General features: G+C 42.9%; 48 protein-coding genes and 1 pseudogene (1 of these 49 cut by a window edge). 32 read left to right on the forward strand and 17 right to left on the reverse strand.

The features are described 5' to 3' along the window. The coding region (locus tag ACY3FQ_RS03445; protein WP_489773634.1) for a DUF1176 domain-containing protein at nucleotides 1–816 on the forward strand (816 nt) is incomplete at its 5' end. Here ACY3FQ_RS03445 and ACY3FQ_RS03450 read toward each other — a convergent pair. Together ACY3FQ_RS03450 and ACY3FQ_RS03455 are read right to left on the reverse strand one after the other, a co-directional pair. Beyond that, nucleotides 813–1,748: a tRNA dihydrouridine synthase gene (locus ACY3FQ_RS03450; protein ID WP_039889979.1), complete on the reverse strand. Its 936-nt coding sequence runs from the start codon at nucleotides 1,746–1,748 to the stop codon at nucleotides 813–815. The genes ACY3FQ_RS03445 and ACY3FQ_RS03450 overlap by 4 nt on opposite strands. Nucleotides 1,749–1,810: 62 nt before the next feature. Continuing rightward, a complete protein-coding gene (locus ACY3FQ_RS03455; protein ID WP_005400287.1) occupies nucleotides 1,811–3,397 on the reverse strand; it encodes an ATP-binding cassette domain-containing protein in 1,587 nt (528 codons plus the stop codon). Nucleotides 3,398–4,096: 699 nt separating this feature from the next. On the opposite strand from ACY3FQ_RS03455, the gene ACY3FQ_RS03460 reads away from it, so the two are divergent. Continuing rightward, nucleotides 4,097–4,321 carry a hypothetical protein gene (locus ACY3FQ_RS03460; protein ID WP_228128217.1) on the forward strand — a complete coding sequence of 75 codons (225 nt, stop codon included), beginning with the start codon at nucleotides 4,097–4,099 and terminating at the stop codon, nucleotides 4,319–4,321. A 375-nt stretch (nucleotides 4,322–4,696) separates the two neighbouring features. On the opposite strand, the gene ACY3FQ_RS03465 is transcribed toward ACY3FQ_RS03460, so the two are convergent. Then, a complete protein-coding gene (locus tag ACY3FQ_RS03465; protein WP_004695246.1) occupies nucleotides 4,697–5,506 on the reverse strand; it encodes a cytochrome C assembly family protein in 810 nt (269 codons plus the stop codon). 138 nt (nucleotides 5,507–5,644) lie between these two features. Between ACY3FQ_RS03465 and ffh the strand changes: the two genes are divergently transcribed. Next, entirely contained in the window at nucleotides 5,645–7,051 is a 1,407-nt protein-coding gene (ffh, locus tag ACY3FQ_RS03470; RefSeq protein WP_005400289.1) for a signal recognition particle protein, read from the forward strand. A gap of 180 nt (nucleotides 7,052–7,231) precedes the next feature. Further along, the gene (locus ACY3FQ_RS03475) at nucleotides 7,232–7,831 is read left to right on the forward strand and encodes an RBBP9/YdeN family alpha/beta hydrolase (protein ID WP_005400290.1); all 600 of its coding nucleotides are present in this window, start codon (nucleotides 7,232–7,234) and stop codon (nucleotides 7,829–7,831) included. Here ACY3FQ_RS03475 and ACY3FQ_RS03480 read toward each other — a convergent pair. Beyond that, nucleotides 7,822–8,553 (reverse strand): type III pantothenate kinase, encoded by a 732-nt coding sequence (locus tag ACY3FQ_RS03480; RefSeq protein WP_005400291.1) that lies wholly within the window; start codon nucleotides 8,551–8,553, stop codon nucleotides 7,822–7,824. The two genes, ACY3FQ_RS03475 and ACY3FQ_RS03480, sit on opposite strands and share 10 nt — an antisense overlap. Before the next feature lie 16 nt (nucleotides 8,554–8,569). Then, complete coding sequence (locus ACY3FQ_RS03485) at nucleotides 8,570–9,325, reverse strand: biotin--[acetyl-CoA-carboxylase] ligase (protein WP_005400292.1); 756 nt, start codon at nucleotides 9,323–9,325, stop codon at nucleotides 8,570–8,572. A 28-nt stretch (nucleotides 9,326–9,353) separates the two neighbouring features. Between ACY3FQ_RS03485 and ACY3FQ_RS03490 the strand changes: the two genes are divergently transcribed. The 5 genes from ACY3FQ_RS03490 (at nucleotide 9,354) to ligA (ending at nucleotide 17,609) form a co-directional block, all read left to right on the forward strand. Next, nucleotides 9,354–10,157, forward strand: coding sequence for a sulfite exporter TauE/SafE family protein (locus ACY3FQ_RS03490; protein WP_005400293.1), 804 nt, complete (start codon nucleotides 9,354–9,356; stop codon nucleotides 10,155–10,157). A 159-nt stretch (nucleotides 10,158–10,316) separates the two neighbouring features. Beyond that, nucleotides 10,317–11,012 carry a GntR family transcriptional regulator gene (locus ACY3FQ_RS03495; RefSeq protein WP_004983028.1) on the forward strand — a complete coding sequence of 232 codons (696 nt, stop codon included), beginning with the start codon at nucleotides 10,317–10,319 and terminating at the stop codon, nucleotides 11,010–11,012. 10 nt (nucleotides 11,013–11,022) lie between these two features. After that, nucleotides 11,023–14,475, forward strand: coding sequence for a chromosome segregation protein SMC (smc, locus tag ACY3FQ_RS03500; RefSeq protein ID WP_005400294.1), 3,453 nt, complete (start codon nucleotides 11,023–11,025; stop codon nucleotides 14,473–14,475). Between the two features lie 4 nt (nucleotides 14,476–14,479). Continuing rightward, nucleotides 14,480–15,475: a cell division protein ZipA C-terminal FtsZ-binding domain-containing protein gene (locus ACY3FQ_RS03505; protein WP_005400295.1), complete on the forward strand. Its 996-nt coding sequence runs from the start codon at nucleotides 14,480–14,482 to the stop codon at nucleotides 15,473–15,475. A 94-nt stretch (nucleotides 15,476–15,569) separates the two neighbouring features. Then, the gene (ligA, locus tag ACY3FQ_RS03510; protein WP_005400296.1) at nucleotides 15,570–17,609 is read left to right on the forward strand and encodes an NAD-dependent DNA ligase LigA; all 2,040 of its coding nucleotides are present in this window, start codon (nucleotides 15,570–15,572) and stop codon (nucleotides 17,607–17,609) included. A gap of 355 nt (nucleotides 17,610–17,964) precedes the next feature. On the opposite strand, the gene ACY3FQ_RS03515 is transcribed toward ligA, so the two are convergent. Continuing rightward, nucleotides 17,965–19,032: an SDR family oxidoreductase gene (locus tag ACY3FQ_RS03515; RefSeq protein ID WP_005400297.1), complete on the reverse strand. Its 1,068-nt coding sequence runs from the start codon at nucleotides 19,030–19,032 to the stop codon at nucleotides 17,965–17,967. A gap of 276 nt (nucleotides 19,033–19,308) precedes the next feature. Between ACY3FQ_RS03515 and ACY3FQ_RS03520 the strand changes: the two genes are divergently transcribed. The 5 genes from ACY3FQ_RS03520 to ftn all read left to right on the forward strand — a co-directional run bounded on the left by ACY3FQ_RS03520 (nucleotide 19,309) and on the right by ftn (nucleotide 24,442). Continuing rightward, nucleotides 19,309–21,450: a TonB-dependent receptor gene (locus ACY3FQ_RS03520; RefSeq protein ID WP_039889983.1), complete on the forward strand. Its 2,142-nt coding sequence runs from the start codon at nucleotides 19,309–19,311 to the stop codon at nucleotides 21,448–21,450. A gap of 73 nt (nucleotides 21,451–21,523) precedes the next feature. Continuing rightward, nucleotides 21,524–21,814, forward strand: coding sequence for a hypothetical protein (locus tag ACY3FQ_RS03525; protein WP_155115824.1), 291 nt, complete (start codon nucleotides 21,524–21,526; stop codon nucleotides 21,812–21,814). Next, on the forward strand, nucleotides 21,780–22,070 hold the full coding sequence (locus ACY3FQ_RS03530; protein ID WP_005400300.1) for a hypothetical protein: 291 nt from the start codon (nucleotides 21,780–21,782) through the stop codon (nucleotides 22,068–22,070). The genes ACY3FQ_RS03525 and ACY3FQ_RS03530 overlap by 35 nt, the downstream gene beginning before the upstream one ends. A gap of 6 nt (nucleotides 22,071–22,076) precedes the next feature. Then, nucleotides 22,077–23,708, forward strand: coding sequence for a PepSY-associated TM helix domain-containing protein (locus tag ACY3FQ_RS03535; RefSeq protein WP_005400301.1), 1,632 nt, complete (start codon nucleotides 22,077–22,079; stop codon nucleotides 23,706–23,708). A 269-nt stretch (nucleotides 23,709–23,977) separates the two neighbouring features. Further along, entirely contained in the window at nucleotides 23,978–24,442 is a 465-nt protein-coding gene (ftn, locus tag ACY3FQ_RS03540; protein WP_004695301.1) for a heteropolymeric bacterioferritin subunit Ftn, read from the forward strand. A 101-nt stretch (nucleotides 24,443–24,543) separates the two neighbouring features. On the opposite strand, the gene ACY3FQ_RS03545 is transcribed toward ftn, so the two are convergent. Next, entirely contained in the window at nucleotides 24,544–25,113 is a 570-nt protein-coding gene (locus ACY3FQ_RS03545; protein WP_039889984.1) for a peroxiredoxin, read from the reverse strand. Between the two features lie 132 nt (nucleotides 25,114–25,245). Between ACY3FQ_RS03545 and ACY3FQ_RS03550 the strand changes: the two are divergent. The 12 genes and pseudogenes from ACY3FQ_RS03550 to ACY3FQ_RS03605 all read left to right on the forward strand — a co-directional run bounded on the left by ACY3FQ_RS03550 (nucleotide 25,246) and on the right by ACY3FQ_RS03605 (nucleotide 40,867). After that, nucleotides 25,246–25,895: pseudogene (locus ACY3FQ_RS03550) on the forward strand (IS1595 family transposase). 98 nt (nucleotides 25,896–25,993) lie between these two features. After that, nucleotides 25,994–26,740, forward strand: coding sequence for a YqiA/YcfP family alpha/beta fold hydrolase (locus tag ACY3FQ_RS03555; RefSeq protein WP_005400304.1), 747 nt, complete (start codon nucleotides 25,994–25,996; stop codon nucleotides 26,738–26,740). A gap of 105 nt (nucleotides 26,741–26,845) precedes the next feature. After that, entirely contained in the window at nucleotides 26,846–28,165 is a 1,320-nt protein-coding gene (gene bioA / locus ACY3FQ_RS03560; RefSeq protein ID WP_039889985.1) for an adenosylmethionine--8-amino-7-oxononanoate transaminase, read from the forward strand. Next, nucleotides 28,162–29,319, forward strand: a complete 1,158-nt coding sequence (locus ACY3FQ_RS03565; RefSeq protein WP_005400306.1) for an 8-amino-7-oxononanoate synthase — start codon at nucleotides 28,162–28,164, stop codon at nucleotides 29,317–29,319. The genes bioA and ACY3FQ_RS03565 overlap by 4 nt, the downstream gene beginning before the upstream one ends. Nucleotides 29,320–29,326: 7 nt before the next feature. Beyond that, on the forward strand, nucleotides 29,327–30,106 hold the full coding sequence (gene bioC, locus ACY3FQ_RS03570) for a malonyl-ACP O-methyltransferase BioC (RefSeq protein WP_005400307.1): 780 nt from the start codon (nucleotides 29,327–29,329) through the stop codon (nucleotides 30,104–30,106). Then, nucleotides 30,103–30,747 (forward strand): dethiobiotin synthase, encoded by a 645-nt coding sequence (bioD, locus tag ACY3FQ_RS03575; RefSeq protein ID WP_005400308.1) that lies wholly within the window; start codon nucleotides 30,103–30,105, stop codon nucleotides 30,745–30,747. Before bioC ends, bioD begins: the two co-directional genes overlap by 4 nt. A 619-nt stretch (nucleotides 30,748–31,366) precedes the next feature. Further along, entirely contained in the window at nucleotides 31,367–33,157 is a 1,791-nt protein-coding gene (locus ACY3FQ_RS03580; RefSeq protein WP_171054228.1) for an ABC transporter substrate-binding protein, read from the forward strand. Between the two features lie 17 nt (nucleotides 33,158–33,174). Beyond that, nucleotides 33,175–34,983: an ABC transporter substrate-binding protein gene (locus tag ACY3FQ_RS03585; RefSeq protein WP_005400310.1), complete on the forward strand. Its 1,809-nt coding sequence runs from the start codon at nucleotides 33,175–33,177 to the stop codon at nucleotides 34,981–34,983. A 24-nt stretch (nucleotides 34,984–35,007) separates the two neighbouring features. Continuing rightward, nucleotides 35,008–37,023, forward strand: coding sequence for a M3 family metallopeptidase (locus tag ACY3FQ_RS03590; protein WP_039889987.1), 2,016 nt, complete (start codon nucleotides 35,008–35,010; stop codon nucleotides 37,021–37,023). Nucleotides 37,024–37,034: 11 nt separating this feature from the next. Further along, the gene (locus tag ACY3FQ_RS03595; RefSeq protein WP_005400312.1) at nucleotides 37,035–37,973 is read left to right on the forward strand and encodes an ABC transporter permease; all 939 of its coding nucleotides are present in this window, start codon (nucleotides 37,035–37,037) and stop codon (nucleotides 37,971–37,973) included. A gap of 7 nt (nucleotides 37,974–37,980) precedes the next feature. Next, complete coding sequence (locus tag ACY3FQ_RS03600) at nucleotides 37,981–39,126, forward strand: ABC transporter permease (protein ID WP_005400313.1); 1,146 nt, start codon at nucleotides 37,981–37,983, stop codon at nucleotides 39,124–39,126. Nucleotides 39,127–39,136: 10 nt separating this feature from the next. After that, nucleotides 39,137–40,867: an ABC transporter ATP-binding protein gene (locus ACY3FQ_RS03605; RefSeq protein ID WP_005400314.1), complete on the forward strand. Its 1,731-nt coding sequence runs from the start codon at nucleotides 39,137–39,139 to the stop codon at nucleotides 40,865–40,867. 164 nt (nucleotides 40,868–41,031) lie between these two features. On the opposite strand, the gene rluB is transcribed toward ACY3FQ_RS03605, so the two are convergent. The 7 genes from rluB to ACY3FQ_RS03640 form a co-directional block, all read right to left on the reverse strand. After that, a complete protein-coding gene (gene rluB / locus ACY3FQ_RS03610; RefSeq protein WP_004695341.1) occupies nucleotides 41,032–42,138 on the reverse strand; it encodes a 23S rRNA pseudouridine(2605) synthase RluB in 1,107 nt (368 codons plus the stop codon). A gap of 41 nt (nucleotides 42,139–42,179) precedes the next feature. Beyond that, nucleotides 42,180–42,767: an SMC-Scp complex subunit ScpB gene (gene scpB, locus ACY3FQ_RS03615; RefSeq protein ID WP_005400315.1), complete on the reverse strand. Its 588-nt coding sequence runs from the start codon at nucleotides 42,765–42,767 to the stop codon at nucleotides 42,180–42,182. Then, nucleotides 42,767–43,561: a segregation and condensation protein A gene (locus ACY3FQ_RS03620; RefSeq protein WP_005400316.1), complete on the reverse strand. Its 795-nt coding sequence runs from the start codon at nucleotides 43,559–43,561 to the stop codon at nucleotides 42,767–42,769. The genes scpB and ACY3FQ_RS03620 overlap by 1 nt, the downstream gene beginning before the upstream one ends. Nucleotides 43,562–44,070: 509 nt before the next feature. Continuing rightward, a complete protein-coding gene (locus ACY3FQ_RS03625) occupies nucleotides 44,071–46,476 on the reverse strand; it encodes a sulfatase-like hydrolase/transferase (protein ID WP_050764490.1) in 2,406 nt (801 codons plus the stop codon). Between the two features lie 642 nt (nucleotides 46,477–47,118). Further along, complete coding sequence (locus ACY3FQ_RS03630) at nucleotides 47,119–47,385, reverse strand: hypothetical protein (RefSeq protein WP_005400318.1); 267 nt, start codon at nucleotides 47,383–47,385, stop codon at nucleotides 47,119–47,121. 54 nt (nucleotides 47,386–47,439) lie between these two features. Then, complete coding sequence (locus ACY3FQ_RS03635) at nucleotides 47,440–48,057, reverse strand: L-threonylcarbamoyladenylate synthase (protein ID WP_004695345.1); 618 nt, start codon at nucleotides 48,055–48,057, stop codon at nucleotides 47,440–47,442. An 85-nt stretch (nucleotides 48,058–48,142) separates the two neighbouring features. After that, nucleotides 48,143–48,805 (reverse strand): elongation factor P hydroxylase, encoded by a 663-nt coding sequence (locus tag ACY3FQ_RS03640; RefSeq protein WP_005400319.1) that lies wholly within the window; start codon nucleotides 48,803–48,805, stop codon nucleotides 48,143–48,145. 97 nt (nucleotides 48,806–48,902) lie between these two features. Here ACY3FQ_RS03640 and ACY3FQ_RS03645 point away from each other — a divergent pair, with 97 nt between their 5' ends. The 6 genes from ACY3FQ_RS03645 (at nucleotide 48,903) to lysM (ending at nucleotide 52,657) form a co-directional block, all read left to right on the forward strand. Further along, nucleotides 48,903–49,460 carry a YceD family protein gene (locus ACY3FQ_RS03645; protein WP_004982945.1) on the forward strand — a complete coding sequence of 186 codons (558 nt, stop codon included), beginning with the start codon at nucleotides 48,903–48,905 and terminating at the stop codon, nucleotides 49,458–49,460. 77 nt (nucleotides 49,461–49,537) lie between these two features. Next, nucleotides 49,538–49,720 (forward strand): 50S ribosomal protein L32, encoded by a 183-nt coding sequence (gene rpmF / locus ACY3FQ_RS03650; RefSeq protein WP_004695348.1) that lies wholly within the window; start codon nucleotides 49,538–49,540, stop codon nucleotides 49,718–49,720. 176 nt (nucleotides 49,721–49,896) lie between these two features. Beyond that, entirely contained in the window at nucleotides 49,897–50,883 is a 987-nt protein-coding gene (fabD, locus tag ACY3FQ_RS03655; protein WP_005400320.1) for an ACP S-malonyltransferase, read from the forward strand. After that, nucleotides 50,880–51,614: a 3-oxoacyl-ACP reductase FabG gene (gene fabG / locus ACY3FQ_RS03660; protein ID WP_005400321.1), complete on the forward strand. Its 735-nt coding sequence runs from the start codon at nucleotides 50,880–50,882 to the stop codon at nucleotides 51,612–51,614. The genes fabD and fabG overlap by 4 nt, the downstream gene beginning before the upstream one ends. 86 nt (nucleotides 51,615–51,700) lie before the next feature. Beyond that, the gene (gene acpP / locus ACY3FQ_RS03665) at nucleotides 51,701–51,937 is read left to right on the forward strand and encodes an acyl carrier protein (protein WP_004695351.1); all 237 of its coding nucleotides are present in this window, start codon (nucleotides 51,701–51,703) and stop codon (nucleotides 51,935–51,937) included. Between the two features lie 246 nt (nucleotides 51,938–52,183). Then, a complete protein-coding gene (gene lysM / locus ACY3FQ_RS03670) occupies nucleotides 52,184–52,657 on the forward strand; it encodes a peptidoglycan-binding protein LysM (protein WP_005400323.1) in 474 nt (157 codons plus the stop codon). A gap of 68 nt (nucleotides 52,658–52,725) precedes the next feature. Here lysM and ACY3FQ_RS03675 read toward each other — a convergent pair whose 3' ends face one another. The 3 genes in view from ACY3FQ_RS03675 to atzF are tightly spaced (at most 20 nt apart) and all read right to left on the reverse strand, a layout consistent with a single transcriptional unit that may run on beyond the window. Beyond that, nucleotides 52,726–53,430: a GntR family transcriptional regulator gene (locus ACY3FQ_RS03675; RefSeq protein ID WP_005400324.1), complete on the reverse strand. Its 705-nt coding sequence runs from the start codon at nucleotides 53,428–53,430 to the stop codon at nucleotides 52,726–52,728. 3 nt (nucleotides 53,431–53,433) lie between these two features. Continuing rightward, nucleotides 53,434–57,036: an urea carboxylase gene (uca, locus tag ACY3FQ_RS03680; RefSeq protein WP_005400325.1), complete on the reverse strand. Its 3,603-nt coding sequence runs from the start codon at nucleotides 57,034–57,036 to the stop codon at nucleotides 53,434–53,436. A gap of 20 nt (nucleotides 57,037–57,056) precedes the next feature. Continuing rightward, nucleotides 57,057–57,671, reverse strand: the 3' portion of a protein-coding gene (gene atzF, locus ACY3FQ_RS03685) for an allophanate hydrolase (protein ID WP_039889990.1). The gene runs 1,215 nt beyond the window's last position; 615 of the gene's 1,830 nt are visible here — the last part of the coding sequence; its start codon lies off the right edge, out of view — the gene reads right to left on this strand; it ends in the stop codon at nucleotides 57,057–57,059.

The raw sequence follows: 57,671 nt of genomic DNA on the forward strand, positions 1-57,671 counted from the left end.
AAAATTCAAGTGGCTGAGGAGTTTACACAGGATACTGAAGCCAGTTTAAATGTAGGGGGAACATCTCTAGGTAGCCTGACCATTGATGATAAGAAAAGTACTGCGAAACTGTCCAGTGCTCAAAGTGCGCAGTTGCTAAAAGCTTTGGTGGGTGCGGAAGATATTCGTCTCACGACCCAAGCACAGCAATGGCAAATTTCAACTGCTGGGGCAAATGCAGTTTTGCTCAAAATGGATGATATACAAAAACGTGTAAATACACCAAATGCGGTATATCAAAAAGGCAATCAGTCTGAGCAAAATGTTTTACAGCCCAAAGCCATCCCTAAAATTGGCATTACAGGATACCGACCTGCGGTTGCCAGCCACTTTGCCGTGGACAGTAAAAATGCCCATCAACTCTTTAAAAAGTTAAAAGCAAAAACAGATGAACAAGACTGTCCAAATCTCTATAAGGCGCGGTTTTTTGAGGATGATCGGGTTTCAGTCTATCCGCTGAATGCGGAACAAGTGGTGGTTCAAGTACCATGTTGGCGTGGGGCGTACAATGAAGGTCTAGGTTATTGGGTTATGGACAAAGCATTGCAAAAGATTCAGCAGCAAGTCACCACATCAGGCTCAAGTTTTAGTGAGGCGCAAATTTTCTCAGAACAAAAAGGGCGGGGTATCGCTGACTGTGGTATTCGCTCTGAGTGGGCTTGGAATGGAAAGGCTTTTGTCCTCAGTTATCATGCACAATCGCAGCAATGTAAAGGCTTTGCAGGTGGTGCATGGAACTTGCCCACTTTTGTCGCGATCGTTGCGCGAACGGATTAAGTCGCGCTTGCCTTTAGTTTGAGAATAATGTCATCTAGCGGCTTGATGCGTTTGACTTCATCCCAGAGGGCTTTAGCTTCAGGATAGTGTTTAGACATCATGCCCAACCACTGCTTATAACGTCCGACCATATTCATTTCTTTCTTATACCCGCCGTTTAAGAAACGGATTTGTAAGGTTAATAGCTCATTCCATGTCAGCAGAGGCGTATCGATATTTTGACGAATACATTGGGTCAAATCAGGTGTGGTCACGGCACCACGTCCAATCATCAAATCTTCACAGCCAGACTCTAACCGACACTGTTTCGCGTCTGCATTGTTCCAAATTTCGCCATTGGCAATCACATTGATCTTTAATGCTTCACGAATCGGGCGGAGCTGATCCCAAAAAGCTGGTGGGGTATAACCATCGGCTTTGGTACGTGCATGCACGGTAACCCAAGCCGCACCTGCGTCTTCAATGGCATGAGCATTGTCCAACATAAAATGTCGGTCCATATAACCTAAGCGCATTTTCGCAGAAACAGGAATGTGTGCAGGAACCGCATCACGCACGGCTTTGACCAGTTCATGCACTACTTCTGGCTCATCCAAGAGTACAGAGCCACCACGGTGACGGTTCACGGTTTTGGCTGGACAGCCAAAATTCATATCAATGGCGGGTGCACCGAGTTTCACTGCACGGATGGCATTGGCAGCCAACATTTCAGGATCATTGCCCAAAAACTGCACATGCACGGGTGTTCCCGCCGCTGTTTTTCCGCCATTGAGTAATTCAGGGCAATACTGGTGGTAAATATGATCGGGTAGCACTGAATTGGTCACACGGATAAACTCGGTCACACACCAGTCGAAGCTACCTACAGACGTGAGCACATCACGCATGATTGGGTCGGTTAAGCCTTCCATTGGTGCAAGAATGAGTTTCACAGCGGTGTCACCAGTCAAATAGAAAAACGGTGTTATACGCAAATCCGATCACGCTGTCTAGTCTAATGCGTTTGGATTAAATCGAAATAGCTTTGAATCTGTGTCTCCTCGACAAAGGCGTCATCATGTGAAACTAAAATAACCGCCCCTGTAAAATCGCGAATAGCCTGTGCCAACAGTTGTCTTGAGTCGATGTCGAGATGATTTTCGGGTTCATCCAGTAGCAGTAAGTCCACAGGCAGTGCCGCGAGACTGATACACAGTAAGGCAACTTTGAGTTGTTCACCGCCACTGAATAGTGAGATGGGAAGCAGAGCTTTATCTCGTCGAATTCGAAGTTGCCCCAATTGACTTCGACACGCCTCATCGGACAAAGACGGATTTAATAATTGTAAACTGTGTACTGCATTCAGTTTTGGATTCAGCAGACTAAAGTTTTGATCTAAATATAACGATGCTCCTCGCTTGAAAATGTCTCCTGATTGAATATACGTATGGCTTTGAATGGCACGAAGTAAGGTCGACTTACCTGAACCATTTTGGCCGCGCAGTTGGATTTTTTCTCCGCTATGTAAGGCAAAAGAAATAGGCGAGATAGAAAGTGCTGCTAAAACCACGTCTTTTAAACGAAGAATTTCACCAGTTTGTTTAGGTTGAAAATGGAAATCAAACTTTTGTGACTTAATCTGTTCTAGTTGTTGCTGTTTGTTTTTGAGCTCATCTTGCGCTTGTTCCTTTTGGCGAAGTTGTTGCTGCGCGACTCCCGATAAGGTTTGACTCGCACGTTCTTTTTTAAAGTCGAGCAGGATTTTGGCTTGAGAACCAGAGCTTCGTAATTTCTGCCCAGACTTTTGCCTTTTCTGAGCTTTCATGCGCTGCTCATGCTGTTGGGCTTGTAATTGTTTGAGTTCGCGTTTCTCTTGCGAGATATTATGTTGTAGTGCCTGCTGTTGTTGCTCTGTGTGTGACTGATACTCGGCATAGTTACAACGGAAGTGTTGCAAGCCAAAATCATTTAAAACATAGGTATTGGAGATTTGATTTAACAATGTGCGGTCGTGGCTAATGACTAAACAGCCCGCAGGATGTTGAAGGATTTTTTGACTTAACCACGCACGACTTGCATGGTCTAAGTGATTACTGGGTTCATCAAGAAGTAAATAATGCTCAGTTTGTAAAAAAAGGCGACACAGTGCCAGTTTAGTTTTCTGACCTTCACTCAGTTGAGAAACTGAGTTAGATAGATCTGTAGGTAAGTTTGCACTTTCTAGCAATTTCAACCATTCAGTGGGTTGATGCCATGCATGTTCGACGCGATCATAGTCTTCAAAACTCGCAGTCGATTGTTCAATACGCTGAAAACTTACATACAGGTCAGCAATATTAAGGGCTTCGGCAAGCGTACAGTTGCTTAAACGCTCGAGCTGACTTAAGTAGGAAAATGGCATACGCCAAATCACTTCGCCACTCGCATAATTGGGTCTGTGCGCTTGAGTGAGTAGGGACATTAATACTGATTTACCTTGACCATTACGTCCAATCAAAGCTGAACATTGGGTAGCGGGCAATTCAAAATTTAAATGCTGAAAAAGCGGTTCATGAGCAAATTGAACGCTGAGGTTTTTTATAGTACAGGCCTGTTGGGTCATTGAAGACTCCTTTATACAGGACATACAAAATAAATTTTTATAGAGATAGAGCAGTAAATAAGTTTATTTTGCACGTCAGAAAACAAATAAATTAGATTTGACGGAAAATAAGACTTACTTCATTGGCGTTACTCTAAAATAGAACAAGGGAGGTGTAATAATTTTAACAAGTATAGCAGGTGGATAAAAAATGATCCATTTTGTTATCTTTCTTATGTACTTAAGGTTTATCGATCAATGCTATTGGTTAGGGAACTTCAGCATACACGAGTCGAAGCTTCCTGTAGGTGTGAGTACAACCCGCACGATTGGGTTATTTAGGCTTTTAGGAGTGCAAAGTTGAGGCTCACAGTGGCGTTATACGTTTTTAGTGGAGCTGCCTTTGGAAAGGCTGTAGAGTGATATAGCTTTGAATATTTAGAGTTCGTATAAGAGATTGATGTTAAATCACTGCTTGTATTCTTAATGAGACACGGAGTGTAGGCTCTTTTTCTTTTGAGTAGATAATAAAATTAAATAATGATAGTGAGGGGACTGCAATGGATGTTTTAACACGTTTTATTATTGAAATTAGTATTGCATTACTGGTGAGTAGCGCTACTACTTTTGTGATTACAACTGTTTTAAAAAACTTATTGATTGATTGATTTATGTGGAGATGTAGTTCGTGCAACCTTCTGGTCGCGATTTAGCCTCCTTATGTTGTTCTTAACACCACTTATGTTTGTAATATTTTTTGGAATGTCATTTGACTCTGCGGCTACTGATCATCTTGTTGTGAAACGAGCTTTGGGCTTGAGTCTGCTTGGTGTGTTTTGTGCAGTGATGGGTATGGCATTTCAAATTTCACAATTTATTTCTAGTAAGAATGCTTTAGCTTCAAGAGAAGAATCTATTAAAGAAAATGAATTACCAGAGAATTGATTTGAATTTCAACTGGATAAAAAGACAAGCTTCTTTTTTATGGATGGGTTTTAAATTATGGATATTACGCATTAGATTAAGAATAATCTGCATAACCTCTATAGTGCTACATAGGGAAGTGATAAGGATTTATTATAGAAAATAAATTAGATAAAAGTGGCATACAATGTATTCAACACAGTAAAAAGTATTTAAGTTTTTCTAAAATTTACATAATACGAAATACACTCGATAATTTATTCTAAATCAAAATATTGAGGTTTACTAAAAAGCCCAGCTTGGTCAAGCTGGGCTTTTCTATTGGGTTATCAAGTTGCACATCTACTTTGTGAGTAGAGCTCTGTATCTTTAATTAAGCGAATTAAACAAAAGACTTTATCGACCTAAAATCATTTCCAATACAAACTTAGATCCGATAAAACCGACAGCCAACAAGAAGAATCCAATTAAGGTAAAACGAATCGCTTTTTGACCGCGCCAACCAAAACGGTAATGTCCGATGAGTAAAGATCCATACACAAACCAAGAAATAATACTAAAAGCGGTTTTATGTGCCAGATGTTGGGCAAAAAAATTATCGATGGTAAAGAAACCAAACACCAACGCTACGGTCAGTAAAAGAAAACCCGTTTTAATCAAGTCAAACAGTAAAGACTCCATGGCTTGAAAAGAGGGCAGTAAGTTGACCCAAAAGCGTTTCTTTTGTTTGTTCTTTAACTCACGATCTTGGAACCATAAAATCACGGCTTGTATGGTTGCCATGAGTAGCACCGCATAGGCCGACAGCGATAAAATAATATGAATATCTAAACCCAATGAGCGCTGTTCAATAAATTGGGTAGACTGGCTAAAGGCAAAACCTAAAATGAGTCCTGTAGCGGCCACAGGAATGCCAATCAGGTTCAAAGCTAGAATTGGACGATAAGTGCTATAGAGTAGACTAAGTAACAGCATGAGCCCCGATGTAAATGACATTAAGACAAAAACGTCATAATTCACCCCCATCGGCGTGAGCATGTCATGGTACAAAACAGTTGCATGTAGTAATAAGCCTAAGCCTAAAATAATGCCAATAAACCAATGGTTTGGATCACGTTTAGCCATTAATTTGAGAAACAAATACCAAAAAGAGGTGGTATAAGCGACTAATGCTAAGATGGTGTAAACCAAGGGCAGGCTAATCATGTCAAACCTTTTTCAGGATGATGAATATTCATTTATATAAATTCGGTGCGAACTACAGTATCCTATAGCATTCTATGCATAAATTTTCTATTTTAAGAAAGATTTTTTTGCAACTAGCAATTTTAAGCGGATTTTGCAATGTTTGATACCTTAACGGAACGACTCACGCAGAGTTTAAGAAATGTTACTGGCTCTGGGCAGCTAACCGAAGACAATATTAAAGATACCCTACGTGAAGTACGTATGGCACTTCTTGAAGCCGATGTTGCACTTCCTGTAACTCGTGAATTTATCGCGAAAGTTAAGGAAGAGGCGTTGGGTCAAGAAGTCATGACTCAATTATCGCCGGGCCAAGCATTTGTTAAAATCGTGCATGACGAATTAACAAAAATGATGGGCGAGGCAAATGAAAGCCTTGATCTTGCAGCAAAACCTCCTGTTGTAGTCCTACTCGCGGGCTTACAAGGTGCAGGTAAAACAACAACGGCTGCAAAACTTGCTCGCTTCTTACAAGAACGCCAAAAGAAAAAAGTAGCGATGGTATCTGCCGACGTATACCGTCCAGCAGCAATTAAACAGCTACAAACCGTTGCAGGTGAAGTTGGCGCGATTTTCTTTGAATCGAGTGCTGACGAAAAACCGATTACCATTGCAACGCGTGCAATTGAACAAGCCAAAATTCAGTTTGCGGATGTCTTGATCGTCGATACAGCAGGTCGTCTACACGTAGACGATGAAATGATGGACGAGATCAAAGAACTTCATGCGGCCATAAAGCCAACTGAAACTTTATTCGTGGTTGATGCAATGACCGGTCAGGATGCGGCAAATACAGCCAAAGCCTTCAATGATGCACTGCCATTAACTGGTGTGATTCTGACTAAAACTGATGGTGATGCACGTGGTGGTGCGGCGCTTTCAGTACGTGCAATCACAGGTAAGCCAATCAAATTCTTAGGTATGGGTGAAAAGCTCGATGCCTTAGAACCATTCCATCCTGAACGTGTTGCACAACGTATTTTGGGTATGGGTGACGTACTTTCTTTGGTCGAAGAGCTTGAACGTAAAGTCGACAAAGAAAAAGCCGAAAAAATGGCGAAAAAACTGCAAAAAGGCGGCAGCTTCAACTTTGAAGATATGCTAATGCAGTTTGAGCAAATGAATAAAATGGGCGGCATGATGGGCTTCTTGGATAAGTTGCCTGGCATGAGCAATGCAGGGATTCAAGATGCGTTGGCGCAAGCGAACCCTGAAAAGCAAGTGAAAAAGATGGAAGCGATTATCCAATCGATGACCATCAAAGAGCGTCGTAATCCAGACCTGATGAACCCAAGCCGTAAAAAGCGCATTGCAGCAGGCTGTGGTATGGATGTCGTTGAAGTCAATAAGTTGATTAAACAACATGCGCAAATGGCAAAAATGATGAAGAAATTTGCTAATCCATCGGGTATGGCAAAAATGATGAAATCATTAAGCGGTATGCAAAAACAATTTGGTGGTGGCGGCGGAATGGGACCATTATTTGGTGGCAACGAAAAGAAGTAATCTGCTTCTTACCATTTCAGAAAAAGGCGCGTTGAGCGCCTTTTTTTATGTCGTTTTGTGAGTCATGGAAATTATTGTGTGCGTTTTCAATACCCTCAATCAATAACAAAAACGCACTGTTTATGGCTTGAAAGTTGCGTAAAATTTATTCTTTTCAAACATTATAATAAGAAGTTGAAAATGAATGGATCAAAACAACATATCTATATTGTGCATGGCTATCAAGCATCGCCCAATGACCATTGGTTTCCGTGGCTAAGTCAAAAACTCAGTCAGATGGATCTGCATGCTGAAGTAAAACGTTTAGTGCTCCCGCATAGTGATGCACCACATTTCGAAGAATGGCAACAGGCTTTGGCCCTGCAAATGACCACTTTGGATGAAAACACCATCATCATTGCACATAGTTTGGGGTGTCTAGCGACTTTACATTATTTCAGTAGTAAACTGCGTGAACGTCGAATCAAAGCGATCTTCTGTATTGCGGGCTTTAAAGCGGCTTTAAAAAGCTTACCTGAGTTAAGTGGCTTTATTGCGCAAGCGAAGTTGGACAGCGGTATACTCCACTCTCACATCGCTTCACGTGTGGTTATGTTTTCCAATAATGACCCTTATGTTCCACCGCCTTTGGCACTTACCTTAGGGCACTTCTTGAGTGCAGAGGTACTGGAGGTGAAACGTGCAGGGCATTTTATGCGTGAAAATGGCTATGCTGAATTTGAGCTACTGCTGAATACCTTAAAACCCCTTTTACAACAGCAGGCGGTGGCTCAGAGTTGATGCTGAATATAATATTGTAGCCCTTTAAGTAATAAATCATTTTCAATGCATGGTGCATACTCTGCCAAATAGCGCGCAAATACAGGTGCATCACCGCCAGTTAAAATCAGTTGGCGTGGAGACTGTTGCAAGACTTTTTCAATGGTACTGACCAAGCCGAACAAAATCCCATGATGCACTGCGTCGATGGTATTACGACCGGGACCGAGTTCATCAAAAGCCGCATCTGGAATTTTAATGCCTTTGGTGTTCTGGATTAGCGAGTCTCTTTGTAAGTAGAGATTTGGTAAAATATAGCCGCCCAAATGCTGTAAACCATCCGCCAAGTCGATGGTCAGCGCCGTGCCACAGCTAATCACACAATAGTTCTGCTCTGGATTACGTGCGACAGCCAACACTTGCAACCAACGGTCAATTCCGAGTTGTTCTGGATGTTCATAACCACACTGTAGGCCAGCATAGTTGGCCTGTACTTGAGCAAAGGTGATCGGCACATTTAAACTTTTTAAAAGTCTACGGATTCGGTCATTATTTTTTTTGTCCTGAACCGAAGAAACACCAATCTGTTGGATTTTTAAGTTTTTAAAATGCTGAATTAGACCTAAAAGCAAATCGGCAGGGGACTGTAAATGTAACTCAGCCCCTTGTTCCAAAATTTGATCTTCCTGCGTAATCCAATACTTCAGACGAGTATTACCAATATCTAACCATAAATTTTTCATGATGATGCTCAATCATTTAAACAGGAATTATTGGGCGTAAACGGCCTTGATAAAAGTTTTCAACACCATTGGTGGTCTGAATTTGGACCGCACCATCATCTTGAATGCCTAAGAAGATGCCTTGAGATAGACCTTTCATATGTTCAAATTCAACCTGTTGCTGCATAAATGCTGCGTAATGATTGAAACGAGAAGCCAAATTTGCACTATTATGGGTGAACCATAGGCCTGCCTGTTGAATCGCCAGATATAGTTCCGCCATTAAGCGAATGCGATCTGCTTGGGCTAAACCCAGCTCTTCAAGGGAGCTGGTGGCTTGATCGAGCTGGGTATCTTCGACTTGGTTGATATTGATGCCCACCCCAATAATCGCTTGGTGGCTCGACAGTGGTTCAACTAAAATTCCGCCCCATTTACCTTGAGCACTGTAAAGGTCATTTGGCCATTTCACTTGCAGAGCAAGGCCTTGCAAACTCGGCATTTGCAAGATATTTAACGCAATTTCTAAAGCCAAGCGCCCATCTATAGGTGTTTTGGTCTGTAGCAATGTGCTTAAATAGATGTTTCCTTCAGGAGAAACCCATTGTCGTTGACGCTGTCCACGACCTTGAGTTTGTCGTGTACTGCAGACCAAAACGCTCTGAATCCCTTTTTGCGCAATTTCACGCACATCATCATTGGTGGATGTGGTAACTGGCTTAAGCAATAAAACTTCAGGAAGTTGCTGTGCTTCAGCGAGAAGCTGTTGTAATTGGCGTGTCTCTAAATCCATATGAATCTGAGAAAAGTGAAAAATGATCATGGAGTTAATCATATATTTACTGATTGGTGCAATCGCTGGTTTTGCTGCGGGGCTATTTGGGGTCGGTGGTGGACTCATTATCATCCCGATTTTATATGTGGTGTTTACTCATCTGAACTATGACCCGAGTGTCATTATGCATATGGCGGTTGGCACATCACTGGCGACTATTATTGTCACGTCAATGAGTTCCGTGAGTGCACATCATAAACGCGGGGCAGTGTTATGGTCTGTGTTTCGCAATTTGGCTCCTGGTCTAGTCATGGGCGCTTTTTTAGGTGCGGGCATTGCAGACTATATGTCGGGACATGGCTTACAGCTGCTGATCGGTTTTTTTGCAGTGTGGGTGGCGTACAAAATGTTTAGTGGCGCACATATTGAGGTCGATCCATCGCGTCAGTTACCGTCTACAGGCAAACAGTTATTTGTCGGTGCAGGCATTGGTGTGGCTTCTGCGATCTTTGGCATTGGTGGGGGAAGCTTGACGGTGCCGTACTTAAACCGTCATGGTGTGGTTATGCAAAAAGCGGTGGCGACGTCTGCGGCTTGTGGCTTACCTATTGCAGTGGCTGGGGCTTTAGGTTTTATGTGGTTCGGGCACCAAGCTGAAGTAAATGTACCGAATACTATTGGTTATATTCATGTCTATGCCTTTTTCGGGATTGCGCTGATGAGTTTTATCACTGCCAAGTTTGGGGCAAAAGTGGCGCATCTTTTATCGCCTGCGATGTTGAAAAAGTGTTTTTCTGGTTTGTTGGTGGTAGTTGGTTTATATTTTATTTATCAAGGTTTTAGTTCTTAATTTCTTTGACAATGTTGTGTGCGTTGCTGTTGATTGGCATTATAGACGGTAAAATTGTTAGACAATGACATAGTGTTTAGCGTTTAAGATCGGGTAAAACCTAAAAATAGGTCACTAAAGACCATGGATTGCATCTTATAAAAACAAGTTAGGAACAGTATGCAAGCACATGATACAGAGAGTTTGTCCGAACAAATTGCCAAGCACATCAGTGAACAAATCATTCGCGGTGAGTTGGTCGAAGGTGAGCGCATACAAGAATTACGTATTGCGGCTGAACTGGATGTGAGTCGCGGCTCGGTGCGTGAGGCCTTGTTACTGCTTGAACGTACACATCTGATTGAAATCTACCCGCGCCGTGGCGCTATCGTCTCTGAAATGTCCGCTCAGCAAGTGCGCGCCTTGTTTGACACCAGTAGTCTGCTGTTGGGGCAAATTGTGCAACGCATAGCGGAGACATGGCGCAGCTATGAAGCGGAACGTTTACAGCTGCTATTGGATGAGTTGGGGAATCAGCTGAAACAGGGCAGTATCGAAAAATTTTATGATTTGATTTTTGAAGGATTGGCGCGGCAGCATGAAATGGTGGGTAATGCTTATTTGATGAAGTTTTATCAAGAACTGTTACCCTCGATACGTCGGAGCTATTTTTTAACCTTAAATACTTCGCGTAGAGAGTTACAAGAATCTTATGATTTATTTAAACTGGTGACTGATGCGGTTTTAATCAGAAAATCACAACAAGCTACTTTATTTATGGAAGATTTTTGTCGACACTTACGTAACTTGGTGTTGGAATCTCTGACCCGAATGAAACAAATTGAACTTGCGTGGGCGAGACGCTCACGACGTTAGTCAGGACATTATGCGTTTAAGCAGTTTAAAACTTTCCGGCTTCAAATCTTTTGCCGACAGTACCACGTTACACTTTAAAGATAACCGCACAGCAGTCGTTGGGCCGAACGGTTGTGGTAAATCCAATGTGATCGATGCTATTCGCTGGGTCATGGGCGAATCCAGTGCTCGCCAACTGCGTGGTGGTAGTATGCAGGATGTTATTTTTACAGGTACGGCAAAGCGTAAACCCGTGAGTGTTGCCAGTGTAGAACTGCGTTTTGACAACACCTATGGCAAGTTAGGCGGTAGCTATAATGCCTATACCGAACTGGCGGTCAAACGTCAGGTCAACCGAGATGGCAAGTCTGAATACTTTTTAAATGGCACCAAATGCCGTCGTCGGGACATTACCGACATTTTCTTGGGTACAGGTTTAGGGCCACGTTCTTATTCGATTATTGAACAGGGCATGATCAACCGTTTGGTCGATGCAAAACCTGAAGAAATGCGGGTTTTTATTGAGGAAGCTGCAGGGGTTTCACGTTATCAAGCACGTCGCCGTGAAACTTTATTGCATTTGGATCACACCACGCAAAATTTATCGCGTTTAGAAGATATTGCCTCTGAATTAAGATCGCAGTTAAAAACTTTAAAACGTCAGGCTGAAACCGCGATTCAGTACAAAACACTGGAAAGCCAAATTCGCACCATTAAAGTCGAAGTTTTATCTTTTCAGTGTGAACAAAGCAGCCGTTTACAGCAAGAATATACGCTGCACATGAATGATTTAGGTGAGCAGTTCAAGCTGGTGCGTTCAGAGTTAACCACTTTAGAGCATGATTTGACTTCGACCAGTGAACTATTTCAACGCCTGATTCAGCAGTCCACGCCACTACAGAGTGAGTGGCAACAGGCAGAGAAAAAGCTGGCTGAGCTGAAAATGACTTTGGAACAAAAGCAGAGCCTGTTCCAGCAAAACACGACTACTTTGGTACAGCTTGAACAGCAGAAGGCGCAAACCAAAGAACGTATGCAACTGATCGAGCTGCAACTGGAAAGCCTTCACGAACAAAATGAGCTTCATACCGAACAGTTACAACAGCAAGAAAGTCAAAACCAACAGCAAAGCCAAGGTTTAACGGACTTAAAAGCACAGCAGCAACAGTTGCTTCAACAGTTTGAACAAGTCAAAAGTTTGGTTGAAAAACAGCAGCAACAAAAAACGCAAATGTTGGCGCAAAGTGAACAGTTGGCCAAAAATATTTTACGCTTTGAACAGCAAAAGCAGGTTTTAGAGCAGCAAGCTGCGCAAATTCAAAACCAAAGCCAGTTGGATGCGATTGATCAACTGCTACATGCCAAGCAAGACGCCGAGGCACAGCAGTTACAACGTGAGCAAAGTATCATTGAGGTGCAGTTGCAGTTGGATGATTTACGTATCCAACACCAAGCTGCTCAAACTGAGTTAAATCAGCACAAAGCAGATATACAGGTCTTAAGTGCCGAACAGAAGCATCTAAAGCAGCTTCTGGTTAAAGTGAGTGCCTTAAAAAATAGTGATCATCCACAGTTGATGCATGTGCTGCAGCTTAAAGATGCAGCTAAAACCCATGCCGCGCTGGTCGAAAAATTCTTAGCCAAATGGCTTTCAGCGCATTGTTTGGAAAACAGCGATGCATTCACCGATGCCGTTGCACGTCAGTTAACGCCTCAGCCGCATGTTGAACTGATCGAAATTGCAGGTTGCGATAGCCTAGCCAGTTGGATTGAATCGCCACAATCCTCTTTGTGGCAGCAGGTGGGGGTGACCACCAACTTAAAACAAGCCCTAGCGCTGCAAAAGCAATTGAAAGATGGTCAGTCTCTTTTAAGTTTAGATGGATACCATGTTGGCATGGACTGGGTGATTGGTTTGGATTATGACGAAGCGAGCCAAGCTGGACAGGGTGCGCTAAGCCATCGAATTCGTTTAGATGAAATTGAACAGAGTCTTGCTGAAAAAACGGGACTTCTGACTCAGCTTGAAACGAAAACTACAGAGCTTCGTACTCAAGTCCAAGCGGTGGATGAGCAGTTAAAAGCGGATCAACAACTGTTGAAAAAAGAAGTTCAAGCGACGCAGCAGATTGATTTGAATATTGCCAAAGTGCAAAGTACCAACCAAGCCTTTGAAGTGCAAAAGCAACAATTGGCCAATCAACTGGCGCAGCTAGACAGTCAGCTTGAAGAAGATGCCATGCAAAAAGATGATCTGGAGATTGATCTGCATGCATTAAATATTAAGCTAGAGCAAAACTTGCCAAACTATAAAACCATGCAGTTCCAAGTGGAGTCATTGACCGAGCAACTGGATGATAGCCAGCAGCAGGCACAGCAGGTTTGGCAGGCGCTTGAAATGGTGCGTCGTCAGGCGGTGCAAACCACACAGCAGATTGAACTATTAGAAAAAGACAGTACTTTCTTAAAGGCGCAGTATCAGCAAATATTGTCACAGATGGAGCAGGCCAAAAAGTTTATCGACCCTGTACAACTTGAACTGCCTGCCTTGGAAAGCCAGTTTAGCGAACAAGCACAGATTACTGAAAAGCTGCAAAAGACATGGTCTGAATGGCAAGTTGAACTGAATGCAGTGCAAGAGCGCCAGCAAAGTTTGACCGAACACCGTCATCAACAGCAACAACAAGATGAAAAGCTAAGAACCCAGTTAGAAGAGAAACGTTTGGCGTGGCAAGCGGCAAAGTCAGACTTACAACATTATTCTGAACAGCTGAAAGAGATGAATGTTGAAGCTATTGAGGGTTTGAGCATTGAGATCAGTAGCCATCAACAAGTTTTAGAAAAAGCACAGCAGCAGTTTGAGAAATTGGGCGCAGTCAATTTGGCGGCTTCAGAAGAATATGAAGAAGTATCAAAACGTTTTGAAGAGTTGAGTCATCAAATTCAAGATTTGGAAAATACCGTTGAGCAGTTGCGCGCTGCAATGAAAAGTATTGATCAAGAAACCCGTAAACTGTTCATGAGCACTTTTGATCGGGTCAATACCGAACTACAAGATCTGTTCCCGAAAGTTTTCAATGGCGGAGAAGCGAGTCTGACTTTAGAAGATGACTGGCAGTCAGGGGTTAAGCTCATGGCCCGTCCGCCAGGCAAACGCAATAGCTCATTGGCGCTACTTTCAGGGGGAGAAAAAGCCCTGACTGCGTTGGCCTTGGTGTTTGCGATTTTCCGTCTCAATCCATCGCCATTTTGTGTTTTGGATGAAGTTGATGCACCTTTGGATGATGCGAACGTGGGAAGATTTTGTAATCTTGTAAAAGAGCTTTCTGAACAGGTGCAATTCATTTACATTACCCATAATAAACTCGCAATGACGATGGCGACCGACTTGTTAGGTGTTACGATGCCTGAACCGGGAACATCAAAATTAGTGACTGTAAATTTAGAACAGGCAAAAGAATACGGTTTAGTCGCGGAGGCCTAATAAGATGGAATACACAACAATTATTGGTATCGTCATAGCAGTGATCATTATGCTGTTTGGGGTTCGAATGATTTTTCGAAAGCCGGCAGATGCAGCGCCTTCACTTGAGTCCGCATTGCATATCGATGCTGACAGTCAAAAACCGATTATCCCGCGTCACGTACGTGATCAACTGCAAACGGCATCAGTTGAAGAGGCTGAACGTAAAGAGCCGACTTTAAACGAAAACTCTGTAGAAGAGACACTGTCTGAAAAAGCCGAACCGAAAGCTTTGGATGCAGACAGTGTGCTCGAAAGCAGCAGTACTGAACCAAGTTTGGATGCGTCAGCTGAGGTAGAAAATAAAGCAGTAGACTCAGTCGCTCCTGAAAATGCTGTAGCAGATGCAACGGAATTAACGACTGAAAGCGCAAGCTCCTCGCTTGTTGATGACCAAGCAAAAGCGGATAAAGCTGAATTTAGTTTAAATGCCAATGTCGAAAAAGCCGAAATTTCAGAGTTTGACGATGAAAGCAGCATTTTAGATGCACATTTGTATGAGCAAAAAATTGTCGATGATGAAAGTGCTTTAGCCACAGCAGAATCGTTTATTGCCCTGAATGTTTATCCTGAACGTCGTGCATTGTCTGGTGAGAAAACTTTAAAAGTTTTAATGAAGTATGGTTTACGTTTTGGCGAAATGTCTTGTTTCCATCGCTATAACGAAGATGGAACCAAGTTACTGTTCTCTGTGTTGCAAATTACCGATACAGGCATGGATGGTTTTGACTTGGAAAATCTGTCGACCGATCCAATTAAAGGCTTTGCATTTTTCTTGGCCTTACCACACCGCGATGTCCAAAATGCCTTCGACACTATGGACAGTATTTCACGTTTGATTGCCCGTGAAATCGATGGAACAGTTTATGACCAAAACAACCAAGAGTTCACGCCACAACTGCGTGAGCATTGGCGCCACTTGGCGATTGATTACCGTGCTGGACAAGCAATTGACGCTTAATCTGATTGAAAGCAGTGATAACGATTTCTATAATAGACAGTAGAAATACAATTTTTAGGGCGGAACAAAGACCGCCCTTTTTTATGGTGAAATTATGACTCAACCTTCGACTGTCGTTGCGCAAATGCGTCAACTGATCCAAATTTTGGCACAGCATAATCATGCTTATTATGTGATGGATCAGCCGACCATTGCCGACAGCGAGTATGATCAGTTATTTCATCAGTTGAAAGCTTTAGAAGAACAATACCCTGAGTATATTCAGCCAGATAGCCCGATCAATAAAGTCGGTGGTAAACCTTTGGCGAAGTTTACGAGCGTGACCCATGTGGTACCGATGCTGTCTTTAGGCAATGTGTTTAATCAAGAAGAACTCTTTGCCTTTGCACGCCGTGCAGAAGAACGGTTGCCGAATCAAACGATTCAATATGATGTCGAACTGAAGTTTGATGGTCTTGCCATTTCACTGTGGTATGAACAGGGGGTGCTGGTGCGTGGGGTGACACGTGGTGATGGTGAAACAGGGGAAGACATTACTCAAAATGTCAAAACCATTCGGAACTTGCCGAAGGTGTTGAGTACAGATCAGGGTGAAGTACCTACGTTACTGGAAGTTCGTGGCGAAGTTTTGATGCCTAAAGCAGGTTTTGAAAAGCTCAATGCCGAAAATGAAGCCAAAGGGGAGAAGACTTTTGCCAACCCACGTAACGCCGCAGCGGGAAGTCTACGTCAGTTAGACCCGAATATTGCGGCTTCGCGTCCACTCGCATTTTATGCTTATGGTATTGCGCAGTGTGAACCGAATCATGGTCAAAGCACCATGTCGGAAAGTCTAGAGTGGTTGCAACAGTTTGGTTTTGCAGTTGGTGAGCGTCATTTTGTCTGCGATAGTATTCAAGAAGTTCAAGCGGTTTATGAACAAATCAATGCGGAACGACCACAATTGAGTGTGGAAATTGACGGTATGGTGATTAAGGTCAACAGCCTCAAACAACAGCAACAGCTCGGCTTTTTAAGTCGTGAACCGCGTTGGGCAACGGCTTATAAATTCCCTGCGGTGGCTGCGCTCACCACGGTTGAAAATATTGACTGGCAAGTGGGGCGTACAGGTACACTCACACCTGTGGCGCGTTTGAATCCTGTTGCTGTGGGCGGCGTGACCGTTTCAAATGTGACCTTGCATAATATTGGAGAAATTCACCGCCTAGATGTACGAATTGGCGATACTGTCAGTGTTTACCGTAGTGGTGATGTGATTCCCAAAGTGGAAAAAGTATGGCCTGAGTTCCGTCCTGTCGATGCCACTGAAGTTGAACTCCCGAGCCAATGTCCCGTGTGTGAATCACCTGTGGTGATGCCTGAAGGTGAAGCTTTAGCACGTTGTTCAGGTGGTTTGTATTGTGCTGCACAGCGTATTGAGGCAATTCGCCACTTCGTGTCACGTAAAGCGCTTGATATTGAAGGTTTGGGGGATCGTTGGGTCGAATCACTGTTACATCTTGATCTGCTTAAAGATGTGGCTGATATTTATCACCTACATGAGCACCGAGAAAAGCTATTAACCATTGAAAAAATGGGTGAGAAGTCCGTTCAGAACTTGATTGATTCGATTGAAAATAGTAAGAAAACCACTTTGGCTGCATTTATTTATGCACTGGGGATTCGTGGAGTGGGTGAAACCACAGCACGTATGTTGGCCAATACTTTCCAAACTTTAGATGCGCTACGTGTAGCAGACATTGACGCTTTAAAGAAAACTCCAGATGTGGGGGATATCACGGCGGAGTGGATTGTCGACTTTTTCCAAGCACCGCATAACCTTGAAGTCTTGGACCGATTATTGGCGGCAGGTATTCACTGGGACGCGCCTGTGGCACCAAGTCGCCAACCTCTAAATGGAGAAAGTTGGGTCGTGACGGGGACACTCAGTACGATGGGCCGTGATGAAGCAACACAGCTTCTACAAGCACTGGGCGCACGTGTCAGTGGTAGTGTGTCGAGTAAAACTAAGTGTGTTGTCGCAGGTGAAAAAGCAGGTTCAAAGCTGGATAAAGCGGAGAAGCTCGGGATTGCTGTGATCAATGAAGCTGAGTTTATTCAACTGATGAAAGATTATGGCCAGTTAGAGGCTTAGATTTTTGATTTGGATCAAAAATATACTGTTCAGATAATAGCGTTCAGTTAAAGCACACGACTAAAATGACTTTTAATGATGAGGGTTACAGCGGAGTCTTACGTATTCGCATCAAATGCTTGAAGTTCGTATGTTACTTTGGATTAGCCCAAAGTAACCAAAGGCATGAGTCATCAGCAAAACTCGTTCATTGCTATCAATGAGTAAAATTGTCGCAGAAACATTTTTTTCTCATGTAGTGTTGTCTCGAACAGTTGCTGATGACATTTCGTGTATCCCATACCTTCATAAATTTAGAAAAAGCATAGTGCTTGTCAGCTATGACGTTGACGAGCACTAAGCTTTTTATTTATTTTCAAGGAATATATTGCTTAATAACACCGTCATCGAGCAATTGTTGAAAGTGCTCAACCAAGCTTTCTTTGACATCTCGATACTTTAAGCCTAATTCTTTTTGGCTCTTGTTCGCATCAAAATAAATTGGATAACCCATATTTAACTCAACAAACTCGCGGCTAAAACCAATGAATGGACCAATCACCTTAAAAGCTGCTTTAGGAAGTTCATTTCGTGGAAATGGAAACTTCCAACCAAAATGTGCTTTAAGTAATTGACCGATTTCAAGCAGACTTAAAGTTCCACCACTGACGATGTAACGACCTGTTGCTTCTGGGTTGAATGCTGCTTGTAAGTGCGCTTCAGCAACATCTTGAACATCGACCACACCATTCCACATGGGTGGGACACCTGCTAAAGTCAAGCCATTGGTAAACTGTTGTAAGACCTCAATCGAACCTGACTGTGTATTTGGTGTCAATGAACGACCAAAGACCAACGCAGGGTTAATGCATACCAACTGCCAACGATCTTGTGCCTCCGCCATTTCCCAAGCTTTACGCTCAGCCATCACTTTGGAATATGGATAAGGCTGATGGGTCTCTGAGCTGCTGGTATTCCAGTGACTTTCATCGAAAGAATTATGGTCTGTTTTTAAAATATCAATGGCATCGCCATAGGTCGACGCAATACTCGAAGTGACTATAACGCGTTTAACGGACTCGGTTTCATTTACGGTGTTTAAGACATTTTCTGTACCCAAAACAGCAGGTTCAATGATGTCTTTCACTGCATCTTTATAGTTAGTAACGACGAAAGGAGAGGCCATATGAAAGACAATTTCACAGCCTTGCATCGCTTCTTTAAAGGAATTGGGCTCGAGCAAATTGGCTTTAAAGAGTTTCAGTGTTCCAGCACTGCTGTCTGCAATTTTAGATAAATGTGCAAAGCTTTGGGTTTTGTTCAAGTCACGTACAGTGGCATGAACGGTATACCCTTGGGTTAATAATTTTTGAATCACCCAACTGGCAATATAACCCGATGCACCTGTAACCAGTACCGGTGCTTGTGTTGCTAAGTTTGTCATAGATTACCCATTGTTGTTTTAAGTATTGGCTTAGTGTAAACGTGAATGCCTTGAAAGTCTTTGTCTCTCTGGGGTGAACAGGTGTCTGACTTATGCGTCATTTTATAATATTGCACCACACTGTATTGAAAATGAGCGAGTAAAACGTATTTTTTAGCAGTAAGCTTAAATTTGTATTTTAGATCAGATAGATAAGTCAAATGATAAAATACAATAAATAATGATAATTATTTTACATATAATAATGATTCTCATTAAAAATAAGTGTTGTTTAAAATGAAATCCTTCTCTAAGAAAATTCTTGCAAGCTCTGTTGGGCTTTTAATGATGGGTGGCGGCTGTTTACAGCTTGCATTTGCAGAGGAGGTTTCAGTTTTACCTGCCTTAAAATCAGAAGCGCAATCACAACAAGGCTATGCCGATGGTAAATTGGCGAAGGCAGCTGACTTGGGTGCTTTAGGGAATAAGTCAACGATTGATACGCCATTTACGGTTTCTACTTATACAGAGCAACTGATTCGTGATCAACAAGCATCTACAGTGGGGGAAGTTTTAGAAAATGATGCCAGTATTCGTGCGACGACCAATCAAGGTCATTTAAACGAAAACTTCCAAATTCGTGGTTTTAGTGTCGGCTATGATGATATGGCTTATAACGGGTTATACGCTGTAGCTCCTATGGGACGTATACCAACAGATTTACTAGAATCGGTGACAGTATTGAAAGGACCGAATGCTTTGGTTGCAGGTATGGCACCAGCGGGAAGCGTTGGCGGAGTCGTGATTGCTAATTCTAAACGTGCCGACCAAGATCTAACACGTATTTCGACGTCATTAGAAGATGAGAGTTATTATAAAACCAATGTAGATGTTTCTCGTCGTTTTGGTGACCAAAAACAATTTGGAGTTCGTGTAAACGGCACATATGGAGACGGTGAGCATCTTATTGAAGGTATGGATGACCGTTTAGCACTGGGTTCGATTGCAGCAGATTATACGACCGATAAATTAAAACTAAACTTTGATGCTTATGCCATTCGTGAAAACCGTGATAATGGTTCACCTGCAATGATCTCTATGCAAAAAACAGGCGTAGTTGCTGCACCAAAGGGTGATAATAATTACTTTGATCAAATTCATGGGGAAACCTATAGCCGTTATGCGGGCTTAAATGGTGAATATAAATTCACCCCTGATACCAAAGTTTTTGCAGGTGTGGGTTATGTTGAAAAAGGTTATTCGGGCCATATTTTTGGTACGCGTATGATCTTGCAGAACAGTGCAGGTGATGCAACTTCGCAGTACTATCGAGTCACATCTAAAGAAAATAACCTAAGTGGTAATACGGGTATTGAAACTAAGTTCAATACAGGCGCCATTAAACATACCCTTGGGTTACGTGCAGATTATGTACATCGCGAATACGATCAACACTCTCGTGCGACCAGTTCATCATTTACAACGAATCTTTATAATCCGAACTCGAATGGGACAATGCCAACGACCTATCCAACAATTGTACCTTATGAGGATGATAAATTCATGAGTTATACCTTGACGGATCAAATTTCAATGTTGGATGACAAATTGCAGTTGATTTTGGGTGCTCGTTATCAAGATATGCAGTTAGAAAGTCTCACTACAGATGTGAAATACGATGAAAATAAGTTTTCACCAAGTTTAGGCATCGTAATCAAACCATTTGGAGAAAATTTATCTTTCTATGCAAGTTATGTTGAAGGTTTATCAAAAGCAGACTCAGTAACTTCTACCGCGGATGTGAATGAAGGAAAACTGTTTAAGCCTTACGAAACGAAGCAATATGAAGTGGGGACGAAGTATCAAGCCGGTTCTTGGTTAAATAGCTTGGCGCTTTATCAAATTGAAAAACCGACTCTGATCACAACAGCTTTGGCGACAGCGGTTAATGGTAATACACAGATTACTGAAGATGGTGGAGAAAGTCGATCACGTGGTATTGAATGGTCCTTCTCAGGGAATTTGACCGAGGACTTAAGTCTACTGGGAAGCATGGCTTATATTGATGCTGAATATACAAAAGGTTCTACAAGCACCACTGATATTTCAGGCAATACGATTTATGGTGTGCCAGACTTTACTGCCTCATTAGGCTTGGATTATGCCGTACCTGTGGTAGATGGTTTAAATGTTAATGCTCGGGCTAACTATGTTAGTGAACAATATTTAGATAGTTTGAATACCTATAAACTTCCTGACTATACTATTCTTGATGTTGGTGCGCGCTATAAAACAAAACTGGGTGGTGTAAACACGACTTTCCTAGCCAATGTCGATAACGTGACTAATAAAAAATATTGGGAAGGTGTGTTCAACTCTTACTATGCAACGGTTGGTGGTGCACGTACCTATAAACTTGGCGTCACTTTCGATTTCTAATTTTTATGATCAGCCCATTGCGATGCAGTGGGCTTTTTTATGTCTGAATGCTGTCTCATTTAAGTTGAACGCAATGATGAAATTTCTCGGTTTATTCCTGTGCTGCGGTGGTTGTGTACTGCTGTATTTGACCCATCCTAATCAAACGGTTCTTAAACAGGCTGTGGCGAAAAAGTATCGTTGGGTCGGGTGGTTTGCTTTTATTTTGGCATTGGTTCTTTTACTGGCGGTATTACCAAAACTGGTGGCCGTGTTGATGTGGTTGCTGATGCCATTGGTGTTGTGGTCAGTACTGCCATTTATTCCTTTATTACATGGGGCTTTGACGCATGACGTTGCTACGCGATCAAAAGATACAACCTGACTGGTGGACGAAAAGCTTTGCGGGCGCAGTTCTTGGACTCAGCCTAGCTTTCGCTTTAGCTGCGTTAATCACGATGTGGGGACTGCAATCTGAGTATCATAGCCTTGCACCACAATTAGGTATGTGGTCGATTCCGTGGATTTGGCTACCGCTCTTTTTCGTGGCCTATTTTATTCCACGCGGTTGGCAGTCCATTGTGATTTATCTGTTTTTCAATTTCGTGGCTTACACACTTGTGTTTTGGTTCAGAGGGTAATAGGGCATGAAGATACGTACAGATATTCTCCGACTGGCTAAAGAGCTGCATACATGGGTAGGAATTTGCGCAGGCATTCTCTTGTTCATCTGCTTTTTTGCAGGTGGGCTGAGTATGTTTCAGCATGATTTGAGTAAGTGGGCAACGCCACCGCAACAAAGTTTAAATACGGTTGAACTCCATCAGTACAACGATTTGGTGTTACAGGTACAGCAGCATTATCCTGAAGCTCAAAAAAGCTTTCAGATCAATTTAAACTCCAAAGAGTTTCATTATGCCCCGATTCAGTGGCAACCTGCGCAAAGTCAAGTACATGATGATCATGCCTTTGATACCGATCAAAGCGCGATGTTAGCAACACTGAAACCAGATGGGACTTTACAGGTTGAACAGGAAAACTTATCTAAACTGGGTTGGTTGATTGAACAACTGCACGAAACGGCAGGTATTCCAGGGATGCTTGGGCATCATACACTCGGTGTTTATGTGATGGGTGTGGTATCTGTCTTATATTTTTTGGCGCTAATGACAGGTTTAATCATCCTCTTGCCGACGTTGGTCAAAGACTATTTTGCGATACGGCAAGGTAAGAACAAAAAACGTTTTTGGCTCGATGCGCATAATGTGATTGGCATTACCAGTTTACCGTTTCATATTTTGATTAGTGTGACGGTAATTGTTTTTGCATTTCATGATCTCTTTTATGATGGCTTGGGGCAGTTGGTGTCCAAAGGCAAACCATTGTTTGAACGTCCTGCTGCGGTGCAAATTGCAGATCCAGTTCCTCAACTGGATGTTGAAAAAATACTCTTACAGGTACAGCAACAAGCACTAGGCTATGAGGTCTCGTCTGTAAGCTTTAACAATCTAGACCAACCTGCCAAGGCATCGGCACGCGTCAGTTTATATAGTCCAGATCAGATGTTACGCGGTGACAACTTCGACGTGATGTTTTTCAATCCTTATCAGCCTGCACCTTATAGTACAGCCAATTTAAATACCCAAAGTTCTGGTCTAGATCAACTGATTCGATCGATGTTCAGTTTGCACTTTGGTAACTATGGTGGAGATTTTACCCGTTGGTTGTATTTGGCCTTGGGTCTGGGCGGAGCATTTTTATTTTACTCAGGCAATATTCTATGGATTGAATCGCGTGTAAAGCGACAAAAAAATCCAAATTTAGCACCACCTGCACAGCGTAAGGATGTGCAATTCATCGCAAACTTAACCATAGGCGCATGTTTGGGAGCGGTCTTTGGCATTGTTATGAGTATGTTGATCGGGCGCTGGGCCTATGTACTCAGTCCTGAACTACACAGCATCAACGCATGGTTTATGTATATCTATTATGCGATTTTTATTTTCAGCTTAATGCTGAGCTTCGTACTGGGCGGAGCACGGGCATTACCAACGTTATTGCTGTCGATTGTGATTGTTTTACTGCTCATGCCTTTGACTTCTGCTATCGCATTGCTCTTACCTGAGATTGGATTATGGTCATCTTCTTCCTCTTTATGGTGGGTTGACGTCTTTGCTATTATTTTTGCTGGGTTATTTTTCCGTTTTTATCGCCAAGCTCAGGCCCGAGTCCAGTCCGCAGAAGTGGGTTCTCTTTGGTCCGTTGCTCAGAAAAAATGAAAGATTGTGCACCGTTCCAAGGTTGAAATAAGAAGCATTTTTAATGGTTACAAAATGAAGCACAGGGCGGTTCAAGCCTAAAAAGCCTTTGCAAAAGGGATGAAGTTTTGCAAAGGCTTCTTTTATAACTATTATTTTGATGATTCATACTGCAAATGCGTATGTTTCTCATTTTAATTTTATAAAAATCATAAACTTACATAATTTATCTTTTGCAAAGTGAATTAAATATGTCCATAATAGTTGCATTAGAGAATGGAGATTTTGAAATGCGTGGCAATCCTGAAGTCGTAGACTACTTAAATATGTTGATCGGTGGAGAATTGGCTGCACGCGATCAATATCTCATTCATTCACGTATGTATGAAGATTGGGGTTTGAGCAAAATCTTTGAACGTATCGATCATGAAATGCAAGAAGAAGCACAACATGCGGATGCAATTATTCGCCGTGTTTTGTTTTTGGAAGGCACACCGAATATGCAACGTGATGACGTTGAAATTGGTGAAGATGTCGTTTCATGCTTAAAAGCCGATTTAAAGCTTGAATATCATGTACGTGAAAAATTAGCGCAAGGCGTAAAATTGTGTGAAGAAAAGGGTGATTACATTACCCGTGACATGTTACGTCAGCAAATGTCAGATACCGAAGAAGACCATACTTATTGGTTAGAAAAACAATTACGTTTAATTGAGTTGATTGGTCTGCAAAACTACATTCAGTCTCAAATGTAAGAGATGCCAGCTACCAGTTTTATGTAAAGGTGGCATGTGTATTTACATACTGAGTAATCAAAAAGCCTTCGAATCAATGTCCGAAGGCTTTTTTGTATGGGTTATTTTTTAGAGAATTTTTGAATATCTGCCAATACTTGTCCCGCATGGGTTTGGGTATTTACACTGCTGTAGTGATAGATCACTGTACCTTGTGGGTCAATCAGAAAGGTTTCACGTTTCGCAATTTTTGCGATGCCTAAGTTTCGTACGATGCCGAGTTGATTTGCCAGTTGATGATTGTTATCAGCCAAAATAGGGAAATTCAGCCCCAATTTTTTAGAAAATTTTTGATGTGACTGTACATCGTCCAAACTCACGCCTAAGACCACCGCATTATTTTTGCTAAATTGTGGGTAGAGTGCTTTGAACTGATTGGCTTCTTGGGTGCAGCCCGGCGAGTCATCCTTCGGATAAAAATACAGAACGATCCATTTGCCTTGATATTGTTTGAGCTCATGCCATTTGGCATTTTGATCTTGTAACTTAAAACTCGGTGCGGGCTTGCCTACCCATTGTTTTTGGTCTGATGAAGCGCTTGAAAAAGCCGGTGCTGCATAAGTGGCGCTACTGATGGCACAGAAACTACCTAGCGAAATTAAGCTAATCATTGCCATTTGCATTATTTTCATTGTGTAGGCTGTCCAGAAATGTATTCCATCGATCTTAGCAAATTTTAAGGCACTAAAGTGCTGAGATTCTCATGTCCAAATTTGAATTATTAAGGCTCTAGACTAGCAGAATAATTATGTTAGTCTAGAATAATGATAGAAAACAGTAAATTAAGTCACTACAAGATTAAAAAAATTATTCAATGCTTTTGTGTTGATATTTCCTGCTTCCAAAACAGCCTTATTACTCAATTTAAATCGTAATACGATTAATTATTGGTACATGCTTTTTAGAGAAACTATCTATGATCATCAAACAGATTTAAGAGCTAAGTTTGTTGGTTCAATAGAAGTAGATGAAAGCTATTTTGGAGCGAGAAGGCAACGTGGGTTTCATGGAAAGTTAAAGCGTGGTCGTGGGACTCTAAAACAGCCAGTATTTGGAATATTCGAACGTAATGGGCGCGTCTATACTGAAATCGTACCTGACTGTAAAATGAAGACTTTACAAGAGGTTATCATTGGTAAAGTTTCACTTGAGAGTGTGATTTATAGTGATTAATGGTCTTGTTGATGTGGGTTATTCAAAGCATTTTAGGGTAAATCACGGAGCAAATGAGTTTGCTAGAGGACAATGCCATATAAATGGAATAGAATCATTTTGGAGCTTTTGTAAAAGAAGGCTAGCAAAGTTTAACGGCATATCAAAAGAGTACTTTGATTATCATCTTAAAGAAACTGAATGGCGTTGGATGAGGGAACCTAATGAGTTAGCAACTGAGCTGTGGAACCTCATTAGGTAAAATTAAGTGTAAATCTGCTAGTCTAGAGCCTTATTTATTTAAATTTGCTGTTCATTCAAAGGGCTTGCTTTGCAACGGAGTCTGAGGTTTTATACTGTTTGAAATTTACAGTTTTAGAGTCTGCATTGAATCAACGTATTTTACTCATCACGGGCTGGGGTGGTGGGACCAAGTTACTGCAACCTTTGGCTCATGCTTTGCAGCATAAAGGTCATTCGGTTGAGCTGATCAATATTTTTAATGGATTGGATACACAGGCGTTGCAGCAATATACTGAACAAGCCAAAGATTTTGATGTCATTATCGGCTGGTCTTTGGGGGGACAACTGGCGACTTTATTGGTCGAGGCCGTTGAACAGCAGTATCAACAGCAAAAAGTATTAATTACTCTGGCTTCAAATCCGTGCTTTGTGGCGCATGAAAACTGGGCAACCGCGATGAGTCCAGCGACATTTCAAAGTTTTAAACAATCCTTCGAAGCAGACGCGATTGCAACATTAAAGAAATTTGGATTTATGGTGTGCCAAGGGACGGCAACCACCAAGCAAGATTTTTTGCAGTTGCAAAGTTTGCTTCAGCCTCAGTCTTTAGATCTGTTAAAACAGGGACTCAATTGTTTAGAGTATTTAAATACGGTTGAGATCTTACAAAATTATACGGGGCATCAACTCCATCTGCTGGCTAAACAAGATTTTTTAGTTAGCTACAAAGTCTTGGATAATTTAAAAACTTTAGGTGCAATTTTTTTAGATGCGATGCTTTTAACTGGTTCACATGGACTTCCAGTTTTTCATGTCTATGAAGTAACTGACAAAATCTGCCAATATTTACAAAAAATGGATTAAACAATTCACTGAGTGGTGAATATCGCAATTTCTTTTTGATGCGCGCAGGTTTAAGATCAGTCAAATTGAAATTTTGCTGTAACTGTCGTAGATATGGAGTTAAGGATGACTGAGATCAATGCCAAATTTGATGCTGAGTTGGATGACTTAGCATTTGATCGGGAACATATTTGGCATCCTTATACCTCGATGACCAATCCGCTCCCCACCTTTAAAGTTAAAAAAGCCTTTGGTTCAACCATTGAATTAGAAGATGGTAGTCAGTTGATTGATGGAATGTCTTCGTGGTGGTGCACCATACATGGCTATAATCATCCTGAACTGAATCAGGCTGTGACGGATCAACTGCAAAACATGTCGCATATTATGTTTGGTGGTTTTAGCCATGATCCCGCCATTCAACTGGGCAAATTACTGTTGCAAATCACCCCGCCAAGTTTAGATAAAATTTTCTATGCAGACTCGGGTTCTGTTGCGGTTGAAGTGGCGTTAAAGATGGCAGTTCAATATTGGACTTCGCTTGGGAAACAAGACAAAACCAATTTTGTCACTCCGCGTTCGGGCTACCATGGTGATACATGGAATGCGATGTCGGTCTGTGACCCTGTCACAGGGATGCATCAAATTTTTGGCTCAAGTTTACCCAATCGTATTTTTGTTCCTGCACCGCAAGTTGCCTTTGATGCAGCATGGAATGAGGATGACGTCCATGAGCTTGAAAACACCTTAGCTACACAGCATGAAATTATCGCCGCGCTGATTATTGAGCCGATTGTTCAGGGTGCAGGTGGGATGCGTTTTTATCATCCTGAGTACTTACGACAGGCCAAATTGCTCTGCGAAAAATACGGTGTTTTACTGATTTTTGATGAAATTGCGACGGGTTTTGGGCGTACGGGGAAGCTCTTTGCTTGGGAGCATGCACAGGTCGAACCTGACATTATGTGTATTGGTAAAGGTTTGACAGGCGGCTATATGACCTTGTCTGCAACCTTAACCACAAAGCATATTGCTGAAACTATCAGTCGAGGCGAAGCGGGTGTGTTTATGCACGGCCCAACGTTTATGGCCAATCCCTTGGCGTGTGCAGTAGCGGCGAAAAGTACAGAACTCCTCATCTCACAAGATTGGCAAAGCAATATTCAACGCATCGAAACACAACTTCGTACCACCTTGACACCGTTGCAGTCACTTGAATATGTACACGAGGTTCGTGTATTGGGTGCCATCGGTGTGGTTGAGCTGACGTTTAATGTGGATATGAAGACCTTACAACAGGAGTTTGTCCGCCGTGGTATTTGGGTGCGACCTTTTGGAAAACTGGTCTATGTGATGCCCCCTTATGTGATTAGTACACAGGAACTCAAGACCTTGCTTGAGCAATTGGTTGAAGTGGTGGTGCAGATGCAGGAGCCTGTTGTATGAAGCATGTAGAGCATTTTGCAGCACAACTGGATGTGCTTAAACAGCAAGGCAATTTGCGCCAGTTCACGTCCAATGTGCAGCAAGGGCGGATGATTCGAATCCATGATCATGAGATGTTGAATTTGGCATCGAATGACTATCTAGGATTGGCTGCAAATATCGAATTACGAGAACAGTTTTTCGATGAAACACCAAATGCGCAGCGCTGGATGAGTTCAGCTTCTTCACGTTTATTGACGGGTAATTTTCCTGAATATGAACAGTTTGAGGCCAGCCTAAGTCAAGCTTTTCATGGTCGAGCGGCTTTGGTATTCAACAGCGGCTATCACATGAATATTGGTATTTTACCTGCGCTAGCGGACAGTAAAACCCTAATTCTGGCTGATAAATTAATCCATGCCAGCATGATTGATGGTATTCGTTTATCGACAGCGAAGTTGGTACGTTATCGCCATAATGACTTGGCACATTTAACCCAACTTTTGCAAAAGTATCATACCGATGATACTTTTGATCGAATCATTGTGGTGACCGAGTCCATTTTTAGTATGGATGGTGATGAAACCGATTTGGCTGAATTGGTTCGCATCAAAAAACAGTTTGAAAAAGTCATGCTCTATGTAGACGAAGCACATGGTATCGGTGTGCGTGGTGAGCAAGGCTTGGGCAGTGCTGAGCAATACAAAGTGATTGATGAGATCGACTTTTTGGTTGGCACTTTGGGTAAGGCGATGGCTTCAATCGGCGGCTATCTGATTTGTCACCCTGTGATTCGAGACTATCTGATCAATACGATGCGCCCATTGATTTTTAGTACGGCACAACCGCCGATCTGCATGGCGTGGAGCAACTTTATCTTGCAACAAGTCTTGCAGTTAAAGACCTCAAGACAGCATTTACACAGTATCAGTCAGACCTTGCAGCAAGCGGTTCAGGCCAAAGGTTTTGATTGTCCATCAACGTCTCAAATTGTCCCTGTGATCATCGGTGATTCGAGCAAAACGGTAGAGAAGGCGAAAGCTTTGCAACAAGCAGGTTTTTATATTATGCCTGTACGACCACCGACTGTGCCGCAGCACAGTTCTAGACTACGTATTTCCTTGACCGCTCAAGTTCGCCATACTGATTTAGATCAGTTGATTCAGTTGTTGTGAGTGAGTCGTGAAGAATTTAGAGATTGATAAAGCACAAGTCGCATTGCGCTTTGCTCAGGCAGGGCAAAGCTATAGTGAGCATGCGGTTGTGCAAAAGCAAATTGCACGCCAGCTTTTTAATTTAATCCAACGTCATGCTGCTAAAACGCAATTTGAGCGGGTGTTTGAAATTGGTTGTGGTTCAGGAAATTTAAGCCATTTATTGCTGAAAGATTTCCAAATTCAGCACTATTTACTGAATGACTTATATGCCGAGGTGCAGCAGCACTTTCATGGCTATTCAAATATAGACTGGTTATTAGGTGATATTGAACAGCTTTTTTTTCCAACTCATTTAGAACTGATTGTATCGACCTCTGCGTTGCAGTGGATGACAGATCTTGCTGCTGTTTTTCAGAAAGCGAATGACAGTCTGCTCCCACAAGGGCTGTTTTGTTTTTCCACCTTTGGCGAGCGGAATTTACAAGAGATTAAGACCTTAACGGGGCAAGGCTTAGATTATGTCAACCTCGATCAACTACGGGAAAAATTGCAAAATCAAGGTTTTGAAGTTCTGCATTTGTCTGAACAAATTGAGTGCTTAGACTTTGCGACACCGAAACAGATACTGCAACATTTAAAAGCCACAGGTGTCACGGCAACTGCATCGAGCTTTCGTTGGACCAAGCACTCGCTTGAACGCTTTTATCAAGATTATCAACAATTTTCACAACTCGATACATCAGGACAGATTCATTATCGCCTGAGTTATCACCCTATTTATTGTATTGCACGGAGAATGCCATGACTGGATCAGTTTACTTTATCAGTGGAATCGATACAGGCATTGGGAAAACCTATACCACGGGCTACTTAGCCAAGCTTTGGAATGAACAAGGCCAAAAAACCATTACCCAAAAGTTAGTGCAAACGGGTAATGTGGATGTTTCTGAAGACATTGAACAGCACCGTAAAATTATGGGTATGGGCTGGTTTCCTGAAGATGACAGTAAGCTGACCATGCCTGAAATTTTTAGTTATCCTGCATCGCCACATTTAGCGACTAAAATTGATGGTCGTGAGATTGATTTTGCAAAAATCGAGCGTGCTACTCAGCAGCTGGCTGAAAAATATGAGGTGGTGTTGTTAGAAGGTGCGGGTGGTTTGATGGTGCCTTTAACCACAGATCTGCTCAGCATTGACTATATTGCAGCCAAGCAACTGCCTGTAATTTTGGTGAGTTCGGGGCGTTTGGGCAGTATTAACCATACCATTTTAAGTTTAGAAGCACTGAAAAGTCGTGGTTTGGAGCTCTATGCTTTAGCCTATAACTTAAATGATGAGTCACAAGATGAACTCATTTCTAAAGATACTGCGAACTATTTAAAAGCTTATTTGGCGACACATTTTCCGCAAGCCTTGTGGATCGACATTCCCGTGTTGAAGTAATCTTTTTACTTTTATTACTTACATGTGAAAAAGAGTGAAACTTATCCTCTTCCAAAGCGTGCATGATCACGCTGGATTTGGAAGATGAGTTGTTGCTAAATTTTGGAACGCTTCAAGCCGAACTTCGCTCAAACTAAAAATGAAGATTTGCAGTGACGAAAATGTTTTCATGAATATCGACTAGAAAAATAATTTAAATGACATCAAAGAAGTAAAAAGATAGTGTGCGCAATGACAGAGGGATAACTGTATGACCTCACTTTTATCATCTGACGCGAATAAAGAGCAGGTGTAAATTGCTGTCTACGGGCACTATTCAAGAAGAAATTGATGTTTTACCTAAGTTATATCTGAAGCTTAGCCGTATAAATGGGATGGAACATTTTTCGACTTATGGTACAACATTCTAAGGAATTAGAAAAAATAGGCGTGGCATGATATTCGCTTTGTTGCTGAGGTGAATATTTGCCCATGACCGTTTTTTAAATTTTGATAATTAAAATTTAATTTATAAAACATGGGTTTATGTTTTAAGTCTTTGTCAGTGTTGTCTTAAAAATAAAACACAGACCTTGAACATGGATGGCATGAGATCACCTTGCTTAAAAAAAAGATGTGTATAGGTATGAACTTGAATTCAAAAAAACTGAAGCTTGCTGCTTTATCCCTTGCGATGGGTTTTGGCTTTTCTGCCTATGCAAAGTCGCCTGCAGATCCAAACAAAGTATTAAATATCGCTTATGAAGCGCCTGATGATGGTTTTGATACGGTTAAAACCTATAATTTTTATAGTGGTAGTATTGCCCAAGCCATTTTTGAACCGCTTTTAAAATACGATTATTTGGCACGCCCCGCTCAATTGGTTCCAAACACAGCAGTGTCGATGCCAAAAATAGAACAAGAGGGCAAAGTCTATATCTTTAAAATTCAGCCCAATATTTATTTTAGCGATGATGCCGCCTTCAAAGGCAAGCCGCGAGAGTTGGTGGCGCAGGATTATATTTATTCCATGATGCGGATTATGGATCCGAAAAATCGCTCACCGACCTATTCATTTATTGAGGGCAAAATTGTCGGTGGCGATGCTGCTGTTGCTCAGGCCAAGAAAACAGGCCAGTTTAATTACGATGCCGCGATTCTGGGTTTAAAAGCCCTCGATAAATACACACTACAAATCACATTAACTCGTCCTGACTATAATTTTCCCTATATCTTAGCTTACGCCACATTTAGCGGAACAGCGCGGGAAGTGGTGGAGTTTTATGGGGATCGAATTGCGCAGCATCCAGTGGGGACAGGACCTTATCAACTGAGCAAATATGTACCGCGGAGTCGTATTGAACTGGTGGCCAACCCGAAATATCGTGGTTTTACATGGAACTTTAAATCTACAGGTTCGAGTTGGGACAACCGTCTGGTCAAGGAGATGCAAGGCAAAAAAATGCCGCAAATCGGCAAAGTCAGCGTCAGTATTATTGAAGAGGAACAGTCTCGCTGGCTCGCGTTCAAATCAGGGCAACTCGACTTTGACAAACTGACTTCGAATGCGGTACCACAGGCTTTAAATGGCAAACAACTCAAACCTGAACTGGTCAAGCAGGGTATTCAACATTTCCCCAATAAAGACGCTGAAATCACCTATACCATGTTTAATATGCAAGACCCTACAGTGGGTGGTTTTGGGCTTGAAAAAGTTGCATTAAGACGTGCGATTAGTCTGGCTTATAACCAAGCAGAAGCCATTAAACAACTGTATAAAGGGCAGGCGGTGAAGTCGGAGATGTTGGTGCCTGAGGGGGTACAAGGCTTTAATCCGAATTATCGGAGTAGCGTGGCCTATAACCCGCTCTTGGCGAATAAATTACTGGATCGTTTCGGTTATAAAAAAGGTGTAGATGGTTATCGTCGGCTACCGAATGGTCAGCCTTTAACGCTCAAGTTTATGACTGAAAACAGTTCCAGTTCCGTGATTCAGTCTGAACTGTGGAAGAAAAATTTAGATGCTATTGGTCTGCGTGCCGACTTTGTGGTGAGTAACTTTGCTGACAATTTAAAAGCAGCGATGCAATGTAAATATATGATTTGGGGCGGGGCTTGGATTGCAGACTATCCTGAAGGGGAAAACTTTGCTCAGCTGCTGTATGGGCCCAATTCGGCGCAGGGCAATCTCAGTTGCTATCAGTCCAAAGCCTATGATGCACTTTATACACAAGCAATGGCACTCCCACCGCCTCAGCGTTTGCCATTTTATGAAAAACTCAGTCGTCAAATTGAGGCCGATAACCCATGGATTATTCATAACAGTCGTGTTCGAAATTGGTTGTTACATCCACAAGTTCAGGGTTTTAAAGCACATCCGATGATGAATACCAATTGGCAGTATTTGGATATTCAGCCCATAAAAAAATAATTGAGATGTAGAACATAATGAGAGATCTAAATCAGAAATTGAAACGATGGGGTTTGGGAATTTTGGCAGGCAGCATTCTGCTGAGTAGTTCAGTTTCCAGTTTTGCGCAAAGCCCTGCCGACCCGAAAAAAGTTTTACGTTATGTTTTTCCTGTGGCTGAAACAGGCTTTGACCCTGCGGGCGTGCATGACTTGTACTCGGCCCATGTCAATGGTTCGATTTTTGAAACGTTGTTTACCTACGATTATTTGGCCTCACCTGCGAAATTGGTGCCACGAACAGCTGAGGCTTTACCCGAGGTGAGCCCGGATGGATTGACCTATACCATTCGTTTGCAAAAGGGGATTTATTTTGCTGCAGACCCAGTGTTTAAAGGTAAAAAGCGTGAGCTGACTTCGGCTGATTATGTGTATACCTTTAAGCGTTTACTGGATCCGAGTTTGCATTCACCCAACAGTTGGTTATTTGATGGGCGAATCTTAGGGATGGAGGCTTTGCTGAAACAGGCGCAGAAAACGGGAAAATTCAATTACGACCAATCTGTCGCGGGCTTGCAAACACCAGACCGTTATACCTTGGTTATTCGCCTGACCAGCCCAGATCAGAACTTTCCAATGTTGCTTGCGCATCAGCCTGCAGGCGCGGTTGCACGGGAAGTCATCGAAAAATATCGTGACAAAGCGGGTTTTGTCATGGGGCATCCAATAGGAACGGGGCCATATATGCTCAGTCGTTGGACGCCGGGTTCGCGGATTATTTTAAAGGCCAATCCTGATTTCCGAAGTTTTGTTTGGAACTTTAAAGCCAGTACGCCTAAGGACCAAAAGATCGTCAAAGCCATGCAAGGCAAAAAGATGCCGCAAATTGGCGAGATTGATATTCAGGTGATGGAAGAAGGACAATCACGCTGGTTGTCCTTTATTAAAGATGAAGTGGATTTGTTTGCCTTAGATGGTGAGCTGACGGTTCAAGCCTTGCAAAATGGAAAGTTAAAACCGGAATTGGTTAAAAAAGGCGTACAGCTGTCACGGATCACCGATCCTTCGATTGACTATCATTATTGGAATATGCAAAACCCAGTGGTCGGCGGCTTAAGTAAAGATAAAATTTCCCTGCGCCGCGCTATGGCAATGGCTTTTTCAGCCGATAATTACATCAATATTTTACAAAAAGGTGATGCGCAAAAACTGCAAGCACCGATTCCAAGTGGTGTGGTGGGCTACGATCCCAATTATCGAAGCAGTATTCCTTATTCAGTCAAAGCGGCAAATTTATTGTTAGATCGTTATCACTATAAAGTAGCTGCGGATGGTTGGCGTGCTCAGCCGAATGGCAAACCTTTGGTGATTGAGATGACGCTTTCGGGCAATAATTTACGCAGTCAACAACAAGCCGAGTTTTGGAAGAAAACCTTAGACAGCATCAAAATCAAAATGACCACCAAGTCGATGCCTTTTGCTGAAGCTTTGAAATTAGAAAAACAATGTAAAACCATGTTTAAAGCATCAGCATGGATTGCAGACTACCCAGATGCAGATAACTTTATGCAGCTGTTTTATGGCAAGAACATCAAGATCACCAACAATGGCTGCGTCAAAATTCCTGAATATGACCGCCTATATGAACAAGCCCAAAAGATGACACCAAGCCCAGAGCGCGATGCAATCTACGCCAAAATGTCACGCCTGTTGGAGGTGTATATGCCTGTACAGGTGATTGGCGCGCGTTACCGCAATATCTTGGCACAACCGCGGGTGATTGGTTTTAAAAAGCATCCCATACTGCCCGCAGAGTGGATGTATATCGATATTGATTTGAAGAAATAGAAATTAAACAAAACTGGAGTCATGATGAAAAAGCAACATTTTAAATTCACTGCATTGTGCATGTTGGGCCTAGGGATGAGTCAGATGGCTTTGGCGGAAACAGCACCGCGCCAAACATTACCCAGCTTTCAAGCCAAAGACATCCCTGCAATGTGTAATGCCAAAATTGCGGATGTGAAAAAGCAACTTAAAACGTTTGAAAATAAGCCCCTTAAAAATGAAACCGCTGCAGCGCCTGTATTGACTGAATGGGATCGTATTTTTGCATCATTTGAAGATTTTTACGGCCCGATTGGTCTGTATAGCAATGTTGACCCTGATGAAGCACTGCGTAAAGCGGCTGAAGACTGTGAAATTAAAATTAGCCAATTCCAAACCGATGTGTATCAGAATCCAAAGCTATATCTACAAATTAAGAAAATTAAAATTGCTGATCCGATTGAAGCCAAGTTCCGTGAAGATATTTTGGAAGGTTTTGAAAAAACAGGGATACAGCTTTCAGCAGATAAACAAGTACGTTTAAAAGCGATTTTTGATGAATTGGCAAAAGTTGAACAAGAGTATGCGCGTAATGTACGTGATAATCCTGAAAAAATCGAATTTAGCCCTGATGAGCTAAAAGGCCTGCCACAAAGTTATATCGACGGCTTAAAGAAAAATGACAAAGGCAATTATTTACTCGGCTTTGAGTATCCCGATTATCGTCCGTTTATGGAGTTGGCAGATAACGATGAAGCACGTAAGCGTTATCAAATTGCATTTACCCGACGTGGTGGCGAGAAAAATCTGGCGCTGCTGAAGCAAGCCATGGACCTACGTTATGAGTTAGCACAACTATTTGGTAAGTCTAGTTATGCCGAATGGGTACTGCAAAGTCGGATGGCGAAAACCCCTGAAACCGTGAATAAATTCTTGGCGGATGTACATGCTACCGTGGCGCCCCTAGAGAAAAAGGAAGTCCAAACTCTACGTGAGTTTAAAGCGCAAAGTTTAAATATCCCTGTTGAGCAAGCCAGTATTGAGCGTTGGAGCGAAGCATATTGGAGTGAAAAATTACGCAAAGCCAAGTATCAGGTTGACCAAGAACAGCTACGTCAGTATTTTCCAACACAAGCCTCTCAAGACTGGCTATTTGCCATTTCTGAAAACCTATATGGCATCAAGTTTAAGCCTGCCAAAGTCGAGGTTTGGCAAGACGAAGTGGAATATTACGATGTGACCGATGCCAAAACAGGGCAACTGCTCGGCGGTTTATATATGGATAAATTTCCACGTAAAGGTAAATATGGACATGCTGCTGTGTGGGGTGTTTATGGCGGTAGTAGCTTAACTGGACGCAAACCGATTTCAGCACTGGTCACTAACTTTAACCGCAATGGTTTAAATAGTGATGAGTTAGAAACTTTTGTACATGAGTTTGGTCATGCGTTGCATGGCATTTTATCCAACACACGCTTTTCGTCTCAGTCAGGAACTTCAGTTGAGCGGGACTTTGTCGAAGCGCCGTCACAAATGTATGAGGAATGGGCACGACGCAAAGAGACTTTGTCAAAGGTGGCTGATTACTGTAAACCTGACTGCCCACGCGTGGATGATGCGCTGATTGCCAAACTCAATGCCGTGCATAGCTATGGGCGTGGTTTACATTATGCTCGTCAGACGTTGTATGCGCAGTATGACATGGCGCTACATGGCAGTGATGCACGAGAGGTTCAGCCCTTAAAGGTTTGGGAAAAAATGGAAGGGGCAACGGCTTTGGGCTATGTTCCAACCACCGAGTTTCCGGGGCAGTTTGGTCACATCATGGGTGGTTATCAAGTCGGGTATTACGGTTATATGTGGTCAGAAGTGATGGCGTTGGACATGCTCTCAGCCTTTGGTGATAACTTAAATAATCCTGAAGTGGGACAACACTATCGTCAAACGATTTTGTCCCAAGGTGGTCAAAAACCTGCCAAAGCATTGGTCAAAGACTTTTTGGGTCGTGAACCTGATAACAAAGCCTTTTTCGATGAAATTACCGGTCAACGGGTGAAATAAGGGGCATTTTTATGCTGGCATATATTATTCGTCGAATTTGGCAAATGATCCCGACCATGCTTGGAGTGGTGTTGCTGATTTTCTTCTTGTTTAACTGGGTTGGTGGTGATCCTGCTTATATTTTGGCAGGGAAAATGTCGAACCCTGAACAGATTGAAAATATCCGACAGCAGCTTGGGGTCGATCAGCCCTATTATGTGCAACTGTGGATTTTCATTAAGCAGATTCTGACTTTTGATTATGGGCTGAGTTGGAGTACAGGGGAGTCAGTATCGCAAATCATCACGACACGACTCGGACCCTCGCTGACTTTGCTCATTCCGCTGACGATCTTACAAACCATCATTTCTATTGTGTTGGCTTTGGCGGTGGCAGCGGTGCGTGGCAGTTTAACGGATCGTATGGTGATGATGCTGTGTACGATTGGCATGTCGATCAGTATCTTGGTGTATATCATTGTTTTTCAGTATGTCTTTGCCTATCAGCTGAGCTGGTTTCCAGTACAAGGCTGGAGCGATAGCTTTAGTGTGAACCTGTTTAAATATGCTTTATTGCCCATTCTGATCATGTTAGTGGTCAGTATTGCCCCGACTTTACGGTTGTATCGTAGTTTTGTTTTGGATGAAGTCAATCAAGACTATGTTCGTACTGCACGTGCCAAAGGGATTGGTGAACGGCGCATTTTAGGCGTGCATGTGCTACGTAATGCCTCAATCCCGATTATTACAGACGTGATGGCAAGTTTACCTGCTTTGTTGATTGGTGCATTTTTGATTGAGCGTTTCTTTGGTATCCCGGGCATTGGTCGTGAAGTAATTATTGCGGTAGAGCGTAGTGATTTTCCCGTAATTAAAGCCATTACCGTGTACGTTGCCCTCGCAACGATGTTTTTCAACTTGATTGCCGATTTGATTTATAAATGGGTCGATCCACGTGTACAGTTGAAGTAGGTGAATTATGCTCAGTGTTCTTACTAAAAGAAAACCAGATACTGCTGAACCTACAACAGCGTCTACAGGACTATGGCAACTCGCCATGCGCCGCTTAAAACGCGATCGAATCGCCATGTTTTCTCTCCTAATCGTACTGTTTTATTTGGTGCTGTTAATTTTGTCATCTACAGGATTGATTGCAAAAAACTGGAATAAAGAAGTCGCTGTGAGTTATGCACCGCCTACGTTTATCGGTGCAGCAGCGATACCTGCTACGCAAAGTGAAACACGAAAAGTCGAAGCGGCTGTGCCTGAGAACCCTGTTGATCCTTTAAAAGATGTGATTCGTGAGCTCAACACAGAAATTGCTGCTGAACAGGGTGTGGGGGGGGCAATTGATTACTATGGGGTTGTTGATCCTTTAGCCGAAGATATGAGAGCGATTGATCAAGCGCTAGATGGTCATTTACTAGATCAGCAAGCGGAACTTAAGCAAAGCCTGATTTTAGGTGCCGACAAATGGGGACAAAGTGTTTTACTGAAAACCATTAAAGGTGCAGAAACATCAATTATTGTTGGCTTAGTCGCAGCTTTTCTTGCTGTGGTGATTGGCACGGTTTTAGGTGCCATTTCGGGCTACTTTGGTGGCTGGGTCGATGATGTCTTGAACTGGTTTTATAACATTTTTACCTCGATTCCTTATTTGCTTTTGGTGCTAGCGATTGCCGCAGTACTGCAACAAAAAGGTGTTTTATCCATTGTTTTGATTTTGGGTTTAACGGGGTGGACGGGGGTATATCGTTTAATTCGTGCCGAATATATGAAGCATACTTCGCGGGAATATGTGTTGGCGGCAAAAGCAATTGGGGTGAGTCATAGCCGACGTATTTTTGTGCATATATTTCCCAATGTCAGTCATATTGCACTGGTTCAAATGTCAATTTTAGTGGTGGCCTTTATTAAGTCAGAAGTGATTTTGAGCTTCCTAGGTTTTGGTGTCCCTGTTGGTGTGGTGTCATGGGGCAGCATGTTGAATGAAGCGCAAAGTGAACTGATTTTAGGTAAGTGGTGGCAGTTAGCGGCTGCTTCTGTGGCAATGGCGGTTCTGGTCACTGCATTTTCAATGTTTACCGATGCATTGCGAGATGCATTAGACCCGAAACTGAAATAGGAGTATGAGAATGTCTGAACTCAATCATATGACAGCGCCAGTCTTACTTCAGGTGGAAAACTTGCGTGTCAGCTTTAAAAATGAAGAAAAGCAGTACATTGAAACAGTCAAAGGCATTAGTTTTAGTATTCCAGTGAATGCCACTGTGGCTTTAGTCGGGGAGTCTGGCAGTGGTAAATCGGTCACATCGCTAGCGACCATGGGGCTATTACCTCCTGAAAGTAGTCAAATTGCTTTGGACAGTAAAATTCTGTTTGAGGGGAAAAACCTACTCGATTTACCACGCCGTGAAATGCGGAAAAAGTGCGGCAAAGATATTGCCATGATTTTTCAGGAACCGATGTCATCCTTAAATCCTGTGTTTACGGTGGGTTCACAAATTGCAGAAATTTTGCAGTTACATTTGGGCATGAGTCGTAAGCAGGCGCGTGCACGTGCTTTGGAACTCTTGATAGAAGTTGGAATTCCATCTCCTGAAGCCAAGATTGATGCTTATCCGGGGCAATTGTCGGGTGGGCAGCAGCAACGCGTCATGGTTGCTATGGCAATTGCGTGTAAACCCAAACTATTGATTGCCGATGAACCGACGACAGCGCTGGATGTCACCATTCAAAAGCAAATTTTAGATTTGCTGGAGTCGTTGCGGAAGAAGCATCAAATGTCGATGCTGTTTATTACCCATGATTTGGCTTTAGTCGGGGAAATTGCCGATCAGGTAATCGTAATGCGGCATGGTCAAATTCGTGAACAAGGCAGGGTTAAAGATGTGCTTGAACGCCCTCAAGATGTCTATACCAAAGCGTTGTTACACTGCCGTCCACAATTGTCCAAACGTCCCATGCGTTTGCCCATGATCAGTGATTTCATGCAGCAAAAGGGTGATGACTATATTGAAATGCATACCATCGATGTCGAGTCACTTCAACAAAGATCTCGCGGCTTAACTGGCCAAGAAGAGATCATTTTAGATGTGCGTGACCTTAAAAAGTCATTTTATAGTCGTAAAGGATTATTCGGCATAGAGGAGTTTCAAGCGGTCAAAGGCGTGAGTTTCCAACTGGCAAAAGGCAAGACTTTGGGCTTGGTGGGTGAGTCTGGTTCGGGGAAAACCACCATCGGATTATTGCTGATGCGTTTACAGGCGGCGACGGGAGGAAAAGCGCTGTTTGAAGGTCAAGATATTTTGGCCATGTCAGAAAAAGAGTTTGCTCGGTATCAACGCAAGATTCAAATTATTTTCCAAAATCCCTATGCATCACTCAATCCACGTTTTACCGTCGGGCAGATTCTGATGGAACCGATGCAGGTGCATCATATCGGCGCGAATGATGCTGAACGTAAACAGATGGCTTTGGAACTGTTGGAGCGTGTGAGCTTACCTGCACAGGCTTTTTATCGTTATCCGCATGAGTTTTCTGGTGGGCAACGTCAACGTATTGCGATTGCGCGCTGTCTAACCTTAAAACCTGAGGTTTTGATTTGTGATGAGTCAGTTTCGGCCTTGGATGTTTCGGTACAAGCCCAAGTACTGAATTTGCTGCAAGACTTACAGGATGAATTTGGACTGAGTTATATCTTTATTTCACATGATTTATCAGTGGTGAAATATATTTCAGATCAAATCATGGTGATGAATCATGGTGATGTGGTGGAAATAGCCAATTCAGATGATTTGTACCAGTCGCCACAGCACGAATATACCAAACGTTTACTTAGTGCTATTCCGCAAAGTGTGGCATGAATGGGTGGCTGTTGTTTTAATAATAAAAACGCTCAATAAGTTGGGCATTTTTTATAAGGAGCTTGCAGTTTTTTCTGATCTAGAGCAGAAAGGGAGCTTATTGTGCAGCGTAAACACATATAAAAAGAGCCACTCGAAAGTGGCTCAAATTTGGACTTTAGAAATTAAAATTTCTTAAAGCTTTTATTTCCAAAAGGTTTACGTGGCGCATTTTCATCACGCGCGTCGCGTTGACCATAGGTGCCTTTGTTGCCAAAGTTCTCTGGACGGCTGTCACGTTGTGCATAGCCTGAGTTTTGGCGTGGTTCACGTTGACCATAACCAGTTTGTGCATTGTCCTGACGACGTTGGCTATGACCATTTGGATTTTCACGACGTTCACGGTTGAAAGCTGGCTTCGCTTGTTGTTGGCCTTCATCTTCATTGTCACGGCGCTGTTGGCGTAAGAAACCACCACGACGCGCAGCCATTGGTTTTTCTTGCATACGTTCAGTACGACGTTTTGCCATGCCGTATAAACCAGTGCCTTGACGTGGTTTTAACTCAACCGCTTTGGTTAAGTTGTCGATGTCGTTTTTGTCCAACTCCATCCAACGCCCCGTACGTAATTCACGCGGTAAAATAACCGTGCCATAACGTGTACGGAGTAGACGGCTGACTTTTAAACCTTGTGATTCAAAAATACGACGTACTTCACGGTTACGACCTTCTTTTACCACCACTTGATACCAACGGTTAATCCCTTCACCGCCAATTTCAGAGAATGACTCAAACTTCGCTGGGCCATCATCTAACACCACACCTTTGAGCATGTTGTTCTTAATTTGAGGCGTCACTTCACCCATAACACGTACAGCATACTCACGTTCAACTTCATTTGATGGGTGCATCAAGCGATTCGCGAGTTCGCCATCATTTGTGAACAACAGTAGACCTGTTGAGTTAATATCCAGACGTCCAACCATCACCCAGCGATCATTCGCGATTGCAGGTAATTGATCGAATACCGTTGGACGTGACTCAGGGTCGTTACGTGAACAAATTTCGCCTTCTGGTTTATAGTAAATCAGAACACGACGACGAATTTCATCTTCAATTTGGAACGATACTTTACGACCATCGATGCGAAGCTCATCACCTGGTTCAATACGTTCGCCTACTTGGGCAACTTGGCCGTTGACACTCACACGACCAGCGGCAATGACTTCTTCCATATAACGGCGAGAACCCAAACCAACTCGTGCGAGTACCTTTTGCAACTTTTCACTCATGACAGCATAACCTTAGAAATTATCATCAACAGTTCACCTATTTACGACTTCGGTGCATTCGCATCGAGCGCCATAAAAGCTTCCTTGGCATCCTGCAGGGGAGGCAACTGACCTAAAGAATTTAGGCCAAATGCATTTAAAAATTGGGGCGTCGTAACTAACAACGCAGGTCTTCCTGGGAGTTCACGAAAACCAGATTCTTTAATCCAGTTCCAATCAAATAACGCTCGTAACAGTTGACTGTTATTTGAGACTCCTCGAATTTGTTCTATATCTGCTCGAGTGACGGGTTGATGATAAGCAACCACGGCCAACATTTCGAGTAGCGATGGCGAGAGGCGAGTTGGTCGCTCTGGCCACGTTTGCGCAACGATTTGACGGTATTTTGCTCGAACCTGAAAACGAAAACCTTGAGCAGTTTCAATCAGTTCGATCGAACGACCATGCTGTAACATGGCAAGTTGTTGTAAAAACTGGCGTAAATCTTGTTTGCTATATTGATTTTGGAACGATTCTTTCAATCGTGCAAGTGAAACAGGCGCATCACTGGCAAAAATAATTGCTTCTAACTGCATCAGTACTTCATGCAAGTTGTCTTCATTCGTTACAGGAGCGGTTTGTTCTAGCATTATTTTTTGACTCCTTGTATCGAAAGCGGTGCTTCAACACCTGAACTCACAATTTGAATACGTTGCTGACGGGTTAACTCTAAAATGGCCATAAACGTCACGACCATGCCCATCCGACCTTGGATGGGACGCAGCAAAGATTCAAAAACTAAAACTTCACCTGAAGCGACTTTGCTTTCAATAAAAGCCATGCGCTCTTCAAGTAAAACCGGTTCTTGTGCAATTTGATGGGTGATCGGCTCAGGTCGGTTAAACACGCAGAACAGTGCATCACGCAGCTGTTGCACATCATGACCATCATTATTATCCAGAGTTTGGCCTAAGCTGACATTGGTTGAGAATGTGTCTCGCTCTAATATAGGCATTTGCCCCAAGCGTTCAGCCGCTTGTTTAATACGGAGATAAGTTTCTAAACGGTCAATCAGCTCTTGTTTTGGGTCTTTTTCAATTTGGATTGCATTGGGTGCTTTTGGCAATAGCAAACGTGACTTTAAATCAGCCAATAGCGCGGCCATCACCATATAGTCTGCTGTCAGCTCAATGTTAAGCGACTTCATGGCATCCATATAAGACAGGTATTGCGCTGCAATAGGGGCAATATCTAACTGTAATAAGTCGAAGCCGTTTTTTTGAATCAGGTAAATCAGAAAGTCGAGTGGTCCTTCAAAATGCTCTAAAAGAATTTCAAATGCAGCTGGAGGAATATATAAATCCTCGGGGATGGAGTCATGCCACTCATCCATAACACGGATTTGTGGAAGATCTTCCATGGCATTATGGACGGATTGATTCATTACAGTTATTGGCCACGCGAATTTTCAAAGGCATGATTATGTTTTTTCGAATCAGTACTTAAGGAGAAAAAGTAGAGGCGATTTAAAAAATACATAATTTTAATAGGGCTTAGTGTAAAACAAATTGCGGCGTGAATACATGATTTCACCGACCAAATAACAAAAAAAGCTGTAAATAAATAGAGAGTATTTATTTGTGTGATGCTTTTTATGCGCTGATGTCGTGGCTAAATTTGCAGAAGTGGGGTGGGTTTGAGAGAACATGATGTACTTAGGGCCTAGTCCTGTGGTTTGAAAAATAATCGATTTATTGTAAGTAGCTAGATGAGACTGCATAGTGCGGCATTATGAACCTCAAAAGCAGCCTACAAAATAGGCATTGGATGAATACCTTAAAGAATAGCGCTGAAATACGAAGAAAGTATTTCAGCGCTGCTCCAACTTCAGAGACTTTGAAGCCTCAAATTTTTGGGTGTTGATCAATCTCAGATCATCGCGTTTAAAAATATTTAGTCTTTTAAATCGATTGTGACGGTATCGATTTGACCTGTGAATGCATACGGCGCTTTTTCATTGTAGCGAGGTGAAACGGTTGAGCCTAAGTCCATACCGATATCGAAGGTTTCAGTTGCTGAGAAGCGGTAAGGAACCACTTTTTCAACCTGACCTTGGGCAACCATATCGCCATTGACGCTGATGGTCACGGGTCCGCCAATACCATGTCGTCCTTCACGCGGAGTCTGTTGATAGTCTACGACGATGCTGTGTTTACCCGGTGCTAATGCTTTGGTGGAAGCAATCCGATAATACGATTGGGCAAAGAAGTTGTATTCGTACACAGGTATGCCATTTTCCAAATACAAACAGAAGCCACCACCTGAACCACCTTCAGCAACAATTACACCATTGGCACCGCTTTTAGGAATGACAATGTCAGCCTTAATACTATGCGAGCGCTGATACATGGGTGGTGCACTGCCTTCAGGCAGACGCGTGGTTCCTGCTGAATAGGTGAATTGCTTTCTGCCACGAACTGAAGAAGGCCGTTCTGGATTAAAAGCACGTTCCACAAAACGGTCATCTAACGGATAAACGCCATATTTGCCTGCTTCTTGGTCGAACAGTTTCTGCATTTCTGCTAAGCGTTGAGGCTCTTTGGCTGCTAGGTCATGCGCTTGGGAAAAGTCCTGTTTGATATTGTATAGTTCCCACGGACTATCTTTAAAGCCTAAAGAGCCACTGAGCTTCCACGGTACGCCATGGAAGGATGAAGCAACCCAACCGTCTTGATAGATGGCTCTATGTCCACCCGTTTCAAAGTATTGGGTATGACGCTGATCTTTGGCTTTTGCATCATTGAAACTGTATGCCATGCTAATGCCAGACATTGGCGTTTGCTTTACACCATCTACTGAGTTGGGCTGCGGAATATTGGCTGCTTCTAAAATGGTTGGGGTGATGTCGGAAACATGATGGAATTGGTTATGGATCGCATGCGTGGCTCTAATTTTTGCAGGCCAAGAAACGATCATGCCATTGCGTGTTCCCCCGAAGTGAGAAGGAACGCGTTTCATCCATTGGAACGAGGAAGAGCCAGCCCATGCCCAACCGACAGGATATTGGTTTTCGTGCTTTGGTCCGCCAATTTCATCAATATGTTTTAATTGATTTTCAACGGTATCTGGAAAACCATTTTGAGTCATTAGATTATTTATAGTACCCGTTAACGTCCCTTCAGCACTGGCACCATTATCCCCAGCAATAAAAATAATGAGGGTATTATCTGCATCGGGAAGTTTCTTAATGGCTTTAATCAAACGTCCCATTTCATGATCTGTTTGCGCGAGGAAGCCTGCAAAGACTTCTTGATGTTTTGCAAACAAACGCTTTTCATCGGCTGATAAGGAAGCCCAAGCTTGAATACTGTCTGGACGTGGCGTTAAGTCAGTATTTTTAGGCACAATGCCCAATTTCTTCTGACGGGCCAAGGTTTCTTCACGGACTTTGTCCCAACCTTGGTTGAACTGGCCTTGAAACTTATCAATCCATTTTTGATTGACATGGAGTGGTGCATGGACGGCACCGGGTGCCATATAGACAAAATACGGTTTATCTGGAGAGACTGAGCCTTGACGATTGATCCACCCAATTGCATCATTGACCAAGTCAACATTCAGGTTATAGCCTTGCTCTGGTCGTTTAGTTGGTTCAACGGGTGTTACTCCGCGGATCAGCTGGGGTTCCCATTGGCTCGATTCACCACCAAAGAAGCCATAAAAATATTCGAAACCGAGACCTGTTGGCCAGCGTTCAAAAGGCCCAACTGGAGATGTTTCCCACTCAGGGGTGTTGTGCCATTTACCAAATGCCGCAGTGGCATAGCCATTGTCTTTAAGGATTCTAGCGACACTGGCACTTTCCTTAGGCCATATTGTGTTATATCCCGGATAACCCGTTGAAAGTTCGGTGATGGTTCCCGCTCCAACTTGATGTGGGTTTAGTCCAGTTAAAAGAGCTGCACGTGTTGGAGAACTAATCCCTGTAGTATGGAAACGATTGAAAATCACACCATCATCTGCAAGTTCATCCATTTCAGGTGTCGGTACAGGCCCACCAAAGGTGCCAGCTTGCCCAAAGCCTAAGTCGTCTAACAAAAATACCACCACGTTAGGGGCACCTTTGGGTGCTTTTACAGGTCGAGGAAAATCTTGTTTAGAGCCCTCAAAGGTTTCTTTAATCACCCCTTTAAATTCTGGTGTAGGCTGGGGCAAAACCAAGCCTGTCTGGTTTGAGGCTTGAGGTGTGCTACTTTGGGCTTCGGGAGCTGCTAAAGCGGCATGCGATGCTGTAATGGCTGCGACCAAGGTGAGGACACGTGTCAGTGGTTTGGAGCTTAATGATCTATTTTTGTTCATATACAATCCCTTATTAAAAGTTTCCTTGCTGTGGTGTTGAAAAAATGTGCAAAAATGCTGAGTAGGGAAAAGACCTACGGAATAAAAAGGTTTAGATGTTTGGGGATTTCGATTGAGTTGTAGCTTCAGACATGAGGCTCTCATCTCATACAGACTGTTACAGGCTTGATTTAAACGAAGCAGAGATCGCGTTTGGAGGAAACCTGAATAGTTGGAAGCTGAATGCGATGGATTGGCTAGAATGCATTGGAGTGGTTGAAACCGCAAATAGGGCTAATATTGTTGTATTCCCTTGGTTCGACATTTTTTGTCCTTATTGATTTGATTATGCTGTAGCTGTTTTTCATACCCATGACGATCCATCGTCAATGCACGGTGAAGTACGTTTAATGTTCTGGCTGTAAAGTATCAAACTGCTTCAGAGGATGAACCACTCAAAAGAATGGACTTGGCTGTTTTTTCCGCACTTTAAAATGAAGATGGTTATTTGCGATAACAGTGGTTGTGAACACTGAAGCTGCATAGATTAGGTACTTTATTGTTATGGATGCGTGGATTTATTTGAACGCGTAGGAAAGAAAAATGCGTCTAAAGTCTGCAGAAATGGATCAGCTGACGCGACGGAAAATATTCATTCAAGATTTATTCAGGTGCTTGTAGAGCAAATTCAATGATGCGTTGACAGTTGTCCTGTAAGCAGAGGTTTTTGGGTTCAAGGTATTTGAAATATTGCTGGATGGTCGCGATCGGCAGGAAATAGCTGTACAGATTCTCTTCCCGCATAATGCAGTTGATTGAACTCGGACTTTGCACCAAAGTCTCGGACTCAAGCGTCCAAGGACGCTGCACATATAAATTATGTTGCTCGGGAAATTGATTCAGATTGAGTAAAACCGTAAACAGGGTCATGTTGATCTCTTGAGAATGTGAGATTCAGTTTCCCTAGCGAATAAATGCAGCGCATTACTCAAATGCGCTGACATCGCCAAGCCCACGGCGAATCACTTCAGGATGATCACCTGATAAGTCGACAATACTAGTGGTGCTTAATGTGCCCAGCCCGCTGTCGATAAACACATCAATTCGTTTTGACAGTTGCATTTCGATGTCATAGGGATCATCTAGTGGCTCTTCCTGATTCGGCAGGATTAAGGTACTGGTTAGTAGCGGCTCACCTAACTCTTTGAGTAACATTTGGCACACAGGGTTACTTGGAATACGTAGACCAATGGTTTTTTTCTTCGGATGCATCAAGCGTTTTGGAACTTCACTGGTTGCAGGCAAAATGAACGTGGTCACGGCTGGTGTATTGTTTTTCAGTAAACGATACATGGCATTGTCGACTTTGGCATAAGTGGCAATATCGGACAGATCTGCACAAATGATGGCATATTGATGTTTGGCCCCAAGGCCGCGAATTTGAGCAATCCGCTCCATGGCATTTTTATTCCCAATCTGGCAGCCAATGGCATAAGCAGCATCGGTCGGGTACACCACCACATCGCCTGCGCGAATCCGTTCTACTGCTTGGCTGATTGAGCGTGCTTGAGGGTTATCAGGATGGACTCTTAAATGAAGCATCGTTTTTATCTCCTGATGGTTTTTTCAACATTATCGCGCTTTATCTCGGTGATGTTCAATGACCAAAATGTGAATCGTGCTAAATTTAGTCGAGCATTTCTCTTTGAAATTCATCGCTCTGTAATGTTTTGCCAGCACGAGTACATAGGCATATACAGTCAATGAAGTGTTTCGCATCACGCGGTAATTGGGCTTGGCCTGAAAAATAAGCCTGAACTTGAGCGAAAACATGGTCTTTGAAGCGGCTGCCGTCACCACCTTCACCAGTCAAATTGTCGAGTGAAACCCGAAATTTACGTCCAAAGGCTTTTGCAAACATCCATTCAATGGCTTGAGGTTTAATTTCAACCTGTTCAAATAAAGCTTGTTGTTCAGCTGTGCGACCATCGGGTGCATACCAGTAGCCTAAGTCGGGGAGTAGGCGACGTTTGTCTCCTGCAATGCTCCAATGGCTGATTTCATGCAAGGCACTATTAAAAAAACCATGGGCAAATTGGATGCGTGCAGGGGTGTTGTCTATAGCGGGAAAATATTCAGGTTCAAAGTCACCTTTAACCAAGTTGACATTCAGGTGGGAAAACCAACGATTAAAGTGTAAGATGAGCCAATCAACTTGTTCTGCTTCTGTACACAAATTCTCCCACGTCGAGAGTTGCACTTGGCGGTTTGAAATGTCAGAATCGACAGTTGAAATTGTGCTCACAAGTGATGAAATACTCACTTCTGTTTGCGGCTGCAACAGATGCATGACTTAAGTTACCCAAATGGTCTGTCTAAATAAGTACAAAATTGTATCTTAATCTTTGACAGAGTACTGATGAATTTGTAGAATTGCCGCCTTAATTATGTCAGCAAATACCTTTCCGGCACAGATTGAGCCGTTTAAATGGGCCGAACAAGGCTTTACATGGTCAGGAACACTGCCATTGTCTCGCTTTGCTCGTATAGCCCGTGAAGCTGTTGGATCAATTGATGATCAATTGATTAACATAGACTGTAAGCTATCAATGGATGCGTATCATCGTATTGTATGGCTAGATGGTCACGTTGAAACGAACGTTCCAATGGAATGTCAGCGCTGTTTAGGCACGGTAAACATTGAACTCGTTTCAGATTTTCATCTAGCTCTAGTGGATGATGAGTCACTGATAGAGCGCTTGGATGAGGATGCTGATTTCATCGTCTTAGGTGAAAGTGAAGCAACGACGAAAGGTAGCTATGATGCGCCTGCGACGGCTGATTTACTGTCTCTGATAGAAGATGAATTGTTATTGTTGATGCCTTTGTCTGCTAAGCATGACGCTTGTGAACATAAGCATCAACCTGCCGTTGAAGAACTTGTTGAAGAAAAGCGGGATAATCCGTTTGATGTTTTGGCAAGTTTGAAGGGTAAACTTAACTAATTTTTGTGTTATACTCTTCCGTATAAGACAACTGAATTTGTTCTGATCCATATTTTTTCGATTTGTAAGGAGCCATCATGGCCGTTCAGCAAAACCGTAAAAGTCGCTCTCGCCGTGACATGCGCCGTTCACATGACGCTTTAACCGAGAATGCATTAACTGTAGACCAAGCTACTGGCGAGATTCACCGTCGTCACCATGTATCTAAAGATGGTATCTACCGTGGTCGTCAATTATTCGCTAAAGCATCTGCTGAATAATTGTCGAAGCATTAAGCTTAAAGCTTAGTCGAAAAAAGGGGAGCGTAAAGCTCCCTTTTTTTGTTGTCGAATTTTTATCGCTGCTGTTTTTGTTGTATTTGGCAATTACATCGACCTAAATTAAGTGTTAAATTTTCGCTCCATAAACGAGAGCAAAGACAAGAAAGGACTTTTTTATGTCTGCGAAACAACTTGATCAAGTCGCTCAGGCAACAAAAACAGCTTTTGTATTTCCCGGTCAGGGTTCACAAAAGGTTGGCATGTTGGCTGAATTGGCAGAACAATTTGCCAGTGTTGAAGCAACATTTGCAGAAGCCTCTAAAGCGGTTGGATTCGATTTGTGGCACATTGCACAATCTGGTGACGGTTTAGACCAAACTGAATTTACCCAACCAGTATTGTTAACTGCCAGCATTGCTTTGTGGCGTGTATGGTTAGAACTTGGTGGTGTTGCACCAAAGTATTTGGCGGGACACTCACTTGGTGAATACAGTGCGTTGGTTGCAGCAGGAAGCCTAAGCTTAGGCGATGCAGTCAAGCTGGTAAATTTGCGTGGCAAATTAATGCAAAGTGCTGTACCTCAAGGTAAGGGTGCAATGGCAGCCATCTTAGGTTTAGATGATGCGCAAGTTGTTGCTTTATGCCAACAAGTTTCGAGTCAAGCTGAAGGTTCAGTTGAAGCAGCTAACTACAATGCTCAAGGTCAAGTGGTGATTGCTGGTGAAAAAGCAGCAGTTGAAGCAGTCATGGCTTTAGCCAAAGAAAACAGCGGCAAAGCGATTGCACTCCCAGTTTCTGTTCCATCGCATTGTTCATTGATGAAGCCTGCTGCAGAACAGTTCGCAGAAGCTTTGGAACAAACTGCCATTGAGCTGCCTAGCATACCTGTAATACAAAATGTGGGCGCGGAAATTGCTACAGATGTAGCACAAGTCCGCCAAGCACTTACCGCTCAGTTATATGAGTCTGTACAGTGGACCAAAACAATGCAGTTTATTCAGGATCAAGGGATCCAATATGTTGCAGAGTGTGGTCCAGGCAATGTTTTGGCAAACTTGGCAAAACGTCTACCTAATATTGAAAAAGCATTTCCACTCGATAGTAAATCACGCTTGGAAGATGCACTAAATGCCATTTTAGTGGCTGAAGGAAAAATTGCATGACACAGGAACGCAAAATTGCACTCGTGACAGGTGCAAGTCGAGGGATTGGTGCTGCCATCGCTCAGCAACTTATTCAAGACGGTTATTTTGTTGTGGGTACTGCGACATCTGAGTCAGGTGCAGAAAAACTTGCTGCAAGCTTCGGTGAACACGGTGCAGGTAAAGTGCTCGATGTTCGTGATGGTACTGCCATTGATGCGCTTGTAACTGACATTGAACAAAACTATGGCCCTGTTTTGGTTTTGGTGAACAATGCTGGAATTACCAAAGATAATTTGTTACTTCGTATGTCAGAAGATGACTGGGATGACATTTTAAATATCCATTTAAAAGCAGTTTACCGTTTGTCGAAACGCGTTTTAAAGGGTATGACCAAAGCGCGTTTTGGACGAATTATTAATATTAGTTCTGTGGTTGCGCATTTTGCCAACCCAGGTCAGGCCAACTATTCAGCAGCGAAAGCTGGTATTGAAGCATTTAGCCGTAGCCTTGCAAAAGAAATGGGCAGCCGTCAAATCACTGTAAACTCAGTGGCGCCTGGTTTTATTGCAACAGAAATGACTGAGCAATTAAGCGAAGACATCCGTAAGAAAATGAGCGATCAAGTGGCCTTGAACCGTTTAGGTGATCCACAAGATATTGCAAATGCGGTGAGCTTCTTGGCATCAGACAAAGCAAATTACATTACTGGTACGGTAATGCATGTAAATGGTGGTCTATACATGAGCTAATTGGCTGATGGATAAACTTTCAAAATTTTAAAGATTCAATTAAACTAACGGCATTAAAAACGCCACAAGCAATGAGGAGAATTCCTGTGAGCGATATCGAACAACGCATCAAGCAAGCAGTTGCAGAACAACTTGGTCTTAAGGCTGAAGAAATCAAAAACGAAGCATCTTTCATGGATGACTTAGGTGCTGACTCTTTAGACCTTGTTGAGCTTGTTATGTCTTTCGAAAACGACTTTGACATCACAATCCCAGATGAAGATTCTAACGAAATCACAACTGTACAATCTGCGATTGACTACGTTTCTAAGAAACTAGGTTAATACATATTGTTTCAGCTTTGCTGAATGGAAAAGCCACCCACTTGGGTGGCTTTTTTATGCCTTTCAAAAAACGCAAAGTGCTTAACCCATCTTTAAAATCTTTTATTTACTGGGGTAACTTACAAAGTTTTACTTTAAGAGGACTATTCGCTACCAAATCTGTTGTCTTTTTTGGGTATAAAAAAGGGTGTCTCATTTTTGAGCATTTACTATAACAACACTGATATAACAAGATGGAGCATACACATGGGTCTTTTTGATTTTGTTAAAGGCATTGGTAAGAAAAACACAGCCGCAGCCGAGCCTCAAGCCGCACCAAGCACACCAGCAGAGCCATCGGCTCAAGAAATTGCCAACAAGTTATTGGGTCATATCAAAGCATTGGGCTTACCTGTGACGGGACTTTCAGTCAGCTATAACTCCTCCACGGATTTGGCGACCGTGAAAGGGCAAGTTCAGACTCAAGCCGATAAAGAAAAGATTGTTTTAGCCGTCGGTAATATTGACCATGTGGCACAAGTCGATGATCAACTCACTGTGGCTAGCCCTGAACCTGAAAGTAAGTTCTACACAGTTAAATCGGGGGATAACTTATCGAAAATTTCCAAAGCATTTTATGGTGATGCCAACCAGTATAATAAAATTTTTGAGGCCAACCGTCCGCTATTGAAAGATGCAGATGATATTTTTCCAGGCCAAGTCCTACGTATTCCTGCTTAAGTCCAAAGGTTGAAGAAAAGGCGCATGAAGCGCCTTTTTTATTTGAGAGTGGAATGTTGATCGAGTGCTTAGCGACTTACTTTCACAACAGCATGCTGACTGAGCATACCTAAGGTAATTTTTTTTACTTCATCTCGACTTTGTTGAATGTGAGCGCTGATCTTTTCAACGGCAAGCTCCGTCTGTTGCTGTGCTATATAATTCAAAATGGCTTGATGCTCAGCATAGGTGGCTTCAATCCGATCCATTTTAGAAAAATCGAGGCGACGAATAATGCGAATTTTTTCACTGACCTCTTGGTGAATTTTGATCATTTCTTGATTGCCAATGGCACGAACCAATGCACAGTGAAAATCTTCATCAATTTTCGCCATGGCTTTTAAACTTGACAGATACTGCTCAGGTGCAACCATCCAAATTTTGTGTAGGTGTTTTATTTCCTTCGATGGCTGAGATGCACTGCTGCATAACTTTCGAATTGCGTACTGCTCAATCATGATGCGTAGCTCATATAGCTCGTCATAGTATTGTAAGTTCAACGGACGGACAGTCCAGCCACTACGAAATGCTACCTCTACGTAGCCTTCTTGTTGCAACCGATATAGTGCCTGCCGCGCAGGCGTACGACTGACCTGATAGTTCAAGGCGATTTCGGATTCGGTAAAACGTTCACCCGGCATCAATTTGAAATCAAAAATATCGTTTTTAATTTTTTGGTAAACAAGTTCAGACAAATTGTCTGAACTTGAACCTGCACGTGTCATATTGGGCATGTACTATTCCATATAAACCAAAGGCTCACCGCTATGAACGGTTTGTCCAGCCCGACAAATAATGGCTTTGACAGTACCATCATCCGCAGCGTACACCGGTAATTCCATTTTCATGGCTTCAATAATAGCAATGGTTTCACCTTTTTTCACAATCTGACCTTGTTCCACTAATATTTTCCAAATATTACCGGTCATCGAAGCATGTAGTGCTGCATAGGCGCTGTAGTCAGTCTCATCAGGTATTTCTGCAATCAGATGTTCTTGATGATCAATACTTTCTTTCCATAAGCCGACTTCAGCGCTAAAAGCGTGTTGTTGCTGTGCTCTAAACTCGGCAATGCTGTCTTTTTCATCTTCAAGCAGTTGTAAATACGCTGCATAGTCAAATTCAGTGTCTTCAATTTGAATTTGCGCTTGACCATTTTCAAAGTCGGCACGCCATTGCTCTAACTCTGACTCTGATACGGGGAAGTATTTGATTTGATCAAAGAAGTTTAAGAACCATTCTTTGTCACCAAACTGTTTGTTCTTTTTAAATTTATTCCAAATGGGGAGGGTGCGCCCGACTAGTTGGTAGCCTCCCGGAGAGTCCATGCCGTAGATACACATATACATGCCGCCAATGCCTACGGTACCTTCAGCGGTAAAAGTACGTGCAGGGTTGTATTTTGAGCTTAAGAGACGATGGCGTGGGTCAATCGGCACTGCACATGGGGCGGTGAGATAAACATCACCAAGGCCTAAAATGAGGTAATTGGCATTGAAAATAATTTCTTTGACTTGCTCTCGGCTGTCTAAACCATTTATGCGTTGAATAAAATCGACATTGTTTGGTAGCCAAGGTGCTTTGGCACAGACACTTTCTTGATAGCGTTCAACAGCACCTAAAGTTGCACTGTCTTCAAATGCCATTGGGAGATGAATGATCCGTGACGGAATCTTGATTTGGCTTAAATCTCCCATTTGCTGTTCAAGCTTGAGTAGAAATTCGATTAATTGATGCTGTGGAAGCGTGAGTCCATCGTATTTGATTTGCAGCGAGCGTACGCCGGGGGACAGTTCCAATATGCCTTTAATATTAGCCGCGCGGATCAGTTGCATCAGTTGGTGAACGCGTAAGCGTAGCGCCAAGTCTAAAACATTGTCACCGTACTCCAGTAGAATATAACTGTCACCCGCTTGGCGGTATACCGTGCGTGGGGACATGTCAGTTGCCTCTAAGCTGGCAAGAATTGCGGATGTTGGAATAACACTGCTTGGCGGCGCAGAATTAAGTGCTGCGTCGGCAAAATTTTCGATCCGTTCAATTTGTTGTTGTTCTAAGGCATTGGCTTGTTCAACAGTTAAAGGATAAAAGCTGATTTTATCATCGGCTTTAAGCTGACCCACTTTCCAAAGTTCAGCTTTGGCAATGGTTACAGGGCAAACGAAACCACCTAGACTTGGCCCATCTTTGGCTAAAATGACAGGGAAGTCACCTGTGAAGTTAATCGCACCAATGGCATATTCACAGTCATGGACATTCGATGGGTGAAGTCCTGCTTCACCGCCATTTTCACGTGCCCAGCTTGGTGTTGGCCCTGACAGTCGGATGCCTAAACGATTGGAGTTGAAGTGGACAGTCCATTCGGAGGCAAAAAACTCTTCAATATATTCAGGTTTAAAAAAGTCAGGTGCACCATGTGGTCCATACAGAACGCCAATTTTCCATTCTCTGCCGTAGCTTGGAATCAGGGCAGAAGATAGAGCTTGTGGTTCTTGCGTGGCTAAAGGTGTATCGCTATTTGGATGGGTTGTGTTGACGAGTTTGATCATGTCACCTGCACGAAGCACGCGTCCTGCATGCCCGCCAAAGTTACCTAAAGCAAAAGTCGAACGACTGCCCAAATATAGGGGGATATCGAGTCCATGACGCACTGCTAAATAGCTACGGCAACCAGACTCGACCTGTCCTAAGCTGAGTACTTGACCTGCGCAAATGTGAATCGGCTGCCAAAAGGCCACAGGCTTATCATCCAGTTGCACAGGACATGGTGCACCTGTCAGTGCAATCACACTGTCTTGGTGAAACTTGAGACTTGGGCCTTGCAGAGTGAACTCGAAGCCTGCTGCGCTAGCATCATTCCCTACAATTTGATTGGCCAATTGAAAAGCATAGTCATCCATAGGACCCGATGGTGGTACACCAATATCCCAATAGCCAACACGTCCCGGAAAGTCCTGAATCGAGCTTTGTGTGCCAGCTTGGAGTACTTCAATCACATTCGGTACGTAGTCAAAGTCGTCTAGCAAGCGTGTCCAGATTTGCATTTGTTCAAAGCGTTCATCAGAGATCACGCTATGTGCATAGTCTAAATTGGTGCTGATGCCATTTAAACGAGTTTGAGAGAGTACATTTTTTAGTTGCTCAATGGCTTGTGCACGGGTGTCCGCATGTACGATGATTTTGGCAATCATCGGGTCAAAATATTGCGAAATTTCTGTTCCTGTTGAAACCCATGTATCAACACGACAATTGTCTGGAAATACAACTTCGGTCAGTACACCCGGGCTGGGTTGGAAGTTTTTAACTGGATCTTCTGCATAAATACGCACTTCAATCGCCGCACCTTGCGGTTGGATGTTGCTAAGTGCCGTCCAATCCAGTGCATCGCCCGCAGCAACTTTAAGCATGCATTCAATCAGGTCTAAACCCGTCACCATCTCAGTGACAGGATGTTCCACTTGTAGTCGGGTATTGACCTCAAGGAAGTAAAATTCATCACGTGCAGCATCATAAATAAATTCGACCGTACCTGCGCTGCGGTAATTGACCGATTTGCCGAGTTCAACTGCTGCTTGGTGTAGTTTTTGACGTGTGGCTTCGGGGAGATGAGCCGCTGGGGTCTCTTCCACTACCTTTTGGTTACGACGTTGCAATGAACAGTCGCGTTCACCCAATGCAACCACTTGACCTTGGCCATCACCAAAAATCTGAACTTCGACATGACGCGCACGGTCAATAAAACGTTCTAAAAATACGCCCGAATCTTTAAAAAATTGTGCGCCTAAACGTTTGACGCTTTCATAAGCTTCAACTAAGGCTTGTTCATTATCACAGCGAGTGAGGCCAATCCCTCCGCCACCTGCGGTACTTTTTAGCATGATGGGATAACCAATCTCTGTAGCCGCAGAAATTGCTTCATCTAAGCTGCCAAGTAGGCCTGTACCTGGTGTCATGGGCACTTGAGCTGCGGCGGCAAGCTCACGTGCACGGTGTTTCAGGCCAAACTCTAAAATTTGTGTCGCTGTTGGCCCCATAAAGGCAATATTATTTTTCTCACAAGCCTCTGCAAATTCAGCACTTTCTGATAAGAAGCCATAACCCGGGAAAATAGCTTCAGCCCCCGTTTTTTGTGCAGCGTGAATCAATTTTTCAATGCTTAAATAAGTGTCGGATGGTTTTAAGCCGTCTAAAGCAATGGCAATGTCCGCGTCTTTGACATGTTGTGCGTAACGGTCACTGTCTGAATATACCGCTACACTGGTCATCCCCAGTTTTTTTAAAGTGCGAATTGCACGTACGGCAATTTCGCCACGGTTTGCAATCAATACAGTTTTAAACATTTTAAAATTCCTAAATTTGACTAAGCTTGTTCTACTTTTGAATTGTTACGGTGCTGGATATAGGCGCGCCAACCACCAAAGTGACTGATGTTTTCGGCATCGTTTAAGCCATAAGGTTCGCAAATGAAACCTTTAACCCATCGACCGTCTGCCAGTTCGACATTGCCCATGCCCAGTGGTGTCGGAATCTCTGCGACAAATTCTCCAAAGCGAGCGGTGGGTACATCCCACAGTTCAACAATGATCTGCTGACCGTGTTCATCGACTCGGGCTAGACCGGGTTTAGGCGGGATCGTGCCATTCAGTGCAAACAGGGCATAGTGCTCAGCGGTATGCGTGGTTTCCACAAGCACAGCATCACGTGTGAGCAATTGGAAGTTCAGCGGCATTCCAGTCAGGTGTGCGCCAACCACTGCAACACGGATATGATGTGGAGAGACTGTGTTCTGTAGCTTTGGAATAGATGCATATCGGTCTAAGGCACCCAGCTTTAAGTTCAAATGCGTCTGCCAAATTTTTCCGAATTCAATCAGAGCTTGGTCATACCATGCAGGTGCAATTAGGCTGATGCCGAAAGGTAAACCGTCAGTGCGGAAACCTGCGGGCAGGGCGAGAGCACTTAAATCGGCGAGGTT

It is taken from the genome of Acinetobacter sp. AB03, assembly GCF_058107045.1.

Excerpts from the sequence above, each read along its gene's own strand:
- ACY3FQ_RS03620 (WP_005400316.1), bottom strand. The coding sequence starts at position 43,561 with ATGAATCAATCCGTCCATAATGCCATGGAAGATCTTCCACAAATCCGT.
- ACY3FQ_RS03675 (WP_005400324.1), bottom strand. The coding sequence starts at position 53,430 with ATGCCCAATATGACACGTGCAGGTTCAAGTTCAGACAATTTGTCTGAA.
- ligA (WP_005400296.1), top strand. The coding sequence starts at position 15,570 with ATGACTCAACCTTCGACTGTCGTTGCGCAAATGCGTCAACTGATCCAA.
- ACY3FQ_RS03495 (WP_004983028.1), top strand. The coding sequence starts at position 10,317 with ATGCAAGCACATGATACAGAGAGTTTGTCCGAACAAATTGCCAAGCAC.
- rluB (WP_004695341.1), bottom strand. The coding sequence starts at position 42,138 with ATGAGTGAAAAGTTGCAAAAGGTACTCGCACGAGTTGGTTTGGGTTCT.
- ACY3FQ_RS03515 (WP_005400297.1), bottom strand. The coding sequence starts at position 19,032 with ATGACAAACTTAGCAACACAAGCACCGGTACTGGTTACAGGTGCATCG.
- lysM (WP_005400323.1), top strand. The coding sequence starts at position 52,184 with ATGGGTCTTTTTGATTTTGTTAAAGGCATTGGTAAGAAAAACACAGCC.
- ACY3FQ_RS03530 (WP_005400300.1), top strand. The coding sequence starts at position 21,780 with ATGACGTTGCTACGCGATCAAAAGATACAACCTGACTGGTGGACGAAA.
- rpmF (WP_004695348.1), top strand. The coding sequence starts at position 49,538 with ATGGCCGTTCAGCAAAACCGTAAAAGTCGCTCTCGCCGTGACATGCGC.
- ACY3FQ_RS03595 (WP_005400312.1), top strand. The coding sequence starts at position 37,035 with ATGCTGGCATATATTATTCGTCGAATTTGGCAAATGATCCCGACCATG.
- ACY3FQ_RS03455 (WP_005400287.1), bottom strand. The coding sequence starts at position 3,397 with ATGACCCAACAGGCCTGTACTATAAAAAACCTCAGCGTTCAATTTGCT.
- ACY3FQ_RS03490 (WP_005400293.1), top strand. The coding sequence starts at position 9,354 with ATGGAGTTAATCATATATTTACTGATTGGTGCAATCGCTGGTTTTGCT.
- ftn (WP_004695301.1), top strand. The coding sequence starts at position 23,978 with ATGCGTGGCAATCCTGAAGTCGTAGACTACTTAAATATGTTGATCGGT.
- ACY3FQ_RS03535 (WP_005400301.1), top strand. The coding sequence starts at position 22,077 with ATGAAGATACGTACAGATATTCTCCGACTGGCTAAAGAGCTGCATACA.
- uca (WP_005400325.1), bottom strand. The coding sequence starts at position 57,036 with ATGTTTAAAACTGTATTGATTGCAAACCGTGGCGAAATTGCCGTACGT.
- ffh (WP_005400289.1), top strand. The coding sequence starts at position 5,645 with ATGTTTGATACCTTAACGGAACGACTCACGCAGAGTTTAAGAAATGTT.
- ACY3FQ_RS03475 (WP_005400290.1), top strand. The coding sequence starts at position 7,232 with ATGAATGGATCAAAACAACATATCTATATTGTGCATGGCTATCAAGCA.
- ACY3FQ_RS03645 (WP_004982945.1), top strand. The coding sequence starts at position 48,903 with ATGTCAGCAAATACCTTTCCGGCACAGATTGAGCCGTTTAAATGGGCC.
- ACY3FQ_RS03605 (WP_005400314.1), top strand. The coding sequence starts at position 39,137 with ATGTCTGAACTCAATCATATGACAGCGCCAGTCTTACTTCAGGTGGAA.
- ACY3FQ_RS03635 (WP_004695345.1), bottom strand. The coding sequence starts at position 48,057 with ATGCTTCATTTAAGAGTCCATCCTGATAACCCTCAAGCACGCTCAATC.
- bioA (WP_039889985.1), top strand. The coding sequence starts at position 26,846 with ATGACTGAGATCAATGCCAAATTTGATGCTGAGTTGGATGACTTAGCA.
- bioD (WP_005400308.1), top strand. The coding sequence starts at position 30,103 with ATGACTGGATCAGTTTACTTTATCAGTGGAATCGATACAGGCATTGGG.
- ACY3FQ_RS03625 (WP_050764490.1), bottom strand. The coding sequence starts at position 46,476 with ATGAACAAAAATAGATCATTAAGCTCCAAACCACTGACACGTGTCCTC.
- fabG (WP_005400321.1), top strand. The coding sequence starts at position 50,880 with ATGACACAGGAACGCAAAATTGCACTCGTGACAGGTGCAAGTCGAGGG.
- fabD (WP_005400320.1), top strand. The coding sequence starts at position 49,897 with ATGTCTGCGAAACAACTTGATCAAGTCGCTCAGGCAACAAAAACAGCT.
- ACY3FQ_RS03465 (WP_004695246.1), bottom strand. The coding sequence starts at position 5,506 with ATGATTAGCCTGCCCTTGGTTTACACCATCTTAGCATTAGTCGCTTAT.
- ACY3FQ_RS03585 (WP_005400310.1), top strand. The coding sequence starts at position 33,175 with ATGAGAGATCTAAATCAGAAATTGAAACGATGGGGTTTGGGAATTTTG.
- ACY3FQ_RS03640 (WP_005400319.1), bottom strand. The coding sequence starts at position 48,805 with ATGCATCTGTTGCAGCCGCAAACAGAAGTGAGTATTTCATCACTTGTG.
- ACY3FQ_RS03600 (WP_005400313.1), top strand. The coding sequence starts at position 37,981 with ATGCTCAGTGTTCTTACTAAAAGAAAACCAGATACTGCTGAACCTACA.
- ACY3FQ_RS03480 (WP_005400291.1), bottom strand. The coding sequence starts at position 8,553 with ATGAAAAATTTATGGTTAGATATTGGTAATACTCGTCTGAAGTATTGG.
- ACY3FQ_RS03545 (WP_039889984.1), bottom strand. The coding sequence starts at position 25,113 with ATGAAAATAATGCAAATGGCAATGATTAGCTTAATTTCGCTAGGTAGT.
- smc (WP_005400294.1), top strand. The coding sequence starts at position 11,023 with ATGCGTTTAAGCAGTTTAAAACTTTCCGGCTTCAAATCTTTTGCCGAC.
- ACY3FQ_RS03525 (WP_155115824.1), top strand. The coding sequence starts at position 21,524 with ATGATGAAATTTCTCGGTTTATTCCTGTGCTGCGGTGGTTGTGTACTG.
- ACY3FQ_RS03460 (WP_228128217.1), top strand. The coding sequence starts at position 4,097 with ATGTTGTTCTTAACACCACTTATGTTTGTAATATTTTTTGGAATGTCA.
- ACY3FQ_RS03630 (WP_005400318.1), bottom strand. The coding sequence starts at position 47,385 with ATGACCCTGTTTACGGTTTTACTCAATCTGAATCAATTTCCCGAGCAA.
- scpB (WP_005400315.1), bottom strand. The coding sequence starts at position 42,767 with ATGCTAGAACAAACCGCTCCTGTAACGAATGAAGACAACTTGCATGAA.
- ACY3FQ_RS03520 (WP_039889983.1), top strand. The coding sequence starts at position 19,309 with ATGAAATCCTTCTCTAAGAAAATTCTTGCAAGCTCTGTTGGGCTTTTA.
- ACY3FQ_RS03590 (WP_039889987.1), top strand. The coding sequence starts at position 35,008 with ATGAAAAAGCAACATTTTAAATTCACTGCATTGTGCATGTTGGGCCTA.
- ACY3FQ_RS03565 (WP_005400306.1), top strand. The coding sequence starts at position 28,162 with ATGAAGCATGTAGAGCATTTTGCAGCACAACTGGATGTGCTTAAACAG.
- ACY3FQ_RS03485 (WP_005400292.1), bottom strand. The coding sequence starts at position 9,325 with ATGGATTTAGAGACACGCCAATTACAACAGCTTCTCGCTGAAGCACAG.
- ACY3FQ_RS03505 (WP_005400295.1), top strand. The coding sequence starts at position 14,480 with ATGGAATACACAACAATTATTGGTATCGTCATAGCAGTGATCATTATG.